General features: G+C 49.9%; 47 protein-coding genes and 1 riboswitch (2 of these 48 cut by a window edge). Of the genes, 42 read left to right on the top strand and 5 right to left on the bottom strand.

Annotated features, from left to right (window positions below; all coding sequences use genetic code 11):
• Both rpoB and rpoC read left to right on the top strand, forming a co-directional pair.
• Positions 1-2,981, top strand: partial view of a DNA-directed RNA polymerase subunit beta gene (gene rpoB / locus ABID13_RS14135; RefSeq protein ID WP_082173883.1) — the 3' portion only. It extends 898 nt beyond the left edge of the window; the window shows 2,981 of its 3,879 coding nt (coding positions 899-3,879); its start codon lies off the left edge, out of view; the stop codon is at positions 2,979-2,981.
• A 10-nt stretch (positions 2,982-2,991) separates the two neighbouring features.
• Positions 2,992-6,693, top strand: coding sequence for a DNA-directed RNA polymerase subunit beta' (gene rpoC, locus ABID13_RS14130; RefSeq protein ID WP_007866571.1), 3,702 nt, complete (start codon positions 2,992-2,994; stop codon positions 6,691-6,693).
• Between the two features lie 216 nt (positions 6,694-6,909).
• On the opposite strand, the gene ABID13_RS14125 is transcribed toward rpoC, so the two are convergent.
• Positions 6,910-7,803 (bottom strand): LysR family transcriptional regulator, encoded by an 894-nt coding sequence (locus tag ABID13_RS14125; RefSeq protein ID WP_270279512.1) that lies wholly within the window; start codon positions 7,801-7,803, stop codon positions 6,910-6,912.
• A gap of 218 nt (positions 7,804-8,021) precedes the next feature.
• On the opposite strand from ABID13_RS14125, the gene ABID13_RS14120 reads away from it, so the two are divergent.
• The 17 genes from ABID13_RS14120 (at position 8,022) to ABID13_RS14040 (ending at position 26,056) form a co-directional block, all read left to right on the top strand.
• Complete coding sequence (locus ABID13_RS14120; protein ID WP_007866569.1) at positions 8,022-9,467, top strand: ABC transporter substrate-binding protein; 1,446 nt, start codon at positions 8,022-8,024, stop codon at positions 9,465-9,467.
• An 11-nt stretch (positions 9,468-9,478) separates the two neighbouring features.
• On the top strand, positions 9,479-10,372 hold the full coding sequence (locus tag ABID13_RS14115; protein ID WP_007866568.1) for a carbohydrate ABC transporter permease: 894 nt from the start codon (positions 9,479-9,481) through the stop codon (positions 10,370-10,372).
• Positions 10,365-11,207: a carbohydrate ABC transporter permease gene (locus ABID13_RS14110; protein ID WP_007866567.1), complete on the top strand. Its 843-nt coding sequence runs from the start codon at positions 10,365-10,367 to the stop codon at positions 11,205-11,207. The genes ABID13_RS14115 and ABID13_RS14110 overlap by 8 nt, the downstream gene beginning before the upstream one ends.
• Positions 11,208-11,224: 17 nt before the next feature.
• Positions 11,225-12,871 (top strand): glycoside hydrolase family 43 protein, encoded by a 1,647-nt coding sequence (locus ABID13_RS14105; protein WP_048929941.1) that lies wholly within the window; start codon positions 11,225-11,227, stop codon positions 12,869-12,871.
• Positions 12,872-13,033: 162 nt separating this feature from the next.
• Positions 13,034-13,774, top strand: coding sequence for a GntR family transcriptional regulator (locus tag ABID13_RS14100; protein ID WP_007866550.1), 741 nt, complete (start codon positions 13,034-13,036; stop codon positions 13,772-13,774).
• 166 nt (positions 13,775-13,940) lie between these two features.
• On the top strand, positions 13,941-14,684 hold the full coding sequence (locus ABID13_RS14095; RefSeq protein ID WP_048929940.1) for an amidohydrolase family protein: 744 nt from the start codon (positions 13,941-13,943) through the stop codon (positions 14,682-14,684).
• 19 nt (positions 14,685-14,703) lie between these two features.
• Complete coding sequence (locus tag ABID13_RS14090) at positions 14,704-15,099, top strand: PTS sugar transporter subunit IIA (protein WP_048929939.1); 396 nt, start codon at positions 14,704-14,706, stop codon at positions 15,097-15,099.
• Positions 15,100-15,255: 156 nt separating this feature from the next.
• Positions 15,256-15,744 carry a PTS sugar transporter subunit IIB gene (locus ABID13_RS14085; RefSeq protein WP_007866535.1) on the top strand — a complete coding sequence of 163 codons (489 nt, stop codon included), beginning with the start codon at positions 15,256-15,258 and terminating at the stop codon, positions 15,742-15,744.
• Between the two features lie 18 nt (positions 15,745-15,762).
• On the top strand, positions 15,763-16,509 hold the full coding sequence (locus ABID13_RS14080; protein WP_045093512.1) for a PTS mannose/fructose/sorbose/N-acetylgalactosamine transporter subunit IIC: 747 nt from the start codon (positions 15,763-15,765) through the stop codon (positions 16,507-16,509).
• 23 nt (positions 16,510-16,532) lie between these two features.
• Positions 16,533-17,366, top strand: coding sequence for a PTS system mannose/fructose/sorbose family transporter subunit IID (locus ABID13_RS14075; protein ID WP_007866530.1), 834 nt, complete (start codon positions 16,533-16,535; stop codon positions 17,364-17,366).
• Positions 17,367-17,382: 16 nt separating this feature from the next.
• A complete protein-coding gene (locus ABID13_RS14070; protein ID WP_007866527.1) occupies positions 17,383-18,111 on the top strand; it encodes an amidohydrolase family protein in 729 nt (242 codons plus the stop codon).
• Between the two features lie 85 nt (positions 18,112-18,196).
• Entirely contained in the window at positions 18,197-19,171 is a 975-nt protein-coding gene (locus tag ABID13_RS14065) for an IF-2B domain-containing protein (RefSeq protein ID WP_007866524.1), read from the top strand.
• Positions 19,172-19,195: 24 nt separating this feature from the next.
• Positions 19,196-19,984 carry a BtpA/SgcQ family protein gene (locus tag ABID13_RS14060; RefSeq protein ID WP_048929938.1) on the top strand — a complete coding sequence of 263 codons (789 nt, stop codon included), beginning with the start codon at positions 19,196-19,198 and terminating at the stop codon, positions 19,982-19,984.
• A gap of 418 nt (positions 19,985-20,402) precedes the next feature.
• Positions 20,403-20,486, top strand: a riboswitch (glycine riboswitch).
• Between the two features lie 190 nt (positions 20,487-20,676).
• On the top strand, positions 20,677-22,281 hold the full coding sequence (locus tag ABID13_RS14055; RefSeq protein ID WP_007866517.1) for an AbgT family transporter: 1,605 nt from the start codon (positions 20,677-20,679) through the stop codon (positions 22,279-22,281).
• 107 nt (positions 22,282-22,388) lie between these two features.
• Positions 22,389-23,177: an SDR family NAD(P)-dependent oxidoreductase gene (locus ABID13_RS14050; protein WP_007866515.1), complete on the top strand. Its 789-nt coding sequence runs from the start codon at positions 22,389-22,391 to the stop codon at positions 23,175-23,177.
• A 57-nt stretch (positions 23,178-23,234) separates the two neighbouring features.
• Positions 23,235-24,968: a M28 family peptidase gene (locus ABID13_RS14045; protein WP_007866513.1), complete on the top strand. Its 1,734-nt coding sequence runs from the start codon at positions 23,235-23,237 to the stop codon at positions 24,966-24,968.
• 20 nt (positions 24,969-24,988) lie between these two features.
• Positions 24,989-26,056 carry a ketopantoate reductase family protein gene (locus tag ABID13_RS14040; RefSeq protein WP_007866510.1) on the top strand — a complete coding sequence of 356 codons (1,068 nt, stop codon included), beginning with the start codon at positions 24,989-24,991 and terminating at the stop codon, positions 26,054-26,056.
• A 282-nt stretch (positions 26,057-26,338) separates the two neighbouring features.
• Here ABID13_RS14040 and ABID13_RS14035 read toward each other — a convergent pair whose 3' ends face one another.
• Positions 26,339-27,127, bottom strand: coding sequence for an IclR family transcriptional regulator (locus ABID13_RS14035; protein ID WP_161797504.1), 789 nt, complete (start codon positions 27,125-27,127; stop codon positions 26,339-26,341).
• A gap of 585 nt (positions 27,128-27,712) precedes the next feature.
• On the opposite strand from ABID13_RS14035, the gene ABID13_RS14030 reads away from it, so the two are divergent.
• The 18 genes from ABID13_RS14030 to tuf all read left to right on the top strand — a co-directional run bounded on the left by ABID13_RS14030 (position 27,713) and on the right by tuf (position 49,358).
• Positions 27,713-28,819, top strand: a complete 1,107-nt coding sequence (locus ABID13_RS14030; protein WP_048930114.1) for a TRAP transporter substrate-binding protein — start codon at positions 27,713-27,715, stop codon at positions 28,817-28,819.
• A 64-nt stretch (positions 28,820-28,883) separates the two neighbouring features.
• Entirely contained in the window at positions 28,884-29,402 is a 519-nt protein-coding gene (locus tag ABID13_RS14025) for a TRAP transporter small permease (protein WP_007866494.1), read from the top strand.
• A complete protein-coding gene (locus ABID13_RS14020; RefSeq protein ID WP_048929936.1) occupies positions 29,395-30,699 on the top strand; it encodes a TRAP transporter large permease in 1,305 nt (434 codons plus the stop codon). The genes ABID13_RS14025 and ABID13_RS14020 overlap by 8 nt, the downstream gene beginning before the upstream one ends.
• Positions 30,700-30,768: 69 nt before the next feature.
• Positions 30,769-31,767, top strand: a complete 999-nt coding sequence (locus ABID13_RS14015; RefSeq protein ID WP_007866485.1) for a uroporphyrinogen decarboxylase family protein — start codon at positions 30,769-30,771, stop codon at positions 31,765-31,767.
• Between the two features lie 78 nt (positions 31,768-31,845).
• A complete protein-coding gene (locus tag ABID13_RS14010; RefSeq protein WP_007866484.1) occupies positions 31,846-33,147 on the top strand; it encodes an L-cysteine desulfidase family protein in 1,302 nt (433 codons plus the stop codon).
• Positions 33,148-33,193: 46 nt separating this feature from the next.
• Complete coding sequence (locus tag ABID13_RS14005; protein WP_048929935.1) at positions 33,194-34,213, top strand: uroporphyrinogen decarboxylase family protein; 1,020 nt, start codon at positions 33,194-33,196, stop codon at positions 34,211-34,213.
• 61 nt (positions 34,214-34,274) lie between these two features.
• Positions 34,275-35,171: a sugar phosphate isomerase/epimerase family protein gene (locus ABID13_RS14000; RefSeq protein ID WP_045093508.1), complete on the top strand. Its 897-nt coding sequence runs from the start codon at positions 34,275-34,277 to the stop codon at positions 35,169-35,171.
• Positions 35,168-36,130: a D-2-hydroxyacid dehydrogenase gene (locus tag ABID13_RS13995; protein WP_007866480.1), complete on the top strand. Its 963-nt coding sequence runs from the start codon at positions 35,168-35,170 to the stop codon at positions 36,128-36,130. The genes ABID13_RS14000 and ABID13_RS13995 overlap by 4 nt, the downstream gene beginning before the upstream one ends.
• Positions 36,131-36,170: 40 nt before the next feature.
• A complete protein-coding gene (locus ABID13_RS13990; RefSeq protein WP_082082662.1) occupies positions 36,171-37,865 on the top strand; it encodes a thiamine pyrophosphate-dependent enzyme in 1,695 nt (564 codons plus the stop codon).
• 247 nt (positions 37,866-38,112) lie between these two features.
• The gene (locus ABID13_RS13985) at positions 38,113-39,189 is read left to right on the top strand and encodes a M24 family metallopeptidase (RefSeq protein ID WP_007866477.1); all 1,077 of its coding nucleotides are present in this window, start codon (positions 38,113-38,115) and stop codon (positions 39,187-39,189) included.
• A 58-nt stretch (positions 39,190-39,247) separates the two neighbouring features.
• Positions 39,248-40,645: a YfcC family protein gene (locus ABID13_RS13980; RefSeq protein ID WP_007866475.1), complete on the top strand. Its 1,398-nt coding sequence runs from the start codon at positions 39,248-39,250 to the stop codon at positions 40,643-40,645.
• Positions 40,646-40,684: 39 nt separating this feature from the next.
• Entirely contained in the window at positions 40,685-42,082 is a 1,398-nt protein-coding gene (locus ABID13_RS13975) for a YfcC family protein (RefSeq protein WP_007866473.1), read from the top strand.
• A 55-nt stretch (positions 42,083-42,137) separates the two neighbouring features.
• Positions 42,138-43,319: a M20 metallopeptidase family protein gene (locus ABID13_RS13970; protein WP_007866471.1), complete on the top strand. Its 1,182-nt coding sequence runs from the start codon at positions 42,138-42,140 to the stop codon at positions 43,317-43,319.
• Between the two features lie 135 nt (positions 43,320-43,454).
• Positions 43,455-44,663, top strand: a complete 1,209-nt coding sequence (locus tag ABID13_RS13965) for a DUF401 family protein (protein WP_007866468.1) — start codon at positions 43,455-43,457, stop codon at positions 44,661-44,663.
• Between the two features lie 147 nt (positions 44,664-44,810).
• Positions 44,811-45,230, top strand: coding sequence for a 30S ribosomal protein S12 (rpsL, locus tag ABID13_RS13960; RefSeq protein ID WP_007866466.1), 420 nt, complete (start codon positions 44,811-44,813; stop codon positions 45,228-45,230).
• A 188-nt stretch (positions 45,231-45,418) separates the two neighbouring features.
• Complete coding sequence (gene rpsG / locus ABID13_RS13955; protein WP_002568226.1) at positions 45,419-45,889, top strand: 30S ribosomal protein S7; 471 nt, start codon at positions 45,419-45,421, stop codon at positions 45,887-45,889.
• A gap of 48 nt (positions 45,890-45,937) precedes the next feature.
• The gene (fusA, locus tag ABID13_RS13950) at positions 45,938-48,055 is read left to right on the top strand and encodes an elongation factor G (RefSeq protein WP_007866451.1); all 2,118 of its coding nucleotides are present in this window, start codon (positions 45,938-45,940) and stop codon (positions 48,053-48,055) included.
• Positions 48,056-48,164: 109 nt separating this feature from the next.
• The gene (gene tuf / locus ABID13_RS13945; RefSeq protein ID WP_007866448.1) at positions 48,165-49,358 is read left to right on the top strand and encodes an elongation factor Tu; all 1,194 of its coding nucleotides are present in this window, start codon (positions 48,165-48,167) and stop codon (positions 49,356-49,358) included.
• Between the two features lie 140 nt (positions 49,359-49,498).
• Here tuf and ABID13_RS13940 read toward each other — a convergent pair whose 3' ends face one another.
• A complete protein-coding gene (locus ABID13_RS13940) occupies positions 49,499-49,726 on the bottom strand; it encodes a hypothetical protein (RefSeq protein WP_048929934.1) in 228 nt (75 codons plus the stop codon).
• A 320-nt stretch (positions 49,727-50,046) separates the two neighbouring features.
• Here ABID13_RS13940 and ABID13_RS13935 point away from each other — a divergent pair, with 320 nt between their 5' ends.
• Entirely contained in the window at positions 50,047-50,967 is a 921-nt protein-coding gene (locus ABID13_RS13935; RefSeq protein ID WP_007866429.1) for a YitT family protein, read from the top strand.
• Here ABID13_RS13935 and ABID13_RS13930 read toward each other — a convergent pair.
• Together ABID13_RS13930 and ABID13_RS13925 are read right to left on the bottom strand one after the other, a co-directional pair.
• Positions 50,940-52,709, bottom strand: a complete 1,770-nt coding sequence (locus ABID13_RS13930) for an FAD-binding protein (protein ID WP_048929933.1) — start codon at positions 52,707-52,709, stop codon at positions 50,940-50,942. The genes ABID13_RS13935 and ABID13_RS13930 overlap by 28 nt on opposite strands.
• A gap of 14 nt (positions 52,710-52,723) precedes the next feature.
• The gene (locus tag ABID13_RS13925) at positions 52,724-53,437 is read right to left on the bottom strand and encodes a FadR/GntR family transcriptional regulator (protein ID WP_007866423.1); all 714 of its coding nucleotides are present in this window, start codon (positions 53,435-53,437) and stop codon (positions 52,724-52,726) included.
• Between the two features lie 280 nt (positions 53,438-53,717).
• Here ABID13_RS13925 and ABID13_RS13920 point away from each other — a divergent pair, with 280 nt between their 5' ends.
• From ABID13_RS13920 to ABID13_RS13905, 4 genes are all read left to right on the top strand, one after another.
• The gene (locus tag ABID13_RS13920) at positions 53,718-55,454 is read left to right on the top strand and encodes an ABC transporter substrate-binding protein (RefSeq protein ID WP_048929932.1); all 1,737 of its coding nucleotides are present in this window, start codon (positions 53,718-53,720) and stop codon (positions 55,452-55,454) included.
• A 166-nt stretch (positions 55,455-55,620) separates the two neighbouring features.
• Positions 55,621-56,580 carry an ABC transporter permease gene (locus ABID13_RS13915; RefSeq protein WP_007866418.1) on the top strand — a complete coding sequence of 320 codons (960 nt, stop codon included), beginning with the start codon at positions 55,621-55,623 and terminating at the stop codon, positions 56,578-56,580.
• Between the two features lie 10 nt (positions 56,581-56,590).
• Positions 56,591-57,502 (top strand): ABC transporter permease, encoded by a 912-nt coding sequence (locus ABID13_RS13910; RefSeq protein ID WP_007866416.1) that lies wholly within the window; start codon positions 56,591-56,593, stop codon positions 57,500-57,502.
• 87 nt (positions 57,503-57,589) lie between these two features.
• Positions 57,590-57,671, top strand: partial view of an ABC transporter ATP-binding protein gene (locus ABID13_RS13905; RefSeq protein ID WP_045093499.1) — the beginning only. 926 nt of this gene lie beyond the right edge of the window; the window shows 82 of its 1,008 coding nt (coding positions 1-82); it begins with the start codon at positions 57,590-57,592; its stop codon lies beyond the right edge, outside the window.

Below are 57,671 nucleotides of genomic sequence, written 5' to 3'. Positions count from 1 at the left end.
ATACTTCCACAGGTGAGATCCTGGCAGAGGCCGGAACTAAGCTTCACAAGGATTTTGCCATGCAGATCCAGAATGCCGCTGTTCCTTATGTCTGGGTTGACGGACCTGACAGGAAGCAGAAGGTTTTATCCAACATGATGGTGGAACTCTCCTCCTATGTGCCCTTTGATCCTGAAGAGGTGGGGGTCACGGAATTAGTATACTACCCTGCACTTTCTTCTATTCTGGAAGAAGCTGGCACCGATCCCCAGGAGCTGAAAGAAGCGATCCGCAGGAATATCCATGACCTGATCCCAAAGCATATCACAAAGGAAGATATTCTTGCTTCCATTAACTATAATATGCACCTTGAGCAGCAAGTGGGAAACGCAGATGATATCGACCATTTGGGCAACCGGCGGATCCGCGCCGTGGGCGAACTGCTTCAGAACCAGTACCGCATCGGTCTGTCCCGTATGGAGCGTGTGGTAAGGGAACGTATGACAACCCAGGATATGGACGGTATTACGCCCCAGTCCCTGATCAATATCAAACCCGTGACCGCGGCGGTTAAGGAGTTCTTCGGAAGTTCCCAGCTGTCCCAGTTCATGGATCAGAATAACCCTCTGGCCGAGCTGACCCATAAGCGCCGTCTCTCCGCCCTGGGCCCTGGCGGTCTGTCAAGGGACCGTGCCGGATTTGAGGTGCGAGATGTACACTACACCCATTACGGACGTATGTGCCCCATTGAGACGCCTGAGGGTCCCAACATTGGTCTGATCAACTCACTGGCAACCTATGCAAGGGTGAACCAGTACGGCTTTATCGAAGCGCCTTACCGTGTGGTGGATAAGAGCACGGATCCGAATAACCCCAGGGTTACGGACGAGGTGGTGTACCTGACAGCTGACGAGGAGGATAACTTCGTGGTTGCCCAGGCGAATGAGGCACTGGATGACGAGGGGCATTTTATCCATAATAATGTATCCGGACGTTTCCGTACAGAGACATCCGAGTTCCAGAAAAAGTCCATTGACCTGATGGACGTTTCTCCGAAAATGGTATTCTCCGTGGCTACGGCCATGATTCCTTTCCTGGAGAACGATGATGCTAACCGCGCCCTGATGGGATCCAACATGCAGCGTCAGGCAGTGCCCCTTCTGACCACGGAAGCGCCTGCAGTAGGAACCGGTATTGAGGCAAAGGCAGCTGTTGACTCCGGCGTTTGCGTGGTTGCAAAGAATGCCGGTGTGGTTGAACGTTCCGCATCCAACGAGATCATCATCAAGAGGGATAAGGACGGCAACCGTGATGTATACCATCTGACCAAGTTTAAGAGAAGCAACCAGAGCAACTGCTACAACCAGAAGCCGATCGTTTATAAGAACGACCACGTGGAGGTTGGAGAGGTAATTGCCGATGGCCCATCCACATCCAACGGCGAGATCGCCCTTGGCAAGAACCCGCTGATCGGATTCATGACCTGGGAAGGATACAACTACGAGGATGCGGTTCTTCTCTCTGAGCGTCTGGTCCAGGAAGACGTATATACATCGGTCCACATTGAGGAGTACGAGGCAGAGGCCCGTGACACCAAGCTGGGACCGGAAGAGATCACACGTGATGTTCCCGGCGTGGGCGAGGATGCGTTAAAGGATCTGGATGAGCGCGGTATTATCCGTATCGGCGCTGAGGTGCGCGCAGGAGATATCCTGGTAGGTAAGGTTACTCCCAAGGGAGAGACGGAACTGACCGCTGAGGAAAGGCTGCTTCGTGCCATCTTCGGTGAGAAGGCAAGGGAAGTAAGGGATACTTCCTTAAAGGTGCCCCATGGTGCCTACGGCATCATTGTGGACGCAAAGGTGTTTACAAGGGAGAACGGAGACGAGCTTTCCCCTGGCGTGAACGAAACCGTGAGAATCTATATTGCCCAGAAGCGTAAGATTTCCGTTGGTGATAAGATGGCCGGACGTCACGGCAACAAGGGTGTTGTTTCCCGCGTGCTTCCTGTGGAAGATATGCCATTCCTGCCCAATGGCCGTCCTCTGGACATTGTGCTGAATCCTCTTGGCGTGCCTTCACGTATGAACATCGGACAGGTGCTGGAGATCCACTTAAGCCTTGCTGCCAAGGCATTGGGCTTTAACGTGTCCACGCCTATCTTTGACGGAGCAAACGAGAATGATATTCAGGATACCCTGGAGCTTTCCAGCGATTATGTAAATATGACATGGGAAGACTTTGAGGCAAAATATAAAGACCTTATTAAACCCGAGGTTATGGACTACCTTGGCTCCCATCTGGAGCACCGCGAACTGTGGAAGGGTGTCCCCATCAGCCGGGATGGTAAAGTGCGCCTGCGCGATGGACGTACCGGCGAGTTCTTTGACGGAGCCGTTACCATCGGACACATGCATTATCTGAAACTGCACCATCTGGTTGATGATAAGATTCATGCCCGTTCAACCGGCCCATACTCCCTGGTAACACAGCAGCCACTGGGCGGCAAAGCACAGTTCGGCGGACAGCGTTTCGGAGAGATGGAGGTTTGGGCTCTGGAGGCATATGGCGCTTCCTACACCCTGCAGGAGATCATGACTGTGAAGTCGGATGACGTGGTAGGCCGTGTGAAGACCTATGAAGCCATTATTAAGGGCGAGAACATCCCTGAACCGGGCGTGCCTGAGTCCTTTAAGGTTCTCCTTAAGGAAATGCAGTCCCTTGGACTGGATGTTCAGGTTCTGCGCGATGACGGCACGGAAGTTGAGATGGCCGAGAATATCGATTACGGCGATACAGAGCTTCGCGCCATGCTGGAAGGCGACCGCCGTTTTGCACCTTCAGAGGAGCCTTATGCTGAATTGGGCTACCAGGAACAGGAGTTCAAGAACAACGAACTGGTGACTGTGGACGAAGAAGAGGCAGCCGATGATTATATCGAGGAGGCAGATGATGAGGAGATCTTCCTGGATGATTCTGCTGACGATGAAGACGAAGAATAGAAGGGAGTAAATGCTCATGCCAGAAACTAATGAAACTTATCATCCAATGACATTTGATGCCATTAAGATTGGTCTGGCCTCCCCTGATAAGATCCTGGAGTGGTCCCACGGCGAGGTCAAAAAGCCGGAGACCATTAACTACAGAACGTTAAAGCCGGAGAAAGACGGCCTGTTCTGTGAGAGGATCTTCGGGCCTAGTAAGGACTGGGAGTGTCATTGTGGTAAATACAAGAAGATTCGTTATAAAGGTGTTATCTGCGACCGATGCGGCGTGGAAGTGACAAAGGCAAGTGTCCGTAGAGAGCGCATGGGCCACATCAAGCTGGCCGCTCCCGTATCCCATATCTGGTATTTTAAGGGAATTCCCAGCCGTATGGGCCTGATCCTGGACATCTCCCCCAGAACACTGGAGAAGGTGCTGTATTTTGCCTCCTATATTGTATTGGATGCCGGTTCCACCAGCCTGCAGTATAAGCAGGTACTGTCTGAGAAGGAGTACCGGGAAGAGGTGGAGAAGTACGGCGGCACCGGCGGTTTCCGTGTGGGAATGGGCGCTGAGGCCGTGCAGGAGCTGTTAAGGAGCATTAACCTGGAAAAGGATTCTCTGGACCTGCGCAAGGCCCTGGCGGATTCCACGGGCCAGAAGCGTGCAAGGATCATCAAGAGGCTGGAAGTGGTGGAGGCATTCTTAAACTCCGGCAACCGTCCCGAGTGGATGATCATGGATGTGATCCCTGTGATCCCGCCTGATATCCGTCCCATGGTACAGCTGGACGGCGGACGTTTTGCCACCTCTGACCTTAACGACTTATACAGAAGGATCATCAACAGGAACAACCGTCTTGCAAGACTGCTGGAACTGGGCGCTCCGGATATCATTGTCCGCAACGAGAAGCGTATGCTCCAGGAGGCTGTGGATGCCCTGATCGACAACGGCCGCCGCGGCAGACCTGTTACAGGCCCGGGCAACCGTGCACTCAAGTCCCTTTCCGATATGTTAAAGGGTAAGCAGGGACGTTTCCGCCAGAACCTTCTGGGCAAGCGTGTTGACTACTCCGGACGTTCTGTTATCGTAGTAGGACCTGAACTGAAGATCTACCAGTGCGGTCTTCCCAAGGAGATGGCTATCGAGCTGTTTAAGCCCTTTGTTATGAAGGAGCTGGTTTCCAACGGAACCGCCCACAATATAAAGAACGCCAAGAAGATGGTGGAGAGACTGCAGTCAGAAGTATGGGATGTGCTGGAGGATGTTATCAAAGAGCACCCTGTTATGCTGAACCGTGCCCCTACGCTCCATAGACTGGGAATCCAGGCATTTGAGCCGATTCTGGTAGAGGGCAAGGCGATCAAGCTTCATCCTCTTGTGTGTACTGCGTTTAACGCCGACTTTGACGGCGACCAGATGGCTGTCCATCTGCCGTTGTCCGTAGAGGCACAGGCAGAATGCCGCTTCCTGCTCTTAAGCCCTAACAACCTGTTAAAGCCTTCAGACGGCGGCCCTGTTGCCGTTCCTTCACAGGATATGGTACTCGGTATCTACTATCTGACCCAGGAGCGTCCCGGCGCAAAGGGTGAGGGCATGGTTTTCAAGAGCGTCAATGAGGCGATCCTGGCTTATGAGAACCAGGAGGCAACCCTGCATTCACGCGTCAAGGTAAGGGTCAACAAGACCATGGCGGACGGTACTGTGAAAACCGGTGTGATTGAATCCACCATCGGACGTTTTATTTTCAATGAAATCATTCCTCAGGATCTGGGCTTTGTGGACAGAAGCATCCCGGAGAATGAGTTAAAGCTGGAAGTAGACTTCCATGTGGCCAAGAAGCAGTTGAAGCAGATTCTTGAAAAGGTTATCAATGTCCATGGCGCTACCCAGACAGCCGTGACACTGGACGATATCAAGGCTATCGGTTACAAGTATTCCACCAGGGCAGCCATGACGGTTTCCATTTCCGATATGACCGTGCCTGAGAGCAAGCCGAGGCTGATCGAGGAAGCGCAGGCAACCGTTGACCGTATTGCCAAGAACTACCGCCGCGGACTGATCACCGAGGAGGAGCGCTATAAAGAGGTAATTGAGACCTGGAAAACCACCGATGATCAGCTGACCCATGACCTGCTGACCGGGCTGGATAAGTACAACAACATCTACATGATGGCTGACTCCGGCGCCCGTGGTTCTGATAAGCAGATCAAACAGCTGGCAGGTATGCGTGGACTGATGGCGGATACAACGGGACACACCATCGAGCTTCCCATCAAGTCCAATTTCCGTGAAGGTCTGGACGTACTGGAGTACTTCATCTCCGCCCATGGAGCGCGTAAAGGTCTGTCCGATACGGCTCTGCGTACGGCTGACTCCGGTTACCTGACAAGGCGTCTGGTAGATGTTTCTCAGGATCTGATCATCCGTGAAGTGGACTGCTGTGAGGGCAGGGATATCCCGTTTATGGAGATCAAGGCTTTCATGGACGGCAACGAGATGATCGAGGACTTGGAAGAGAGGATCACAGGACGTTATATTGCTGAGACCATTACGGATCCTGACACAGGAGAGGTTGTGGTCAAGGCTAACCATATGTGTACACCAAAGCGTGCGGCAGCTGTTATGAAGGTGCTGAACAAGACCGGCCGAAAGACAATCAAGATCCGTACAGTCTTAAGCTGTAAGTCCCACGTGGGTGTGTGCGCCAAGTGTTACGGCGCCAACATGGCTACCGGCCAGCCTGTACAGGTGGGCGAGGCAGTCGGAATCATTGCGGCACAGTCCATCGGTGAGCCTGGTACGCAGCTGACCATGCGTACGTTCCATACGGGCGGCGTGGCCGGCGGCGATATCACACAGGGTCTTCCCCGTGTGGAGGAGCTTTTTGAGGCCCGTAAGCCAAAGGGTCTTGCCATCATCACTGAGTTTGGCGGCGTGGTACAGATCAAGGATACCAAGAAGAAGAGGGAGATTACTGTAACGGACAACGAGACAGGAAATTCCAAAACCTATCTGATCCCTTACGGCTCCAGGATCAAGGTGCTGGACGGCCAGGTGCTGGAAGCAGGCGATGAGCTGACGGAAGGCAGTATCAATCCACACGATATCCTGAAGATCAAGGGCGTGCGTGCGGTTCAGGATTATATGCTTCAGGAAGTACAGCGCGTTTACCGTCTCCAGGGCGTGGAGATCAATGATAAGCATATTGAGATGATTGTTCATCAGATGTTAAAGAAGATCAAGATCGAGGAGAGCGGCGACAGCGATGTTCTGCCCGGCGTATCCATGGATGTGCTTGATTATAACGAGATGAACGAAGCATTGATCGCCGATGGCAAGAAACCGGCGGACGGAAGACAGGTAATGCTTGGTATCACCAAGGCATCCCTGGCAACAGATTCCTTCCTTTCAGCAGCATCCTTCCAGGAGACTACCAAGGTTCTGACCGAGGCGGCCATCAACGGAAAGGTGGATCATCTGATCGGATTAAAGGAAAATGTTATCATCGGCAAGCCGATCCCGGCAGGTACGGGCATGAAGCGTTACCGCAATGTGAAGCTGGACACGGATGAGATGCTTTCCGATGAGATTATGCTTTCCGATGAGGATGAGCTGGTCCTGGCCTCTGAGGATGAGAATGAGATGAATCTCACAGAGGACAATGTGGCGGAAGAAGTCCTGGCATTGGATGATATGGCTGATGTGGATGAGGATGAAGAAGTATAAAAGAAATTCCATCGGCCGGCCGCGTGAGATCCAGCGGCAGATTAAGGGATAAAGGGGCTGTGAATAAGTCCCGTATTATAAAAAAGAAGAACGCATTCAGGTATAGACACCTGGAAGCGTTCTTCTTTTGCTTTCCTCCGGCAGGCTGCCGGTATCTTCAGCGGAAAAGCCCCGGCGTTTCCGGCAAGCTTATGTTCCTCTTTCAATGGATCTGCATTAGTCGCTGTATGGGTGGGCCCGCCAATAGGTGACAGCCATCCGTATAAAGTCTTTGGCAGCATTGTTGATATAGTGGTTCCGGGCGTGGACGGCGGCCAGTTCCCAGCTGGCGTCAGGTCCCAGGGAAAAGTAGGAAACATGGCTGTTGGGCAGGGCGTAATATCTGGGGATGATGGAGCAGCACTGGCTGTTTTCAGTCAGCCGGAGCATGGTTCTCATGCTGGTGGATTCAAAGAGAAGATTTGGTTCAAAACCCGACTTTTTAAAAAGCTGGTCAATGACAACACGCATGGTGGAGGATTTTTTGACCAGGGTGAACAGTTCGTTTTTAAAAAGAGACAGGGATATCTCAGGATATTGGTCCGGTTCTGTTTTCTCCTTGTAAGCCAGGGGGTGGGTTTTGGGGATACACAGGTAAAAGGGCTCATAGAAAATAGTTTCGTACACCAGATGCTTATACTTTCTCTCGAAAATGGTCTGGAAGCTGATATCCATTTCCTTGGAATCCATCATTTTAACCTGTGTATCCACATTTGCTTCAATGGGCTGGAAAATAGTTTCCGGATACTTGGCATGGATGATGGGATAAATAGCTGTAAACATCTGTATCCCTCTCTCTGGTGTCAGCCCAATGGTGATGGTGCCAGTCCATTTTTTTGCCATATCCTGGATCTGGTTGTAGGTCTGCTTTTTTATCTGGAGGATCTGCTGGGAGCGTTCCACGTAGAGTTTCCCGATCTCAGTAAGCTCCCAGTGATTCCTTGTGCGGACAAACAGGGGAGCGCCCAGTTCTGTCTCCAATTTCAGCAGCTGCTGGTTCAGGGCGGATTGGGTCAGATATAACTCGTCTGCGGCTTTTGAGATGCTTTTATGCTTGGCAATGGTTATGATATATTCGATCAGTTTGCTTTCTATAACAAAAACCCCCTTCCTCTAAAATTAAAATATGGAAAAATACACAATGAACTTTAGAAAAACTAAAGAGATATTTATTTTAATTAAGTTGCTTTTCAATATACATATTTATATAATAAAAACATACAAAATGCAAGTGTACTAAATAAAAAAAATCATAAATATGTACAAATCAAAAAAGGAGGAAGTATTTTATGAAAAAGAGAAGGTTAATGCGGACTGTGGCAGCAGCGGTTATGGCTGTAAGCATGCTGGGGGGCTGCGGGGGATCAGGAACGCAGAGCACAACGGGGGCAGGCACCACCGCTGCAAAGGCAGAAGAGGGGAACGCGGCGGATACAACGGCCGCAGATACAGCGGCTGCCGCAGATTCAGCGCCTGCTGTAGAAAAGAACTATAACAGCACCTTTGATGTGGCGGGGGCAGGAGATGTCTCTCTGGATGTGATGATCACCTCCCTTGGGGATTCTGACGGGGGACCCTATTTAAGAGGTGTGATGGATGATTATATGGCCATGTATCCAAACGTCAAGCTGACACCGGTGGAGTGTTCCATGAATGATCTGTATACCACACTGATCACTCAGGCCACGGCGGGGACCCTTCCTGATATCTTCACCATGACAGAGGCGTATTCCGCTAATTGTCTGGAGATGGGAATGAGCGTCAGCAATATGGACCAGCTTCTGGGTGAGGAATACTTAAATGGCCTCATGCCTGCGGCTGTTGAAAATGCAACAGTGGACGGCACACTGGTTTATATGCCATGGCAGAATAACATTACGGCCATGGTATACAGAAAAGACCTGTTTGAGGAAAAAGGAATTGAGATACCAAAGACATGGGAGCAGTTCCTTGAGGCAGCCAAGGCTCTGACGGAGGATCTGGACGGGGACGGCAAAACCGACCGGTATGGCTGTGCCTTTGCAGGAACCAGAAATGATTCCGCCGAGTCCAGGTTCCAGACATTTGCCCTGACCTACGGCTGTGACTTTGTTACTGACAATGGGGATGGTACCTTTACATCGGGCTTTGGAACACCGGAGTTTAAAAATGCAATGACATCCTTTGTCAATATGGCTGCAAACCAGGGAGTAACACCTCCGGGACTGATCGAGACCGGTTATTCTGAGGCTTACACAATGATAGCGGCTGACCAGGCTTGTATGTTTTTCAGCGCATCCAATGTATTGGGAGGAATTTACAACGCCAATCCTGAGATGCGGGGTAAGATGGGAAGTTTCCCAATGCCAACAGCTGAAGGAGTTGACCCTGTGACTTCATTTTCCAGCGTGGGTATGACGGTCAGCAGCACCTGCAAGAATCCGGAAGTAGCAGCGGATTTCCTGAAATATATGACAAGCGTTGAAAATAGTGTAACCTGGAACGAAGCCACCTGCCGTCTGCCGGTTGTCAATGACGCATTGACGGCGATCTGTGAAAAGGATGAGGCATATGCCGGTTTTGCGGAAGCCTCTGACAGTGCGGTGATCTATCCTGCATTTGCAGGTCTTGCTGAGCTGAGGGATATATGCGGCGAGTGCTGGCAGACCGTTGTTTCAGAAAATGTGTCCATTGATGATGCGGTTGCTGCCGCTGCAGCCAAGGCGGAAGAGGTTGCAACGTCATACAGCAATTAGGAGGTAAGGGTTTGAAAGGAAAATTGCAAGGGATGAGCCGGAATAAGCTTAAGTCGGCGCTGGTTCCATATGGCTTTATCACACCGGCCACACTGACCATAGTTCTGTTGGTCCTATACCCTATCATGTACGGCATTTACATCAGTTTTTTTGATACCAACCTGGTCAATAAATGGAACTTTGTGGGCTTTAAGTATTATATCCAGGCATTGACAGATTCCTCATTCCTGCACAGCCTGTGGAAGACCCTGGTGTTTACAGTGACCGTGGTTGGAGGCCACTTTGTATTGGGATTTATATTCGCATCCTTCCTCAACATGGATATTAAGATGCGCACCCTTTTGAGGGGGATCCTGATACTGCCCTGGCTGTTCCCGGACGTGGTCATTGCGTACCTGTACAAATGGATCCTGAACACCCAGGGAGGGATCCTCAATGAGCTGCTGATGCATTTTAATATTGTATCTGAACCGGTGGGGTGGCTTACCACTTCGGCAACCGCATTTCCCTGTGTGATCCTGGTGAGCATCTGGAAGGGGTATCCCCTTGTTATGGTGCAGATACTGGCGGGAATCCAGACCATCTCAACGGACATGTATGAGGCGGCCAAAATAGATGGTGCCAATGCATGGCAGCGGTTCTGCTACATAACGGTTCCGGCTTTAAAACCGATCCTGACCACTATCCTGATCCTGGATACGGTGTGGGTGTTTAAGCAGTTTACCATGATCTGGCTCATGACGTCCGGAGGGCCGGGAAGTTCCACCATGGTGTCGGCCATTGAGATTTACAAAAATGCGTTTTCCTACTTCAAATACGGCTTTGCCTCGGCCCAGTCAGTATATATTCTTGTGATATGTTACCTTATAGGAGTTGTTTTCAGGAGGTTGCTGCGCGATGACTAGAACAAATAAGAACAGACTTGTATTGCTGCTGGGGTACGTGGTCCTTATTACCGGCTGCCTTCTGGTGCTGCTCCCATTGTCATGGATGGTGATTACATCCCTTAAATCCATGACGGATATTACCCTTTCCAGGGGCCTGAAGTTGTTTCCGTCAGGCCCCACCCTGGAAAACTTTGTAAATATATGGAAAGAATATCCCATTGCCACATACATTAAAAACAGTGCCATAGCCGTGGGGGGATCCACCATATTCGGCGTTGTATGCGCGGCTCTGTGCGGATACGGACTGTCCCGATATGAATTTAAGGGCAAGGCCCTGCTGCTCAGCTTTCTGCTGGTCACCCAGATGTTTCCGGCAGTGATGAAGATCATTCCCTATTATAAGATCCTGGTTTCCCTGCACTTAAATAACACCCGCACCGGTCTGCTGATCGTGTACGCTTCCTTCAGCATTCCGTTTTGTACCTGGATGATGTACGGATATTTTAAGAGTATCCCCACCGGACTGGATGAGGCCGCAAGGGTGGATGGAAGCAGTGCGTTCCATACATTTTATAGGATTATCATGCCCATTGCCCTTCCCGGGCTGGTGGCAACGGTCATCTATGCGTTTTTACAGAACTGGAACGAGTATATGTTTGCATCCGTGCTAATGTCGGCTGATGAGAAAAAGACGATCACCTACGCGATCAGCACCATGGCTGACGCGTACAAGATCCAGTGGAACTACCTGATGTGCGCTGCCATGATTTCCAGCGTACCCACATTGGCGGTTTTTACAGTTATGCAGAAATACCTGATCGCCGGTATGACGGCAGGTGCAGTTAAGGAGTGATGGTTAGAGGTGCAGTTATGAAAAATGATACATTTCGCAATCCAATTATCAAGGGAGGATACCCGGATCCGTCTGTGTGCAGGGTAGGGGATGATTATTATATGGTTACGTCCTCCTTCTCCTATTTTCCGGGGCTTCCGGTGTTTAAAAGCAGGGATCTGGTGCACTGGGAGCAGATCGGCAACGCTATATCAAGGCCAAGCCAGCTGGACTACAGAAACTGTGACAGTTCAGAAGGTCTGTGGGCAGCCACCATAAGATACCATAAGGGCATGTTTTATATTGTGAATACCCTGGACGTCCAGGGCAGGACTTACCGGTATAATTTTATCCTTACAAGTAGGGATCCTGCCGGGGAGTGGTCCGATGCGGTGATTATCAAAGGCGCGGACGGGATCGACCCATCCCTGTATTTTGATGAGGAGGGCAGGATCTGGTATTGCGGCAACATGATACCTGAAGATCTAAAATACCCCACCCACAAGATGATCTATCTGTGCGAGCTGGACCGGAATACCTTTCAGTTCATTGGCAGACGCCATATCATATATGATGGAAATGTGGATCACAGCCTGTTCATGGAAGCTCCCCACATTTATCATGTCCAGGGCATGTACTATCTGATGACAGCCTGCGGAGGCACGCAGACAAACCACTGCGTAAATATCTGCCGTAGTAAGAGTTTGTTCGGACCCTATGAGCCGTGTCCCAGAAATCCCATTGTAACCAACCGGGGCCTGCGCCTGATCAATGACCTGGGGGTTGCGGTGACAGGACATGGGGATCTGGTTCAGACGCAGGAGGGGGAGTGGTATATGCTCCTGCTGGGGATCAGGCCCTATGAGCAGGAAATCGATGATTATGAGCGGTACCAGCCAAGGAAATGGATCCGTACCCCTGACCGCAACAGGAATGCGCAGTTTAATCTGGGGCGGGAGGTGTTTATGGTCCCCATTGCCTGGGACTATGACGGGTGGCCTCTGGTGGACAACCATAATGGGATGGTGAACCTGGAGGAGAGAAGGCCGGGCCTTTCCTACAACCGTCCGCCTCTCCACAGCAGGGTGGACAATTTTGAGGATGAATCCCTGGACATGATCTGGTGCATGAGGCGCCCTGTACAAACTCCGTTTCATGATCTGACCCAGCGGCCCGGATATCTGAGAATGGAACTGCTGCCGGTAAAGCTGGAGGATATGGAAACTCCGGCCATGCTTGTGCGGCGGCAGCAGCATTATAATTTTCAGGCAGCGCTCGCCATGGAGTTTGAACCATTGAGGGACGGTGAGGAGGCTGGGCTGGTCCTGACCCAGAATGAACGTTTTTCTTTCCTCCTGGTAAAGGAAATCCACAGGGGAAAACCCAGGATCAGCTGTTACCGTGTGGTTAACGGAACCAGGGAGCTGATCGGATGCTCCGAGATTGGTTCAGGCAGAGTCTATCTGTTTGTAGAAGGCAGCGAAGGGCGCTATGATTTTTACTGCGGTTCAAAGGAACGGGACAAAAGGGTGGTGGTCCTGGGCGCTGACGGCTCCATCTTGAGCACTTTGGTGGCCGATGGATATGTGGGCACATACCTGGGAATGTATGCTTCGTCCGGTCATGAAAAGTCAAAGAACCATGCGGATTTTGACTGGTTCAGATATGAGATTATAGAAGATTAGGTATGGGTATGGGCAGACGGCCGGCTGGTGACAGCCGGCTGTTTGCTTTTTCATCCTGCAAAAAGAGGATGAAAAAAACCAAATAAGATGTTATAATAGTAACATCATAAGATTACAATGTTAAACTTTCATACTGTATTGCAGGGGAAGGCGGGTAGAGGTGTGGATTCAGTGATAGATAAGAAAATCAAGGTCCCTTTGCATTACCAGATTTATCTGGATTTGCTCAAGAAGATTCAAAGCGGTCTCCTCAGGCCAGGAGAAAGGATTCCCTCGGAGCCTGAGCTGGAGCGGATTTATGGGGTCAGCCGGGTGACGGTCCGGGGCGCTATAGAGATGCTGGCCCAGGAAGGGCTGGTGGAAAAGAACCGGGGAAAGAAGGGGACGGTTGTCTGTAAGGCAAAGCATGCCTATGACATGAAAAAGCTTACAAGCTTTACGGATGACGTCCGCCTGTACGGGGAGAGGGCCAGCTCCCGGCTCTTGGATTTTCAGGAACTGGTGCCGGAAAAGCGGATCGCACAGCTGTTGGAATTAGAGGAGGGCGAGCCTGTCTTTTATATTGAACGGAAACGGTACCGTCAGGATGTGGCAGTGGGCCTTCACAAATCATACATTAAGATGGTTTCCGGGCTGAAGCTTAGGGAGGAGGAGTTTGGGCCGGATGTGTCCCTCTATGCCATATTGAGGGCCAATGGAATCGTGCCCACCACGGCGTCTGAGGTTCTGGAGGTGAAGACGCCATCGGACCGGACACTGGAGGTGCTGGGACTGAAACCCCAGACAGCTGTGTTTTACAAGGAGCGGGTGACCTATTCAGGGGATAAGAACCCCTTTGAGTATGTTCAGATGTTTTATAATCCAGACTACTATCAATATAAGGTGGAGCTGCGTCTGGACTGATATAAGAGAAAAATATGGCAGGGATATCGGATGAGGATCCGGTATCCCTGTTTTATTGTACATTATTTTTGGAAAAACTATTGACAAAATGATTCAAGTTTACTATATTATGATTATAACGTTATAATCATAATATGTTAAAACCACAAGTCAGGAGGATGGTCAGATGCTTATCTATGATATTCACTCTCATCTGGGAAAGACCAGTTCGGGGGATGAGAATTCACCGGAAGATCTGGTGAACGACCTGAAGGCCTACGGGATATCAAAAGTAGGGATCAGCAGTTTGTCAGGTATTTCCACAAGGGCACAGAATGATCTGGTCCACAGGGCCATGGAAGCATTTCCGGGGGTCATTAAGGGATATGCATTCATTAATCCCAAGGCGCCGGACGCCATTGACGAGGTGAACCGCTGTCTGGGAGATTATGGGATGGACGGTGTGAAGTTCCATTCCTGGAAGCATGGATATTACCCGGATAATACGCCGGCGCTGAATGATATCTTTGCCGAGATCCGCAAGTATGGAGTGCATGTGCAGACCCATGTGGGGACCGCTCCCTTTTCAACGCCTTATACCTGGGCTGAATATGCCAGGAAGTTTCCGGATATCAATTTCCTTTTCACCCATATCGGTTACTATGAGTTTGGGCTTTCCGCCATAGAGGTGGTGAAGGATCTAAAGAATGTATGGGTTGAGACTTCCGGTCAGATGGATGTGGATGTGCTTCTTAAGGCCATCGATGTGCTGGGGCCTGAGCGTGTGTGCTTTGGGACGGACTGGCCTTATAAGCCTGTGAACATAGAGGTTGAGAAGTTTTATGAGCTGAAAGTACCGGAGGAAAAGCTGGAGTATATATTCCATAAGAACGCAGAATATCTTTGGAGCCATTCTTCCAGGTGTTTATAAAGAGATTGGAGGCAGGAAAATGATACACATTTTAATTACATCCCACGGCGGCATGGCTGAGGGGATGATGCAGTCGGTGAAGATGTTGGTAGGAGAACAGGAACACCTGGATTACGTTACCTTTGGCGAGGAGATGGGTTCGGATGAATTGGATGAATTGTACGGGGAGAAGATAACCAGTGTTTCACCGGATAACCAGTATCTGGTCCTGTGCGATATCAAGGGAGGGACGCCCTTTAACGTGGTGTCCAGGTATTCCTTTAAGAATGAGGACGTGGCTGTCATATACGGGATGAACCTTCCTATACTGATCGAGGCCATTGTACAGTGCGGAAACCCGGATATTAAACTTAAGGACCTGGCTGAGTATTTACAGCAGCAGAGCGGCTCCACCATTGGATTAAGTGAACTGTAGGATCGCACGTAGGAGACCAAAGTACGGTCTCCAAGTGCTCATAACGAGCCACTGCACTAAGCTCGTGGGAGACCTCGCTAAGTGCCAGTGACATGTATCGCACGTAGGAGACCAAAATACGGTCTCCAAGTGCTCATAACGAGGAGGTTATAAGAGATGGATATAAGCGTATTTCGTATTGATGACAGATTGATTCATGGACAGATCATTACGGCGTGGATTGCCTACGCTGATGCAAAGACTATTATTGTGGCGGATGACAAGGCGGCTAAGGATGAGTTCCAGCAGTCCCTTCTTAAGATGGCCACACCGGATTCCATTGCCCTGAAGATCCTCAGCGTGGATGACGCCATTGCCTATATCCAGTCAGGCGAGGGGAGCGGAAAGGTGCTGCTGCTTATGCGCGGTCCGGAGCAGGCCCTGAAGTTCATAGAGGCGGGGATTGAGAAAGATCAGATCAATGTGGGAAATATGAACATGAAAAAGGGCAAGACCAAAGTGCTTGGCAACCTGTGGGTGTTCCCGGAGGATGTGGAGGCTATTAAGGGGATCTATGGACATGGCGTAAGACTGGAAGTGCGGGCGGTTCCAAATGAGCGCAGCCAGGATGTGATGGAACTTCTGAAAAAGTGTAAGTTGGCATAATAAGGGGAGGATAAGGTTATGAGTTTATTTATGCAGGCATTATTGGTAGCAGTGTTTGTGACGGTTGCTTTTATTGATTCCCATACGACCCAGACGCATATATTCCGTCCGGTGGTGGTCGGCCCGGTGGTGGGTCTGATCATGGGGGATGTGCAGACCGGCTTTGCAGTGGGTGTTACGGTGGAACTTATGTTTTTGGCTGTTATCTTTGTGGGTACGGCAGTGCCGCCCAATCCCACCATCAGCACAGCCATTGCAACCGGGATCGCTATCCTGGGCGGAGGCGGAACGGATCTGGCCGTGGCGACCGCACTTCCTGTTTCCTTTATCGGACAGATGGCAGAGACATTCCAGAATTCAGTGATCAACGTATACCTGATGCACCGCGTGGAAAAGGCGGCGGAACGCCTGGATACCAGGGGGATCGTTGCCAATAACCTGATCTTTCCCATGGCAGCCAACGCCCTGTTGTACGGCGTTCCCACATTTCTGGCCATTTATTTTGGGGCATCTTATGTGCAGGCGATCATCAACGCCATCCCGGCCAAGGTCATCACAGGCCTGTCAGTGGGAGGCAGCATGATCGGAGCGGTCGGTTTTGCGTTGCTGCTCAATTCCATTAAGGTAAAGAAGTTTTGGCCCTTCTTCCTTTTAGGCTTCTTTGTGGCAGCATACCTGAATATCAACATGATCGGGATCGCCCTTTTGGCAGTGATCTGTGTGGCCATGTACTATTACTTTAAGATTGCGGATGCAAACGCGTGATTGGGGAAAGGACGGAGAATGATATGAGTACAGAGAACAACGGGAATGAGAACAAGCTTACAAACCGCGACTTATGGAAGGTATTCCTGCACCAGCTTACCATCAGGGGTACCAACAACTATGAGCGCCAGCAGAACGCGGGATTTACAGAGGCAATGATGCCTGTGATTGAAAAGTATTATGAGGACCCTGAGGAGAAGAAGGAAGCATATGCAAGGCATATGGAATATTTCCTTACTAATGACATCACTTCAGCCATTCCCGTGGGAGTGGCCGCGGCCATGGAGGAGCGGTACGCTACGGAGGGCGATATTGACCCTGATTCTATCAATGCTGTTAAGACCGCCCTGATGGGACCTCTGGCAGGACTGGGGGATTCCCTCTTAAACGGTACGGCCAGACCCATCCTGGCAGGTATCGCCATTTCGCTTATCACAGCGGGACTCGGCTGGATAGGGCCCATATTCTTTGTGATCGGCATGTCCATCGTGTCGCTGGGCGTAAGGTATCTGGGGGTGTTCCAGGGCTATAAACAGGGCGTTAAATTTGTGGAAAAGATACAGTCCAGCGGACTGATCAGCAGGATCTCAGAGCTGGCGGCCATTGCGGCTTATGTGATCGTGGGCGGATTTATACCGGCCCTTGTGGTCATTTCCATTCCCATTGTGTACCAGAGCGGCGATACGGTGCTCAGCATCCAGGAAACCCTTGACGGGCTGATGCCGGGCATACTGGGGATGCTGTACACTGGGCTTATGTATCTGCTGATCTCCAAAAAGAAGATATCCGCAGTTAAACTGATCCTGGTTACCATGATCGTGGGTATTGTGGGAACTTACTGCGGTATTTTGGGATAAGACTGGAGGTAGAAGGATGATCGTTGATATCCATTCGCATATTAAGAGGAATCCTGCAGGACAGGAAGAAGAGGAGAAAAAACTCCTTTTGGATATGGAGAAGAACGGGATTGACTTCCGCGTGGTTTCTGCCCTGGATGGCTGGCCTGTGGAAGCGGGGAACCGGTATATATCAAAGCTGGTGTCCGCTTATCCGGACCGTCTGGCCGGCTGCGCGGTCATCAACCCAAAGGAGGATAACTGCGCCGAAACAGCCAGGAAAGCCCTAAAGCTTCCCGGCATGGTGATGTTGGAATTTAATTCCGTGGAGCACGGCTATTATCCCGATGCATGCAGCGGGATTGAGGATGTGCTTGCAGTGGCTGAGGAACGCAGGGTTCCGGTCAAGGTATTTACCGGAATCGGCTCCCGCTCCATGCCGCAGCAGTGGCTGGGACATGTGAGAAGGCATCCGGACCTTGTGTTCCTGTTCCTTCACATGGGATGTTTCGATTATGGATATGGCTGCGTGGACCTGGGAAAGGAGATCCCTAATATTTATCTTGAGACCTCCAACCAGTATGAGGTCCAGATTCTGAAGAAAGCAGTGACCAGCCTTCCAAAGGAGAAGCTGGTGTTTGGCTCATCCTATCCGGAACGGTTGACCAGATGCTCTTTGGATGTGTTTGATATGTTCCATCTGGATGAAACATACAGGGAGTATCTGTTTGGAAAAAACGGCGCCAGGATACTGGGGCTTGACTGAGTCAACGGAAACTGCTGAGGCAATTGAGATAACAAAATGCGGGGCGGATCCTGTATCCGCGCCGCACAAGGGGAGATTTATTAAAATGGAAAACAACGTAAGGAATATACTGCCCGGCCCTATGAGGGAAGTATTTGATTCAATTGTGGAGCAAAGGGTCCTGGGGGCGAGCAATCATATCGCCATGGTCGGGGATATGATCGAAGCCGTGGTCCGAAGGGGAGAGGATGAACAAAGGCCCGCGGACCAGGTGATTGATGAGATCCTGGCGGTGGCGGATTTTTTTATCGCCACAAGAGGGGAGGCCAGCCAGGCGGTCAGCAATGCGATCCTGCTTATGACTCATAATATCAGATCTTATGCAGGGATGGACTTGAAGGAAGCGGCGCCCCTGATACTGGAGACAAAGAACAGCTATGCCAGGACGGCTGCTGAGGCAGTGAAGCAGTGTGTGGCTTATGGGGTCAGACTGGCGGAGACCATGGAGACCATATTTGTATACGATTATTCCAGCACGGTTGAGAAATTCCTCCGGGGATTAAAGGAGAATGGAAAGCAGTATACGGTCTATATTGCGGAGAGCCGGATCATTGACGGGGGAAGGCCTTTTGTAAAGGCGTGCCTGGAGTCCGGGCATAAGATCAAGTTTATCCCGGAGGCGTCCATGATGTATTATCTTAAGGACTGCCATGGCGCCTTCATGGGCGCGGAGACATTTTATCCGGACGGCACGGGCTTTAATACCACAGGCTCTGATATAGTGGGCCTGATATGCAGGCATTACGGGGTACCGCTGTATTTCCTTACACCTCTGATCAAGCTTGATATAAGGCCGGTGTTTGGCGGCAGGAAGAAGCTGGTATATGATGACCTGAAGGAAAAGCTGACAGCGAACTGGGGAGAGGACCTGGACAGGGGGTCCGTTGATTTTATCACCCCCGAGCTGGTGGGTGTGGAACCGGAGTTCATCCGGGGGTTTGTGACTGAAAAGGGTGTGATACCCTCTGGTCAGATGTATGGGATCAGCATGGAGTACAGCCGGAATTTAAGGGGAGTATAGGATGAGGAAAAGGAGAGAACGCAGATGAATTGTTTAGGACGCGGTTCAAAGATCGTATTGTCCATGATCCAGCCGGAGCCGCTGCCCGGCAGTTACCGGCACGCGGGGATGGGGATCCGGGAGATCGTGGATATGGCCCTGCGGGAGACGGAAATGGTGGCGGAGAACCATTTTGACGGAATCATTGTACAGAATATGAACGACATGCCCATTAAACAGGAATCCAGTCCCGAGGCGATCGCCTACATGACCAGGATCTCCTATGAGATCAGGAGACGTTTTCCTGAACTGCTCATGGGGATCCTTATGAACTGGGACGGAGTGGCCGGCCTTTCCGTGGCCGATGCGGTGGGAGCGGACTTTGTAAGGGTGGAGCACCTGTTTACAGGAGCAAGCGTTACCAGCGCCGGTATCCTTCAGGCCCAGTGTGTGGACATCGCAAACCTTAGAAAACGCACCGGATCCAAGGTGCCCGTCTATGCGGATGTGCACGAGGTGCACGGAATCCCCCTGGGCAGAAAGCCGGTGGGGGATGCTGCATGGGAGTGTGTCCATGAGGCGTTTGCAGACGGCCTGTTTATGTCCGGTAAGTCTGTGGATGAGAGCATCCGTATGGTCAAGGAAGCCAGGGAGAGGGTAAAGGACACGCCCATTTTTCTTGGCGGAGGAGCCACCGGAGACAACATCCATGAGCTGATGCAATATTTTGACGGCGTGTCCGTTGCCACCTGGATCAAGAACGGGGATATGAAGAATCCAATTGACCCGGAACGGGCCAAGGTCTTTATAAGTGAGGCAAAGCGGAAGTCATAGGATGGGACTCTGAACAGTTGTAAATAAGTCTGAATTTGATTTGCTTTTTTATAAGACATCATCTTTTATGGTTATTGTTGTTTTTTAAGCATAAACAGCGTATAACAAAAGAGTATGATGTCTTAATTTGTTTAATTTTCAGATTTGTGCATTTATAATTGAGATAAAACTTTGGATGGAGGGAGGGGGGGGGGGGGGGTATTGTATAATTTCACAATATAATAGTGCGAAATTTATTAAAAAAAACATTTTTTAAGAAAATCTGCTTATAATACCTCTGATTAATTGAAAATTACATAGTTAAAACTGCCAAAATTCAAGAACTTTATCTATTGACTGAAATCGTTAATTGTGCTAATATAGGTTCAGCAAGAGTGGACGAAGAGTCAAATATTTACGGACAACTACATATTATCGGATGATAGATTCGGGAGAGACCGTGCAGGACGCGGCGCCGAAGGGGAAGCGGAGAACTCTCAGGCAAAAGGACCGAATACTGGACGATACTCTGGAAAGCAATGATGCACCGACGAAGCCAAATCTTTCAGGTCAAAAAGACAGAGCGCATGGACATGTTTATTTGTTCATGCATTTTTTTTGCAAAAAGTGAATAAAACCTTAAAATCTAAGGTTTTTAATAAAAAATGGAGTGTTGGATTTGACGCTTCCATACAAAAGAAAGGGGAATGTTAATGAAAAAGGAAGATGATGAAAAAGTAGTTAAGAAAAGCTGGCTAGAGCGATCCATGGGCGCCATTGAAAAGGTGGGGAATCTCTTGCCGCATCCATTTTGGCTGTTTGCAAGCCTGGCTCTGATTACGGTGGTACTCAGTGCTGTTTTGCACGGCATGAATTGGTCAGCTTCTTACGAAACCGTGGTGGATGGGGCCATTCAGGTAACCACTGCCCAGGTCACGAACCTGATGACTTTCGAGACCTTGGCCCATTATCTCACAAACTTTATTAGTATCTTCGTAAATTACTATCCATTGGGCATGCTGATTTTTATGACAGTGGCTGTGGGATATGCAGAAAAGCTGGGCCTTTTTGATGCTCTGATGCGTAAGGCGGTAATTGGCGCTCCCATCATGATCGTTTTCATCGCTGTGTCTTTTGTGGGTGTCAATTCCAGCATAGGATTTGGCGCCGGGGTGGTGTTTACCATGGTTATAGCAGCCGCTGTGTTTAAATCTCTGGGACTGCATCCGTGGATTGGAATCATCATGGGGTATGCGGCAGCCAATGGCGGTTACACGGCCTGTTTGATGATTGCGGCTACAGATACAACTCTGGCTGGAATATCTGCTCAGATTGTTGAGGCTAACCATATTGTGGATGCCACCGGTGCGCTTGCGCCTACCCATGCGGCTATTAACTATTATTTCGTGGCAGCGGCAACCTTTATTATCACTGCTGTCTGTGTGGTAGTCACTAAATACGTAACAGTTCCTCACCTGAACCGCCAGCATCCGGAACTTGTTCTGAAAAAGGACGCCAGCGAACTGGAAAAGATGAAGGTGACCAGCCAGGAAGCGCGGGGGCTTAAATTTGCAGGATGGGCTACTGTGATCTATATAGCTCTTCTTGTAATTGCCTGTATTCCAAAGAACTCTTTTATGCGCAGCCCGGATGGAACTTTGATACCTAATTCACCGTTCTTGAACATGATTATACCGCTGCTGTTCTTTTTCTTTATGATTATAGGCTCGGCTTATGGTATTGGGATCGGTAAGATAAAGGCATGGAAGGATGTTCCTCTGATGATGGAAAAATGTCTGGATATGGCGGCTTCATTTATGGTTGTCTGTCTGACTGCCTGTATTTTTGTGGATCTGTTCTCACGTAGCGGTATTGCTACTGTTCTGGCTGCCAAAGGAGCAGAACTTTTGATCAGTCTGAATATGGGGAATATTGGTCTCTTTATCCTGATCATCCTATTGTCCTGCTTCTGTAACCTCTTTATCACAAGCAATAGCGGAAAGTGGGTTATGCTGGCACCTTTCCTGGTTCCCATGCTGGCCATGCTGAACATAAGTCCGGCCATGACACAGGTCCTGTACCGTATTGGTGACTCATGCTTTAATATCCTGTCTCCTGTTGAACTTAATGTCCCCATCGCATTGGGGCTCCTGGAATCCTATAAAGTGAGCCAGAAGGACAAGGTTGGACTTGGTACATTGATTTCGATGCAGATGCCTTATGCGTTCGCGTATCTGATCGCATTTTTCCTTTTGGTCCTGGTATTCTATTTCCTGAAGCTGCCTCTTGGACCGGGAGCCGGTATTTTCCTGAATTAAGGAAAGCGGGATATGATCATTGGCGTATGTATCATCATTATAGCAGGCCTTCCGGCTTATGAGGGCCTGCGTAGGAAAAATAAGGCAGTCATGAAAGGAGAAGGTATATGATTTCCATGGATTTATCCAATCAAATAGCAATGGTAACAGGCGCCGGAGGAGGGATCGGCGGAGCTCTCAGTCTGGATCTGGCAGGTCTGGGGGCTGATATGGTCCTGACCTGCAGAGGGTCCAGGGCGCGGTGCGAGGAACTGGCTGATCAGATAAGGGAAATGGGGCGCAGGGTTTGCGTCCTTCAGGGAGATATCTCCCATTCGGAGGACTGCAGCCGCATGGCAGAGGAGGCCATGGAGTTTTATGGCAGGCCGGTTCAGATACTGGTCAATAATGCGGGATATTTTTATGATGTAGCCCCTCTGGTAGAGATGAGTGATGATCAGGTGAACAATACAATTGATATTAACTTAAAGGGAACCATGTATATGTCAAGAGAGGTATGCCGGCGTTTGGTTGACGCGGGTACGCCTGGCCGGGTCATAAATATTACTTCAGGTGCGGCTCATTCAGGCCGTGTGAATTTCAGCAATTATTGTGCCAGCAAGGCGGGGATACTGGGCCTGACCAGGGCTATGGCTCTGGAGCTTGCGCCTGCGCATATCAATGTCAACTCGGTTTCGGTGGGATACGTGGAGGTTGGACGCTGGGAGGGCGATCCAAGCAAGGATGCTGTGCGGGCCAATATTATCCCGCGTATTCTTTTGCGGCGTCCTGGTGCGCCCAGGGATATTTCCAGAATGGTCTGCTTCCTGGCAAGCGAATGTGGGGATTGGATTACTGGAAGTGACTTTATCATAGACGGAGGAGAATCCTGCGGACGGGTACCATTTGCAGACTGAGATTCCAGGTTTTGTACCTGGGAATATCGGATCAGACAAGAGAGGGAGTGTAATAAGATGATAAATAAAGAGTTAGAAATCAAGCTGATGGAGGAGGTGGACGGCAAAAAACTGATGGAGCACGCCGAATACATCACAAGCCAGGACAGGGAATCGGGTAGCCCGGGAGAAAAACGGGCGGCTGAGTATTTTCGCAGTGTGATGGGGGAACTGGGGCTGGATGTGGACATCCATTATGTGGAGAATTACATCAGCCTGCCTGTTTTTGGCAGCCTGACCCTTCAGGACGGGACTGAACTATCTTCCTGCATTACCCACAGCTATGGCGCTTCCACAGGGGAAGCAGGCCTGGAGGGGAAAGCGGTTTACGTGGGCGGTAAAAAGCCTGCCAACGGACAGGAGGATATCACGGGCAGGATCGCCGTGATGAATGGTCTGGCTTCGGCGGTTCCCTGCAAGGCGCTGGAGAACCGTGGAGCTGCCGGGATCATCTGCATTACCAGCGGAGACTACCCGTACAATATGTCCATCAGCCCCATCTGGGGCCAGCCGGTTCCCTCCACAGTGGGCATGCTCTCCAAGATACCTGTGGTGACGGTAAATGCATCAGACGGCAAACGGCTTTTAGACAGTCTGGACCGGGGAGAGACCTGTGTAAAGATGGTAACCGAGGTGTCTACTAAATTTCGCACCGTGCCTGTGTGTGTGGCAGAGCTGAAGGCGGACAAACCCACGGACCGGTTTGTCATGTTTGGAGGACATGTGGACTCCTGGCATAAAGGGGGCGCGGACAATGGCGGTTCTAATGCCGTGGTCCTGGAACTGGCCCGGGTGTTCAGCAAGTACAAGGACAAGATGAACGTAAATATCCGGTTCGTATGGTGGAGCGGCCACAGCAATGGGCGCTACAGCGGCAGCAATTGGTATGGGGATACCTATTGGGAGGATCTGCATGATCATGCAGTGGCTAACTTTGATATAGACACGGTAGGAACCAAAGGATCCAACAACTTTTCCCATATAGAGTGCAACAAACAGTGCTATGCCCTGGGGCGTCAGGTGGTCAGGGAAAGGACCGGTCAGGATCCGGAATACATGCGTATTCAGCGGAATGGAGACCAGTCCTTCTGGGCTCACGGCGTACCGACCCTGTTTGAATGCCTGTCCCTGCAGCCGGTGGATGGACAGGGGGAGGGAACCTTTATGCCCGGACTTCCCTGGTACTGGCACACCACCCAGGATGTATTTGAACATCTGGGGGAGGAGGAACTGCGCAGGGATGCCCAGATATTTGCATTAGCGATCGCCCGAGTGGTTATGGCCAATGTATATCCATTTTCCTATGCGGAACTGGCGGATGAGATGATGGGGAATTTGGAACATTACCAGAGTGTTGCGTCAGGCGCCTTTGATCTGACGGAGGTGATGAAACTGGTTGGGGGGTTAAAAGATAAATTCTTGACCCTGGACAGGGAAATTACCCGCCTGAACACCCTGGAACAGCTGAATGAATCTGATACTCAAAAGGCAGGCATGCTGAACGATCTCTGCATGGATCTGAACAGAATCCTTATACCGGTGCACTACTGTAAAGACGGCGACCTGTTCCAGGCCGATCTGGCTGTACCCATTCCGGCTTTTCCGGAATTTGACCAGCTGTCCGAACTGGCATCCATGGACAGGAACAGCAATGAATTCAAATTCCTTGAACGCCAGCTGCTGCGTAACAGAAACAGGGTCCGCCATTTTCTCATACAGGCCGCCAGACGGCTGGAGAATGCCGGAATGTGACAAAACAGGGGAGGGTACAAATGAAATATACATTAGTGGGAGCCGGGGCGATCGGAGGTTCCATGGCAGCCTGGCTTACTAGAGCCGGGGCGGAGATCCTGTATGTGGACGCTGTTCCTGACCATATCCGGGCTATGAATGAGAGAGGGCTGACCATCCGTGATCCCCGGGGAGGGGACTTCACGGTTCCGGTAAAAGCAGTCCATATTGATGACTTGGGGGAACCGCTGGAGGTGGTGTTTCTCGCGACTAAAACCCAGCATACCAGAGCGGCCATGGAGAAGATCGCTCCTCTGCTAAAGAAAGACGGATATGTGGTCAGTCTGCAAAATGGCATCAACGAATATGTAATCGCTGAGTATGTGGGCCAGAACCGGGTGGTAGGCGCCTTTGTAAACTGGGCGGCAGATTACATAGAGCCAGGGGTCATCCAATTCGGAGGACATAGCAATTTTGTGATCGGGGAACTGGACGGAAGGATAACAGAGCGTTTGGAACATCTGCGGGAGTTTATTAGTCCCTTCCAGCAGGTGGAGATCAGCGGCCAGGTGATGCGTCAGCTTTGGAGCAAACAGGTGAATATCTGCGCCATGTTTGCCACGGGGATCACCCATCTTCTTATTCCTGGCGGGATGGAGTATGGGCCCACCCAGGAAACCATTGCATGTATTGCGCTGGAGGCCATGCAGGTTCCTGAAAAGCTTGGAATAGAACTGGTGTCCTTTGACGACTTCCGGCCGGATCTGTACCGTCAGGGCCGCTTTAAGGAGGCGCTGCAAGTTACTGCGGACCATTACCGGCCTATGGTCAAAAACTATACAGGTCTATACCGTGACCTGGCGGTGCGTCATCGCAAAAGTGAGATTGATGGTACTGTAGGGGTTACGGTCCAGATGGGGGAAAAACTGGGGCTTTCACTTCCCCTTAACAAAAAACTGGTAGACATGGTAAAGGAGATAGAAGCAGGGCGGCGTACCATCTGCACGGAGAATCTGATGGAACTGAAGGCTGAATATGAGAGGATATATCCGTATGGTATTCCTGATACCATGGTCCACCCGTCAGATGAGGGAAGATGCCCTTTGTAAAGCTTAGCACAAATGCTTCAGCGCTTCTATTACGTCTGTGGTGAGATATGATATGCAAAAGAGAGGATTCCTCGGGCTGTTTCGGCCAGAGGAATCCTTTTTAGGTCCGGCCAGTGTGACCAGTCCTTTTTAATTGTACAATTTGCCCTATTGCGGGGGAGCGGTGCTGGAAAAAGATTGACTTTGATCATGAGGAGTGCTAAGATGACTTCAATACGGATAAAGGGTGAGGGGGGATTGGCGGGCGTTGAACGCCCCCATGAAAATCCATTGAAAAATCCCTTATCCCGTATATCCCAATTCCTTCCGCAGCCTTCCTATGATCTGAAGGGCCGGCTGGAGTTTTAGCTGGATCTGCTTAATGGACATGCGCGCGGTAGGGCCGGTTACGCTTACTCCGGCGATCACTTTGCCTTCCACGTCATATAGGGGGAAGGCGATGCAGCGTGCGCCGATTTCGCACTCCTCATCATCATAGGCATACCCATTCCAGCGGATGCTTTGCAGCTCCTCCACCAACTGTTCCTTTGTGGTTATGGTGCTTTCTGTAAATTTGGTCAGACCTTTGTCGGCGATCACATGGTCCAGCTGTTCGTCCGTGTAGTTCAGTAAGAGCAGTTTGCCGATCGCGGTGCAGTGGAGCGGTGCTATGTGGCCGATGCGCTGCATGCTTCTGAGCATCTTCGTGGAACTTTGGACAATATCAATATAGATTACTTCCCGGTCCTGTTCCACGGCCAGACAGACAACCTCTCCGAACAACATGGAGAGCTCGGTCATATAAGGACGTGCTACATCCTTGATACCGATATGGGAACTTACCTTGCTTCCAAGGGTACATATCTTATAAGTAAGGCTGTACCTGGCTGTTTCCGGCTCCTGCTTGGCATAACCGTTATCCACCAAAGCAGTGAGAAAGCGCAGCACTGTACTGGAGTTCATCTTCAGTTCCTTGGAGATATCCATGAGACGGACTGGCTCGGATTTATCTGCCAGACATTCTATAATCATAAGCAGCTTTCCTGCGGAATGATTTGACTGTGTTCCGTCCTTGCCGGTTGCTTTTTCCAAAATTGCACTTCCTTTCAACATACTTTGAAACCTTCCACCTATTATAACATGCCCTGCTTTGTTTCCACAATAGACAGCCGCCGCTACATTTCCGTTAAGATCCCATGGGGCGCCCGGGGCAGGTTTCTGCCGGTTACAAGGTCTTTCACGTATTTGTATTTTCATAAAATATCTATGTCATGATATTTCAATATTTAAAATCTTATTTCATGTTATTTTATTATATAGTATCTAAACCAGGTTTGTCAATGTCTTTTAAATCTTATAAAATATTCCTAAAATATATTATAGTTCCCGTATTGACTTATGCAAAATGCACTGTTATAATGACGATATCAAATAGTGAAACGTGATTTTATTTATTAAAATTTTGCTTATGGGTTAGCAGGAACTAAACACCGCCGCTAAGCTACAGGGCAGAATAAAAAGAAGGGGTGGATCACCCTCGATCAAGCCATATACCTTAATATATATGGGCCCGAGGTATATGACTAAACGATATGTTGTCAGGTGAATTTGACAACAGGGGGATATCATAAAAATGATGAAAAAGAAATGATGAAAAAGAAAGGTGGAAAAGAATTTATGAAAAAAAGACTTATGGCATTTGTGCTGGCAGCTGCAATGACCGCTTCTATGGTAGGATGCGGATCCAGTTCAAGCAACGCAAAGACCTCAGCAACAGAGGCTCCGGCCAAATCTGAGGAGGCTACCACAAAATCTGATTCTGATTCTTCCTCAGCAGCAACCGAATCCAAGTATAAAGAGGGCGAGTTTAAATTAAGGATCGCCACTGTTGTAACAGGCGACCATGCATGGGTCCAGATGGGTCAGTACATGGCTGATCAGTTGAAAGAGCGTTCCGGCGGTGCTATTGAAGCCACTGTTTTCCCGGGCGGTCAGTTGGGAAATGATGAAGGAACCATTGATGACATGCGTACAGGTGCCCTGGACATCGTAATCGGATCCACCCAGAATGCAGCTCCTTTTGTAAACCAGTTCCAGATCTTATCACTGGCATACCTGTTCCCGGACCGTGATGCATTTGAAAGCGTTCTGACTCCGGACGGCGAAGTGTTTAACTACATACAGAAAATGTATGATGATAACGGATTGGGCCTGATTCTTCTGGGACTTAGCAACGGAGGTCAGAGAGACCTGCACACCAATAAGCCCATTGAGTCAGTTGCAGATTTAAAGAACCTGAAGATCAGGACCACCTCCTCCGCTACGGAAGCAATGGTTTGGGAAGCGCTGGGAACCATCCCCACATCCATGAGCTTTAATGATATTTATTCCGCGATCCAGAGTAATACGGTTGCCGCGTTTGAGTGCACACTGGCTGCATTTGATACCAACGCTTTGTATGAGGTTGCCAATTACCACATAAAGACAGCTCATCAGTTTACACCAACCCACATTACCATGGGTGAACTCAGCTACAACAAACTGCCTGAGGAATACCAGCAGCTGATCAGGGAAGTTGCCATTGAGGCATCGGAACTGGGCACCAAGATCGCAGATGAGGCGGATGATACACTGCTTGACAAGCTGGTAGCAGACCATGGTCTGATCGTATGCGAGCCTGACATGGCTGAGTTTAAAGAAATTGTTGAAAAACTGTATCCGCAGATTGCCTCCGGTTGCAACGGACAGGAATTCCTGGACCTGATCAACGGACTGATCAAGTAATCACAGATATCAATGTGAAAACTGGTGTTTTCAGTACCTTTACGCAATAGGAGAGGAAAATTATATGAAAGCTATTTCAAACTTTGTAAAAGTATTCTCAGACCTGATTGAAAAGGTCTGCGAGGGTATTGGCACTTTGTCGGTTGCCGCCTTTGTTGTTATAATTTCCCTGCAGGTTGTCTGCCGTAATTTTTTGAAGATTCCCATGGTATGGGCAAATGACATCAGTGTTGTGTGTTTTGTATGGGCGGTATTTCTTGGAAGCGCCATTGCTGTCCGCCACCGCGCCCACTATGTGCTGGCATTCCTGCCTGACCGTTTTGAAAAGTCCAACTGCCTGTTGGACATTATCAGTAATATTGCGGGCATTATCTTCTTTTATGTATTGATCCGTTATGGCTCGGTTTACACCATTATGGGTATGAAGCGTTTATCCACAGCTATTAACATTCCGCAGGCATATTTCTTTATGTGCATTCCTCTGTCCGGGTGTTTTATGATGTGGTACACCTTGATTCATATGGTCAATGATGTAAGACGGATGATTTCACTATTTAATAAGAAGGGGGATCTCAATGGATAACGGTCAATTGCTTTTAATTTTGTTAGTGAGTTTCGCCATTATGGTCATGATCAAGATCCCGATTGCTTACGCTTTAGGACTTTCCTCCATGATCGTTATTATAAAGATGGGCCTTCCTCTTACCAGCGCCATTAACAGTATGTACAGTTCAGTGAACAACTTTTCACTTCTGGCAGTTCCGCTGTTTATGCTTTTGGCGCAGCTGATGGATAAGGGAGGTATCACGGACCGGCTCTTTGCCATATGCGATGCCTTTGTGGGGCACATACGGGGCGGTTTGGGCCATGTAAATGTTTTGATCAGCCTTTTATTCGGACATCTTTCAGGTTCCGCTCAGGCTGATGCCGCCGGTATCGGCGCCATGATTATTCCGGCCATGAAGAGAGCCGGCTATGACAGCGGCTTCTCCGTTGCCATCACTGCCTGTTCATCCACTCTGGGTGTTATCATTCCTCCCAGCGTCCTGCTGGTTGTGTACGGAGCCATGAGCGGCGCTTCCATCGGCGCACTGTTTATTGCAGGCTTTGTTCCTGGTTTCCTTATTGCATTTGCCCAGTGTATGTATACATATTATATGGCAATTAAACATAACTACCCCAGAGGGGAGAGATACACATGGAAAGAGCGGGGCAAGGCTCTTCGCGCAGCCCTTCCGGTTATCTTCCTTCCCATGATCATCCTGGGCGGCACCAGCAGCGGATTGTTCACTGCCACAGAGTCAGCATCCATTTCCTGCTTTTATGCACTGATCCTGATGTTCTGTGTGTACCGTACCTATAAGATCAAAGATGTTCCAAAGATCCTGCTGAAAACAGCCATGGACTTTTCCCTGAGCATGTTTGCAGTGGCTGCCGCAGGTGTTACGGGCTGGCTGATCGCTTACCTGAACGCACCGCAGATGATCGCAGATGCGATCCTGGGCATCACGGACTCCTACCTGGGCGTTTACCTGCTCCTGATCTTGTTCCTGCTGTTTATCGGAACATTCCTGAGCCCCATTACAGCTATTATTATTTTCCTTCCTATTATAAAGCAGCTTGCAGCTGTGGTTGGTATCAATGATGTCCATATGGGACTGATCGTTGTGCTGACACTGTCACTGGGCATGGTTACGCCTCCATACGGCACCTGCCTGATGATCACCTCCCAGATTGGAGAGATCACCATACCCCAGGCATTTAAGAGCGTTGCACCTATCATTGGCGTGACCCTAATCGTTATTTTCCTGGGCGTACTGTTCCCCAACCTGTTCCTGTTCCTGCCAAAGATGCTGGTTCCCACCGCATTCCCGGCTTAACACCTGAATCCTTACAAAAGGAGACTTTTTTACAATATATCACACATTAAGAGAGGAGATAGTATTATCATGACTAAGACCGAGAGAATCAAAGCTTTATTAGAGGGCAAAAAACTGGATACACAATCCATGAACCTTTGGAAACACTTCCCACCATATGACGAGGATCCGAAGGAACTTGTTAAAAAGATCATTCAGTTCCAGGACCGTTTCCAGTGGGATTTCGTTAAGGTAACATACCAGGGCCTTTACAGCGTTCAGGACTGGGGGTCAGCTATTAAGTGGCCGGAGCGCGACAATGTATGGCCGGAGACCTGCTCCAGCGTAGGTGTTGTTACAGATTTCGGTATTAAACATGACGAAGACTGGGCTAAGCTGAACGTACTTCCTATGGATCAGGGTTCCATGGCTGCTACCATCGAGGCTGCAAAGGGCGTTGTTGACCACTATAAGGGCGAGGTTCCTGTTGTTATCACAATCTTCAACCCACTGACAACCGCTATTAAGATGGCTGGCGACAAGATGTTCGTACATATGCGCCGCAATCCTGAACTGTTCCACAAGGGCCTTGAGACCATCTGCCAGACAACCATTAAGCTGGTTGAGGAAATGGCTAAGATGGGAGCTGACGGTATCTTCTTTGCCAGCCAGCTGGGAACCTACGATAAGATGAGCGTTGCTGAGTACGAAGAATTTGGCCGTCCTTACGACCTGAGAGTTCTGGAAGCAGCTAAGGATATGTGGTTCAATATCATGCATATGCATGGAAATGCACCTATGTTCGATATCATGTCACAGTATCCTGTTGCAGCACTGAACTGGCATGACCAGCTGGTAGATATCTCCCTGGCTGATGCACGCAAGAAGAGCGATAAGCTTCTCATCGGCGGCGTAGAGGAACTGAAGGTTCTGGGCACAGCATCTGATGAAGAACTGAAGGCTCACCTGAAAGCTTCCATGGATCAGGTTCCGGATGGCCGTCTGATCCTTGCACCAGGCTGCTGCGTACCGCTGTATGTACCGGAGGATCGTCTGGCTAAGGCTCAGGAAATACTGGCAACAATTTAATCAACCAAGGAACCGCTGCCCCTTTGGGGTAAAGCGGTTCCTACAATTAGGATAAGGATAGATAAAGGAGTAAGTTCAATGAATAAGAACGATATCGATTATACGAATTTTATAAAGATCCTGGAGGAAGAGCTTCTTCCTGCAATGGGATGTACGGAGCCCATTGCTGTTGCTTACTGTGCGGCAATGGCCAGAAAAACACTGGGAGCAGCTCCCGACCGTGTGGTAGTGGAAGCCAGCGGCAACATTATCAAGAATGTAAAGAGCGTAATTGTTCCTAACACAGGACATCTGCGCGGTATCCCGGCAGCAGCGGCAGCAGGTATTGTTGCGGGCAATGCTGATAAGCAGCTGGAAGTAATCGCTTCCGTAACCAAGGAAGAGCAGGAATCCATCCGTGTATTTATGGAGCAGGTTCCCATCGCAGTAAATATCGCTTCCTCCCCACTGATCTTTGACATTGTTGTTACCGTATATGCAGGCGAATCCTATGCTAAGGTTCGTATTGCCAACTACCACACTAATATCGTACTGGTTGAAAAGGACGGAGAAGTCCTTCAGTCCAGCGAGGTTAAGGATGACAGCGAGTCCGATATGACAGACCGTTCCTGCCTCTCTGTTGAGAAAATCTATGATTTTGCAAATACCGTTGATGTTGAAGATGTTAAGAAGCTTCTGGATGTTCAGATCGCTTACAATATGGACATTTCCGAAGAGGGCCTTAAGAACGATTACGGCGCTAACATCGGTTCCGTACTTTTGAAAGCAAACAAGGAAGTTATGGACAGCTGCAATGAGTCCGCACTCCGCCTGAAGGCAAGAGCCATGGCTGCTGCCGGAAGCGATGCGCGTATGAACGGCTGTGAACTGCCTGTTATCATTAACTCCGGTTCAGGAAACCAGGGTATCACCGCTTCTGTACCGGTTATTGTTTATGCCAGAGCAATGGGCGTAGGCGAAGAAAAACTTTACCGCGCACTGGTTCTGTCCAACCTGTTAGGAATCCATCAGAAGACCCCCATCGGCCGTCTTAGCGCATACTGCGGCGCAATCAATGCAGGCGCTGCTGCCGGCTGTGGTATTGCTTACCTCAAGGGCGCTGACCTGGATGGAATCATCCATACACTTGTAAATGCTCTTGCTATTGCTTCCGGTGTTGTATGTGACGGTGCCAAGGCATCCTGCGCAGGCAAGATTGCACTGGCAGTTGACAACGGTATCCTGGGCTATGAGATGTATCAGGAAGGCCAGCAGTTTGTCGGCGGAGACGGTATTGTAAAGAAGGGCGTAGAGAACATGATCGCCAGTGTTGGACGTCTGGGCCGTGACGGTATGGCAGAGACTGACAAGGAAATCCTGCGCATCATGGTTTCTGACTAAAGCAGCTGAAAACATATTAAATTGATTGATACAGGAGAGGATGTTTATGAATAGGGAAGAACGTGTACGTGCGGCCATAGAGGGCCGTGAACCGGACCGCATTCCGGCCAGTGTGTGGATGCATATATCTGACAAGGATCAGGATCCCCGCTCCCTGGCAGAGGCTATGGTGGAGTTTAACGAAACCTATGATTATGATTTTATCAAAATGATGCCCTTTGGCGCTTATACCGTCTCTGACTGGGGCGCAAAGCTGGATATCTACTGCGACAAATATAAGGAAGTGGAAATTGCGGCTCCTGGTATTGAATGCAGGGAGGACTACAAGAGGATCCAGCCATTGCCGGCAGTTTACGGAACCTGGGGCAAAGTGCTACAGCTGTCCCAGTGGCTGGAGAGGCTGGTTAAACCGGGAACCCCTTACATACAGACCATTTTCTCCCCTGCCACCACCCTGAAAAAACTGGCAGGAAACCGTATGCTTCAGGATATGCTGGAATGCCCTGAACTGGTACACGGAGCATTGGCAGCCATTACGGAGACCACGATTGATTTTGTGAAGGCCAACATTGAGGCTGGTGTAAGCGGATTCTTTTTTGCAAAACAGTGCGCTAGCTATGATTTTATGGGCGATGCCATGTTTGCGGAGTTCTGTAAGCCGTATGATATTCAGATCATCAACGCTTATAAGGATGTAACCTGGTTTAATGTGGTTCATATCCACGGCAGCAACATCAGATTTGATGAAGTATCCGCTTATCCGTGCAACGTGATAAACTGGCATGACCGTCAGAGCGGACCATCCTTAAAGGAAGCCAGGGAGAAGTGCCCCAAGGCATTCCTGGGAGGACTCTATGAGGGACCGGCCATTGTTGGTTCATCCCTGGAATATGACAGCATCATGTCACGCCAGGGGACCACTCCGGACATGATCAAGAAGCATATCCGCGAGGCCATCGACATGGTGGACGGAAAGGGCCTTCTGATCGGCCCGGGCTGTGTGGCAGACCCGCGTTCACCGGAGGAAAATCTGCGCGCTGTGCGTGAAGCGGTGGAGCGCAGCTGATCACAACATTTAGGGAATATTGACACACGTAATTTAGGATTCAAGTAAGGAGCAGAGAGCCATGAAGGAATCAATTCACAAATATTTTCAGGTAGGAACCATTCAGTGGATGAGCTATCCCCAGAGAGATCCCATGGAATCATTGAAGGCCATTTGCAAAGATGATTTCTTTGACGCCATTGAGTTAAAAGGCTACGGCGATAAGAATGAGGAGGCGAAAAAGCTTCTGGAACAGAGCCATCTGAAGGTTTGCTACGGCGCGCAGCCACGTCTTCTGGGCGGAAAGTTAAACCCCAATGACCTTGACGAGGAAGGGCGCAGGAAGGCGGAAGCAACACTGATCGAAGCAGTTGATGAGGCTGAATACCTGGGTGCAAAGGGAATTGCATTTCTGGCAGGTAAATGGCAGCCGGAGACAAAGGATCAGGCTTATGCGCAGCTTTTAAAGACAACACGGGCAGTATGCGATTATGCCGCGGCAAAGGGCATGATGGTGGAGCTGGAGGTGTTTGATTACGATATGGATAAGGCTGCACTCATCGGCCCGGCGCCCTATGCAGCGGAGTTTGCCGCTGATATGCGCACCACCCACAGCAACTTTGGACTTCTGGTGGATTTAAGCCATTTCCCAACCACCTATGAAACAAGCAGGTTCGTAATACGCACACTGAGGCCGTATATCACCCATTTCCACTTTGGAAATGCAGTTGTCGTGAAAGGCTGCGATGGCTACGGTGACCTTCATCCAAGATTCGGATATCCCAACAGCGCCAATGACACACCACAGCTGCTGGATTATCTCAAAGTTATGAAAGAGGAAGGCTTCTTTGATGCAGAGAACCCTTATGTACTGTCTATGGAAGTGACACTGCGTCCGGGTGAGGATGAGGACATTGTCCTGGCCAATACCAAGAGGGTGCTGAACCGGGCATGGGCTCTGCTGGAGGATAACGCATGAAAATAGTAGTTCTGGATGGTTATACGGAGAACCCAGGGGATTTAAGCTGGGGAGAACTGGAAAAGTTAGGTGAGCTTACGGTTTATGACAGGACCAGCGTAACGGATGAGAATGAGATCATTTCCCGTATCGGAGATGCTGAGGTGGTCATCACCAACAAGACACCGATCACAAAGAATATCATGGATGCATGCCCTGGCATAAAATACATCGCCATGCTGGCCACCGGCTATAATGTGGTGGACTATGTATATGCAAGGGAAAAAGGGATCCCCCTTTCCAATGTGCCTTCTTACGGAACAGCTTCCGTGGGCCAGTTTGCAATTGCCATGCTGCTGGAGCTGTGCCACCATGTGGCTCATCACAGCCAGACGGTACATGAAGGCAAATGGGAACACTGCCAGGACTGGTGCTATTGGGATTACCCCCTGATCGAGCTGGACGGCAAGACCATGGGTATCATTGGTTTCGGACGCATCGGACAGCAGACAGGAAAGATCGCCAAAGCCATGGGTATGAATATCCTGGCCTATGACAACTATCCCAATGAGTCCGGGAAAGAGATTGCCGAATATGTGGATCTGGATACGCTGTACGCGAAATCAGATGTCATTGCCCTTCATTGCCCGCTGTTCCCTGAAACACAGGGGATCATCAACAAGGATGCCATTGCAAAGATGAAGGACGGGGTAATGATCCTTAACAATTCCCGCGGTCCTCTGATTGTGGAGCAGGATCTGGCAGACGCACTGAATTCCGGCAAGGTTTCCGGTGCGGGTCTGGACGTGGTATCCACAGAGCCGATCAAGGGAGACAATCCGCTTCTGAAGGCAAAGAACTGCATCATTACGCCTCATATTTCCTGGGCACCAAAGGAGAGCAGGCAGAGGATCATGGACCATACGGTAGAGAACGTAAAAGCATATCTTGCTGGCGCTCCCATCCATGTGGTGAACTGATAAAGGAACCATTTATTTTAAGCATAAAAGGAGAAAAACAATGAAAATGACAGTTGCGCAAGCCATTGTAGAGATTATGTGCAAAGAGGGAATCCATACTGCATTTGGTATTCCCGGAGCAGCCATCAATCCGGTATACAAGTACATGGAGAATGCCCCCATCGAGCATTTCACCATGAGACATGAAGAGGCATGTGTCCATGCTGCTGACGGTTACCAGAGAGCAAAGAATGAAATTGCCCTGGCAATCTGCTCCGCAGGTCCCGGCGCTACCAACTTTGTGACCGGTCTTTACACCGCATTCATCGATTCCATGCCCGTACTCTGCGTAGTAGGCCAGGCCAATGCGAATCAGTTAAAGCAGGAGCCTTTCCAGTGTGTGGATATGCCAGACATAGTTAAGACCGTTACCAAGAAAGCATGGAGCGTGTTAAAGGCAGAGGATATCGTGGATGTAATGAAAGAAGCATTCTACCTGATGAGGGAAGGCCGTCCGGGCCCGGTTCTTGTTGAACTTCCTCTGGATGTACAGAAGGCAGAACTGGATTTTGATATTGACAGCTATGTTCCAATGGAAATCCCCGTAGTTGCACCTGACATGGATAAGATCAAAGAAGCGGTACAGATGGTAAAAGCAAGCAAGGCGCCGGTTATCATCATGGGCGGCGGATGCTTTATCAGCCATTGTACGGATGAGGTTGTTAAGCTGGCAGAAATGCTGCAGGCACCAGTTGTTACCACCTATCAGGCAAAGGGCGGAATCCCAGAGGATCATCCTCTTAATGCCGGCCATGTGGGTATCCAGGTAGGACAGCCCATCGGAAACAAGATCTTCCTGGATTCCGATCTTGTGATCGGTATTGGAAACCGTTTCTCAGACCGTCATACAGGCGACCTGGCAACCTATTGCAAGGACCGTAAGTTCATCCACATCAATATCGAGCCAAGCCAGATCGGTATGGTATTTGAGCCGGAGCTGGGAATCGTGTCCGATGCCAAGCTGGCAACCGAGGCCCTGATCGCAGAAGTAAAGGCAGCAGGCGTACAGCCGATCAATCCTGCCCGCGCAGCAGAGATATCCAAGCTACGTGAGGAACTGGCACGCAAGACCGATTATGACTGCAGCCCAATCATGCCTCACCGCGTATTCCAGGAAGTGAATGAAGCCTTTGATGATGAGACTTATTACACGGTTGGATGCGGTATCACCCAGATCTGGAGCGGCCAGCTTCAGAAGATCAACAAAGCCGGAAAGTATCTGCCATCCGGTGGTGCAGGTACTCTTGGATACGAAGTACCAGCAGCATTCGGCGTAAAGGTAGCACATCCGGAATGCAACAGCGTAACAGTTGTAGGAGATTTCGGCCTGACATTCATGGGCGAAGAGATCGCAGTTGCATCTGCATTTAAGAAACCCATCATTGTAGTTGTTGTTAACAATGCATACCTGGGACTGATCCGTCAGAACCAGAAGGGATACGGATTTGAATATGCAGTGGAAATGCCATACAACCAGGATGGAACCATTGACTATGTGAAGCTTGGAGAGGCTTACGGCTGTGTGGCTGAGCGTGTATTCAGCCCAGAGGAACTGACTGCCGCTCTGGTAAGAGCAAAAGCATCCACAGAGGCATCCGGACGCTGCTACCTGATCGATGCGATCTGTGTAAAGACACAGCTGTGCGATATGGGCGGCTCCATTGCAGCTGTTAAATCCTGGGCGCCTGAAGCATAAAGGCACCTGTGTGGTACATTAAATAAAAAAAGAGGGTTGACCTGAGAGCGGGGAGGCCTGGAACCAGCCTCCTCCTCTTTGCCCTTTGCTGATAACGATCTTTCTGCCTCCTTATAAGGAGGCTTAAAGGCTGTGAAGAAAAGGTCAAAAGCGTTTCAGCGCACCGGCCGTTTATCGCGCGCGGACGCGCGTTTATAGTTTATAAATTAACGGTTTATGCATACAGCAAGAATTTGGAGGCCCCATAATGAGAACGGACCGTATTGAAAAAATTATTAACAGCATGAGACAACATAATATGGATCAAATGGTCATCAGCGATCCATCCACTATCTTTTATCTGACCGGTAAATTTGTTGCCTCCGGTGCACGCCTGTTTGCCCTGTGTCTGGACACTCAGGGTGCATGTACCTTTTTTATTAATTCCCTTCAGACCGACTACGCTCCTCTGGCAGAGGGCGCTGAGATCGTCTGGTATACTGACAGTGATGATTCCATTCAGATTCTGGCAAAAAAGATCCGTACCGGCGGGACCGTGGGTATTGATAAAAACTGGCCTTCCAGTTTCCTGCTGCGCCTGATGGCAGCGGCAGATGCCAAATATGTGTTGAACAGCGGGATCATTGATTACATACGCATGGTAAAGGATGACGGGGAGATCCAGCTGATGCGCGAAACACAGGCTGTGAATGAAAAAGTAATCAGCGAGATGTTTCAATATGTTTCCCCGGAACTCACTGAGCAGAAGCATCACCGCATGCTTCACGAGATGTACTGTGCCCATGGTGCGGACGGCTACAACATTATAGGCGTGGTTGCCTATGGAAAATCCTGCGGCTATGCCCATCATAAGCCTGACGGGACCACACCTGTGGCTGGCGACTGCATCATGATTGATGCCGGTGCGCGTCTGAACGGCTACCGTTCCGATATGACCCGCACCGTGTTTTACAAATCTGTTTCCGATGAGATGAGAAATATCTATGAGGTGGTAAAGGAAGCCCAGCTGACAGCAATGGATGCCATAAAGCCGGGCATGCGGTTCTGCGATATTGATAAGATCGGCCGTGACATTATCACCAAATACGGATATGGAGAATATTTCACTCACCGGATCGGTCATAACATCGGTATTGACGGCCATGAGTTCCCGGATGTTGGGGGTGCAAATACCATGGAAGTACTGCCGAATATGACTTTTTCTGTGGAGCCTGGGATCTATATCCCCAATCTGGGCGGGGTCCGGATCGAGGATTTGGTGGCTGTCACTGAAAACGGCTATGAATGCCTGAATAAGATGAGCAAAGACCTGCGGATTATTTAAAACGGTTTGTGACCGCTGCAGGAATACAAATGTAGAAATGTAGGAGAGGTAATATATAATGAACGATACGAAAACAAAAAAGAAAATGGCGTTTCCGCATACCCTGATCATTATCCTGATCATGATCGTGTTTGCGGCCATTCTAACCTATCTGATTCAAGCGGGTCAGTACGACCGTATAGAGGTTGCAGGAAGAAAAGTTGTAGACCCGGCCAGCTATCATACGGTGCCGTCCAACCGTGCAACCCCATTTGATATCTTTGTGGCAATCCCTGCAGGCATGCAGGCCGTGGCATCCATATCAAACATGGTTCTTATTATCGGCGGTTCCTTTGCCGTAATCGAGGCAACCGGCGCAACCAAGGCAATCCTTGCCAAAGTGCTTAAAATGGGCGGCCACCTGGGCGCAGGTCTGCTTCCTATCGTTATCATCGCGTTCTCCATGCTGCCAGCATTCACCGGCAATGCTGAGAGTATGCTGGCATTCGTGCCCCTGGGCATCCTCTTTGCCCGGACTCTGGGCTTTGATGCCATGGTAGGTTTATCCATCACCATTGCAGCCGGTAATGCCGGATTTGCAAGCGGCCTGTTTAACACCATGACCACCGGTGTGGCTCAGACACTTCTGGGTATTGAGATGTTCTCCGGCCTGTGGTTCCGTGCCATCGGCTACGGCCTGCTGCTGTGCTCCGTTTGTTTCTGGACTGTATGGTATGCAGTGAGAGTTAAGAAGAATCCTGCAAAGAGCGTTTGCTATGATGTGGAAATGGCTGCCAAGGCAGAACAGGCAAACGTTAGCGAAATCGACTCTGAACTGACCACAAGAAGGATTCTTGTACTTGTGGAATTTGCCTGCGGTATCGGCTTTGTTATCTATGGTGCTTTAAACGGATGGAATTTTGGAACCCAGATTGCTGCAGTATTCCTGATCATGGCTGTGATCTGCGGACTGACCGGCGGTTTCAGCGGCAACAGGATCTGTGAAGAATTTGTTATAGGCGCTAAGAGAGTTTTAGTGGGCGCACTGGTAGTTGGCTTTGCAAAGGCGATCAGCCTTGTTATGGACCAGGCCTGCATTACCGATACCATCGTATACGCATTCTCAAGCATGCTCAGCGGTATGCCTAGAGTGATCGGCGCACTGTTTATGTATATATTCCAGGTTATTATGAACTGCTTTATCATCTCCGGTTCCGGCCAGGCGGCGGCTACTATCCCGATCATGGGACCTCTGGGTGATGTTCTGGGCCTGACACCACAGACTGTTGTTACTGCGTTTATCTTTGGTGACGGTCTGACCAACCTGCTTCTTCCTATGTCCGCAGCTACCATGGGTGCGGTTGCCATTGCGGGCATCACCTATGGCCAGTATGTGAAATACATCTGGAGAATCATTGTGACCAACCTGTGTATCGGTGGTGCTATGGTGGTGATCGCCACCATGATCGGTCTGTAAGCTGGCCGGCATATTAAGGCAGGTAGGAGAAAAAATAAAATGAACCAAACCAACAACAAAAAGAAAATGGAGTTTCCCCATACGCTGATCATCATCCTGATCATGATCGTGTTTGCGGCCATTTTAACTTATTTAGTTCAGGCGGGGCAGTATGACCGTATCGAAGTTGCGGGAAGAAAGGTGGTAGACCCTTCCAGCTATCATACGGTTCCAGCGAACCGTGCAACTCCATTTGATATTTTTGTTGCAATTCCAGCCGGTATGCAAGCCGTTGCCGGAATTGCCAACATGGTCCTGATCATCGGCGGTTCCTTTGCCGTGATCGAGGCCACAGGCGCAACCAAGGCTGTTTTGGCCAAGGTGCTTAAAATGGGCGGCCATCTGGGCGCAGCCCTGCTTCCCATTGTTATTGTGGCATTCTCCCTGCTGCCGGCTTTTACCGGCAGCGCGGAGAGCATGCTGGCATTTGTACCCCTGGGCATTCTCTTTGCCCGGACCCTGGGCTTTGACGCCATGGTAGGCCTGTCCATCACCATTGCGGCCGGCAATGCCGGATTTGCAAGCGGACTGTTCAACACCATGACCACGGGTGTGGCCCAGACCCTTCTTGGGATTGAACTGTTTTCCGGTCTTTGGTACCGTGCCATCGGCTACGGACTGCTGCTGTGTTCCGTCAGTTTCTGGACCGTATGGTATGCCCTGAAACTCAGGAAAAACCCTGCAAGAAGCTGCTGCTATAATGTGGAACTGGCTGCCAAGGAGGAAATGACGGAGGCGAGTGAGATCGACTCTGAGATGACCCCAAGGCGGATCCTTGTCCTTATAGAGTTTATTGCCGGCATTGCTTTTGTTATCTACGGCACTTTAAACGGCTGGGATTTTGGACCAAAATTAGGCGGCGTGTTCCTGATCATGGCGGTTGTATGCGGCCTGACCGGAGGCTTTAACGGCAACCAGATCTGCAATGAGTTTGTGGAAGGGGCCAAAAAGGTCCTGGTAGGCGCTCTGGTAGTGGGCTTTGCAAAGGCCATCAGCCTTGTTATGGACCAGGCATGTATCAGTGATACCATTGTATATGCGTTCTCCAATTTGTTAAGCGGTATGCCCAAGGTTGTGGGCGCTCTGTTTATGTATATATTCCAGATCATTATGAACTGCTTTATTATTTCCGGCTCAGGCCAGGCAGCAGCCACCATTCCGATCATGGGACCTTTGGGCGATGTACTGGGCCTTACCCCTCAGACCGTTGTAACTGCATTTATCTTTGGTGACGGTCTGACCAATCTGCTTCTGCCAATGTCGGCAGCCACCATGGGTGCGGTTGCCATTGCGGGAATCAGCTACGGCCAGTATGTGAGATACATCTGGAGGATTATCGTAACCAATCTGTGTCTTGGCGGCGTTATGGTGGTGATCGCCACCATGATCGGCTTGTAACACAGTTGGATGAAAAGAGAACCCGTGTACAAAGGCGCATGAAAGGAGAAACATGATGGACTATTTAAAGAGAGCACATGAACTGACAGAAGAGATCGTTGAAAACAGAAGGTTTCTGCACCAGCACCCGGAGATAGGCTGCGACATACCTGTAACCAAAGCATTTGTCGAGGATAAGTTAAAATGCATGGGATACGAGGTCGCGCACGTAGGCCCGGGCCTTGTTGCCATGGCCGGCCACGGAAGCCCTGTGATCCTGCTGCGTGCCGATATGGACGGACTGCTTATGGAAGAGGAAAGCGGACTTCCCTTTGCCTCCGTAAACCCTGGAAAGGCTCATTGCTGCGGCCATGACAACCACACCGCCATGCTGTTGGGGGCGGCTAAAATGTTAAAGGAAAATGAAGCGGATCTCAAAGGTACGGTAAAGCTGATGTTCCAGCCAGGTGAGGAGACCGGAAACGGCGCCCAGGAAATGATCAATGGCGGCCTTTTGGAAAACCCAAGGCCGGATGTCACCATGGCCTTCCATGTGGATGCCCTTCTTCCACTGGGAAAACTGAATTACAGCAAGGGACCTGCATTCTGCTCCAATGATGTATTTAAGATCGAGGTAATGGGAAAAGCCGGCCACGGGGCGCGTCCTCATCAGGCGGTGGATGCCATCAATGCTTCCGCCCATATCATTACCGGACTGGAGGCGCTGATCAGCCGTGAGTGCACACCCACTGAGATATGCATGCTGACCGTGTGCTCCATTGAGAGTGATACCAAGACATTTAACGTATTCCCTCAGGTGGTCACCATGACAGGCAGTATACGTACCTATAATACAGGGCAGAGAGCGCTCCTGGTACGCCGTCTTCAGGAAGTGGTGGATGGGATATCCAAGACCTTTAACTGTACCAGCAAGGTGACATTCGGCCATCAGAATGATCCACTGATCGTGGACGACCAGGTGGAGACCGAGATGCGGGGTTACCTGGAGGAGGTTCTGGGTGATGAAGCCTCCGTGGTGGAGCCGCCGATCATGAAAATGGGATCAGAGGATTTTGCCAGTGTTACTGTACAGATCCCCTCCGCCTATTTTTACATTGGTGCGGGACCGGACCGGGAAAACGGCTATTTCTGCAGCCAGCATAACGCCAAGGTCCGTTTTAATGAGGAGATGCTGCCGTATGGCGCGGCCGGTTTTGCAAACTGTGCGGCCAGATGGCTGGAGAACCACAGCAAATAACATATGATATCTGAAAAGACGTAATAAAACAGATTGTGTGGAATACAGCTGCCATGATAAAATCAATATCGTGGCAGCTGTATATTTTTTGTATTTTATCATAAAGAAGTGAAATCATGGAGATAGGAGATCCAAATGAACCTCTTGATCGCAAAACTTTGTCTTGTCTTCCTGGTGATCATTGCCATCCTCTGGATGAAGCGCCCTCTGTTTATGGCCATTTCCGGCGGCCTTGTGGCGGCCCTGGTGCTCTATGGCATTCCTGTAACGGATGCGGTTGTGATCATGGGCAGGTCCATGGCCAGCAGGGATACCATCACCGTGGTGCTGAGTTTTTATTTCATTACCTTCCTGCAGCGGATGCTGGAATGCCGGGGCCGTCTAAAGCAGGCGGAGGAATCCTTAAACGGGCTGTTTAACAACCGGAGGATCAACGCATCCGCCGCTCCTGCGGTGATCGGACTTCTGCCCTCGGCTGGGGCCATGAACCTGTGCGCGGAGATTGTAAAATCCTCCTGTGAGGATTACATGAGCAGGGAGGATATGACAACGGTCACCAGCTTTTTCCGCCATATACCGGAGTGTTTCCTGCCCACCTACTCCTCCATCCTCATTGCCCTGGCGGTGTCGGGCATAGGCGCGGGGGAGTTTGTGGTGGCCATGGTTCCCCTGGTGGCGGTGCTGTTCCTGATCGGATATGTGTTCTACCTGAGAAAGCTGCCAAAAGCCACGGGACGCGCTCCCAAGGGCGGCAGGATCGAGTCCGTAAAAATGCTGGTCCGGAGCCTGTGGTCCATCCTGCTTATTGTGGTTCTGATCATTGCGGCTGACATTCCCGTGTATGCGGCCACCCCGTTGGTGGCAGTGCTCAATGTGTTTGTGGACCGTTTGGGGATGGAGGAGATCAGACCCATGTTCCGTTCCGCCTTTGAGTCCATTATTATTTTTAATACCATTTTGATCATGATGTTTAAGGATATCATTACCTCCACCGGGGTGATCCACGAGCTCCCCGCTTTTTTTGGAAGCCTTCCGATCCCCATGCCTCTTGTCTTTGCCCTTATTTTCTTTTTTGGATCCATTATCAGCGGTGCAAATGCCATCATTCCCCTTTGTATGCCCATGGCCATGGCCGCCATGCCCCAGGGAGGAGTGCCTTTGCTGGTGCTGCTTATGAGTTCCTCCTATGCTGCCATGCAGATCAGCCCCACCCATGTATGCCTGTTTGTTGCAGCGGAATATTTTAAGGTAAATATTGGTGAACTGGTGAAACGGAACATACCTATGATACTGCTGTTTTTTGCAGCGGCCCTGGGATATACGGCGGTTCTGGGGGTATTTTAGGGGGAAAAATCGAAAAAACACAAGAAATTCCTTGACAGAACATTTTTGCATGTATATAATGATATGGCGTGCTTAAACACGTAATGTTTTCGTGCGCAAAAAGCTGACATACAGCAACCGCAGACAATATCACAGGAGGTGAAAAGAATGCCAACAATTAACCAGTTAGTGAGAAAGGGAAGACAGACCAGCGAAAAGAAGTCTACTGCACCCGCTCTGCAGAGGGGTTACAACTCCTTACAGAAGAAGGCCACAGAGGTTTCCGCACCACAGAAGCGTGGCGTGTGTACCGCTGTTAAGACTGCTACCCCTAAGAAGCCTAACTCAGCACTGAGAAAGATTGCCAGAGTTCGTCTTTCCAACGGCATCGAGGTTACAAGCTACATTCCAGGAGAGGGTCACAACCTTCAGGAGCATAGTGTTGTACTGATCCGTGGAGGAAGAGTAAAGGATCTGCCAGGTACCAGATATCATATCGTTAGAGGTACACTGGATACAGCAGGTGTTGCTAACAGAAGGCAGGCCCGTTCCAAGTACGGCGCTAAGAGACCAAAAGAGAAGAAATAATTAGTTAGACCGCATATTTGATTTGTAGGAATTGTGCCGGAATGATGATATTGACCTGTGGTTGCAGGATTATATATTGTAAGACCGTGCATGAACGTATTAACTCAATACGAGTACCTATGATCTAATGAAACGCTGTGAGGATCTGCAGCGCAGGTCTGGACAGTTCTATTAAGGAGGGAAGTAACGTGCCACGTAAAGGACATACTCAGAAGAGAGACGTTCTGGCAGACCCGATCTACAATAACAAGGTTGTTACCAAATTGATCAACAACATTATGTTAGATGGTAAGAAGGGTGTTGCTCAGAAAATTGTATATGGTGCTTTCGACCGTGTTGCTGAGACAACCGGCAAGGACGCCATGGAAGTATTTGAAGAAGCAATGAACAACATCATGCCTGTTCTGGAAGTTAAGGCAAAACGTATCGGCGGAGCTACCTATCAGGTACCCATCGAGGTTAGGCCTGAGAGAAGGCAGACACTGGCTCTGCGCTGGATCACCCTGTACTCCCGTAAGAGAGGCGAGAAGACCCAGAAGGACAGACTTGCTAACGAGATTATGGACGCTGCCAACAACACCGGCGCATCCGTAAAGAAGAAAGAAGACATGCACAAGATGGCAGAAGCAAACAAGGCGTTTTCACACTTCCGCTTCTAATCGCGGTCATGTGCTAAACTTGTTTGATTATTTAAGGAGGAAAATCCCTTGGCTGGAAGAGAATATCCATTGGAGAGAACCAGGAATATCGGAATCATGGCCCATATCGATGCTGGTAAGACCACAACGACTGAGCGTATTCTGTATTACACTGGTGTAAACTATAAAATTGGCGATACCCACGAGGGTACTGCTACCATGGACTGGATGGCTCAGGAGCAGGAGAGAGGTATCACCATTACTTCCGCTGCTACCACTTGTCACTGGACCCTGCAGGAAAACTGCAAGCCGAAGCCGGGTGCATTAGAGCATCGTATTAATATTATTGATACACCAGGACACGTTGACTTCACTGTTGAGGTTGAACGTTCCCTGCGCGTGCTGGATGGCGCTGTCGGCGTATTTTGTGCAAAGGGCGGTGTAGAGCCCCAGTCTGAAAACGTATGGCGTCAGGCAGACACTTATAACGTACCACGTATGGCCTTCATCAACAAGATGGACATTCTGGGCGCAAACTTCTACGGCGCTGTAGAACAGATTAAGACCAGACTTGGCAAGAATGCGATTTGCATTCAACTGCCAATCGGCAAAGAAGATGATTTCAAGGGAATCGTGGATTTGTTTGAAATGAAAGCCTACATCTATAATGATGATAAGGGCGATGACATATCCATCGTTGATATTCCTGAGGATATGAAGGATGATGCCGAATTATACCGCTCTGAGCTGATAGAGAAGATCTGTGAGCTGGATGACGATTTAATGATGGCATATCTGGAGGGTGAGGAACCCAGCAACGAGGAGCTGAAGAAAGCTCTGAGAACAGCTACCTGCCAGTGTGCGGCAATCCCCGTATGCTGCGGTACTGCTTACAGAAACAAAGGTGTTCAGAAGTTACTGGATGCAGTAATTGAGTTCATGCCGTCCCCATTAGACATCCCTGCTATCAAGGGTGTTGACCTGGAGGGCAATGAGGTTGAGCGTCATTCTTCCGATGATGAGCCATTTGCAGCTCTTGCATTTAAGATCATGACCGACCCCTTTGTTGGTAAGCTTGCATTCTTCCGTGTGTATTCAGGAAGCCTGAACTCCGGTTCTTATGTACTGAATGCAACAAAGGGCAAGAAAGAGCGTGTAGGACGTATCCTTCAGATGCATGCCAATAAGAGAAACGAGCTGGATCGTGTTTACTCCGGTGATATCGCTGCTGCTGTTGGTTTTAAGATGACATCTACCGGTGATACGATCTGTGATGAGAAGAATCCGGTTATCCTGGAGTCCATGGAATTCCCAGAGCCGGTTATCGATATCGCGATCGAGCCTAAGACCAAAGCAAGCCAGGATAAGATGGGCGATGCGCTGGTGAAGCTGGCTGAAGAGGATCCTACCTTCCGTGTTCGTACGGATGAAGAGACCGGCCAGACCATTATCTCCGGTATGGGCGAGCTTCATCTGGACATCATTGTAGACCGTCTGCTGCGCGAGTTCAACGTAGAGGCCAATGTAGGCGCTCCTCAGGTTGCTTACAAGGAGACATTTACCAAGGCTGTTGATGTTGACAGCAAGTATGCGAAGCAGTCCGGCGGACGTGGACAGTACGGTCACTGTAAGGTTCACTTCACACCGATGGAGGCAAATGCAGAAGAGACCTTCAAGTTTACTTCTTCCGTTGTGGGCGGTGCGATTCCGAAGGAATACATCCCGGCAGTCGGAGCAGGTATCGAAGAAGCATGCAAGACCGGTATCCTTGGCGGATTCCCAGTGCTGGGTGTTCACGCTGATGTATACGATGGTTCTTACCATGAGGTTGACTCCTCCGAAATGGCATTCCACATTGCCGGATCCATGGCATTTAAGGATGCTATGCACAAGGGCAACCCAATCCTGCTTGAGCCTATCATGAAGGTTGAAGTAACCATGCCTGAAGACTACATGGGTGATGTTATCGGTGATATCAACTCCCGCCGTGGACGCATCGAAGGTATGGAAGATATCGGCGGAGGCAAGATGGTAAAAGCATATGTTCCGCTGTCAGAAATGTTCGGTTATTCAACAGACCTGCGCTCCAGAACTCAAGGCCGTGGAAACTACTCCATGTTCTTTGAGAAGTATGAGCCGGTTCCCAAGAATGTACAGGAAAAGGTGCTTTCCGACCACAAGAAATAATTAACAAAAGGCTTGTAAATCAAGGGAAAATGGAATATAATGATTGATAGCCTGACATTAACTATAATAGCCCATTATACAGGGCGCAAATTAAGGAGGACGTTATAAAATGGCTAAAGCTAAGTTTGAAAGAAACAAACCTCATTGTAACATTGGTACCATCGGACACGTTGACCATGGTAAAACCACTTTAACCGCAGCAATCACAAAGACTCTGCATGAGAGATTAGGTACAGGCCAGGCAGTTGCTTTCGAGAATATCGATAAAGCTCCAGAAGAGAGAGAGCGTGGAATCACGATTTCTACTGCTCACGTTGAGTATGAGACAGAGAACAGACACTATGCACACGTTGACTGCCCAGGACATGCTGACTACGTTAAGAACATGATCACTGGTGCTGCCCAGATGGACGGCGCTATCCTGGTTGTAGCAGCTACCGATGGTGTTATGGCTCAGACAAGAGAGCACATCCTGCTTTCCCGTCAGGTAGGCGTTCCTTATATCGTTGTATTTATGAACAAGTGTGATATGGTTGACGATCCAGAGCTGCTTGAATTAGTAGATATGGAAATCCGTGAACTGTTAAATGAATATGAGTTCCCAGGCGATGACACACCTATTATCCAGGGTTCTGCTCTGAAGGCTCTGGAAGATCCTTCCAGCGAATGGGGCGACAAGGTTCTTGAGCTCATGAAGGCTGTTGACGAGTGGGTACCAGACCCAGTTCGTGAGACTGACAAGCCATTCCTGATGCCAGTAGAGGACGTATTTACAATCACCGGCCGTGGTACTGTTGCTACCGGTAGAGTAGAGCGTGGAACTCTGCACCTGAATGACGAAGTTGAGATCATCGGTATCCATGAGGACGTTCGTAAGTCCGTTATCACCGGTATCGAGATGTTCCGTAAGCTGCTTGACGAGGCTCAGGCCGGCGACAACATCGGCGCTCTGCTGCGTGGTGTTCAGAGAACTGAAATCGAAAGAGGACAGTGTCTGTGTAAGCCAGGTTCTGTTAAGTGCCACAAGAAGTTTACCGCTCAGGTTTACGTTCTGACAAAGGACGAGGGCGGCCGTCATACTCCTTTCTTCAACAACTATCGTCCACAGTTCTACTTCAGAACAACTGACGTTACCGGCGTTTGCGAGCTGCCAGCTGGTACCGAGATGTGTATGCCTGGCGATAACGTAGAGATGACCGTAGAGCTGATTCATCCAGTAGCTATGGAGCAGGGTCTTCGTTTCGCTATCCGTGAAGGCGGAAGAACCGTTGGTTCTGGTAGAGTTGTAAGCGTTATCGAGTAATTGATAACTTTGCCTGTATAGGTATATCTGAATAGATATTGTGTCCAAACGTATATGAAAACTGCGCAATCATGGTTGAAAGACCATGGATGCGCAGTTTTTTATGTTCCTGTACTATTGTCGCGGGATCCTTGCGGCTGCTATGATTCTTCATCCGCGCACAGAATCTGGACAAAACGCGCCATGAGCGGAATGTAGCTCACCATGAATGTAATGGCGGCTATGGTAAACACAGTTTTCTTCTTGGGGTTGGGAATACGCAGTCCAATGCATATACCCAGGGACAAAAGGCAGAACTTCAGCAGGCTGATGAATCTCCAGTCGGATTCCCAGATGTACTGGTTTGCACAGCGGATGAGTTTTCTCATGGTGGCACCTCCTTGATTTTATTTTTATATTTACAGTGTAACACAAGAACTGGGGGATTGGAAGGGCTGCTTGACAGGCTGCACAAAACGTGGTACGATAACCTCTGGATTCGCGTGCGGATCCATCCGGATAAATGGGTTCATCAGGAAGATAATGATGCTGCCCATAGGGAATTGAGGTAATTGACAGATGAAGATCAGGTTAACACAGTACAGGGCCTGGTATGGTAAAACCCAATACAGTATATTATAACAGCAGAGAAATCTGCTGTTTTTTATTGCGGATTTTATTCGGGTAGAGTGGGAAAGGATGAAAGATAATGGAAAAGAAACAGACAGCGGTAAGGGAGATTATAAGGTTGTGCCAGATTGTTCTGGGAAATGCAATGTACGCGGCGGCAGTGGTATTGTTTATCGTGCCTAATGGGCTGATTACCGGAGGGACCACGGGGCTGGCGCTGTTTGCCTCCCATACCATGGGAATTCCCATCAGCCTGTTTGTCAGCATTTTTAATATTACCATGTTCCTGTTCGGGGCATGGATCCTGGGCAGACAGTTTGCCCTGACCACGGCGTTGAGCACGGTTATTTATCCCCTTATGCTGGGGCTGTTGGAGGGACTGGGATTCGGCGGTTTTGTGATGCAGGAAAAGCTGGTGGCCGTGATCTATGCGGGCATCCTCATAGGGGCAGGTATCGGCATTGTCATGAGGGCCGGAGCCTCCACCGGGGGAATGGATATTCCATCCCTGATCCTCAAGAAAAAATTTGAGATCAATGTGTCCTTCAGCCTCTATCTCATGGACTGCATCATCCTGGGTCTGCAGCTGATCTCTGCGGACTCCCATGCCATTCTTTACGGTATCCTGCTGATCATTGTATATACCATGGTACTTAATAAGGTTCTGATGTCCGGAAATGTCAGGATACAGGTGAAGATCGTGTCCAGGAAATACGAAACCATCAACCGGCTGATTGCAGAGCGCCTGGACTGCGGCACCTCCCTTCTCCACATGGAGACAGGGTACCTGCACCGGGAGCAGGAGATGATCCTGGCTGTTATCGCCAGGCGTGACCTGCCCAGGCTGAACCAGCTGGTGATGAATGAAGACCCGGAGGCCTTCATGATTATCAACCAGATCAACGAGGTGAGAGGGCGGGGATTCACATTAAAACGTGTGTATCAGGATTCCGCCTATCAGGAGCAGATGTATCAGGAACAGGAGGAAGGTTCCGTATAACCCGGGGCAGGTGTTTGGGAGACAACATATTTCCCGTCCGTCAGGCTGACCGCGGTACGCCATGCGCCGGCCAGCGGATCTGTCTGAGGATGATCCTCCCTGTAATGGCTTCCTCTGCTTTCCCTCCGGGCCAGCATGGATGCCAGCAGGGCACGGCCCAGATCCAGATACTGGTGGGCTTTTAGGAATGCCTTAAGCTGGGGAGCATCTTCGCAGTCATCAAGCCCCATATTCTGATCCAGAACCAGTCCCATGGCATCCATGGTCTCAAGGGCTGTGACCAGTCCTTTTTCAGTCCGTATAATGCCACCGTACCGCCACATCAGTTCCTTTACCCGCCGGCAAATCTCCTGGGGAGAATCCGGGATACGGCCGGTATCAGACAAAGGCTGTTTTATATAGGGAGGGCAGCATTGGTAGGAGGCGTACAGCTGGCCGCGGATATCATCCACTGGGACAGGGGAAAAGTGATTCTTTCCAGCATGACTGCAGGCAGACCTGGCTGCCAAAGTGCCGAATACCAGGCAGCTTCCTGAGGCCATGCCTCCCAGGCGGTCGGCTCCATGGATGCCCCCGGCTCCTTCGCCGCAGGCAAAGAGCCCCTCCACCCCGGTACAGCAGCCGTGATCCACCCAGATCCCTCCATTGGCCGCATGGAAAAAGGGAGCAATGGAAATGGGGTCCTTTTCAATATGTATATTGTGTTCCCTGAGCAGCCAGTCCGTATAATCCCGTACATAGCCGCGTTTATCCTTCAGGATATCAGGGCTGTAGCGGATCAGACACCCTGAGGACTCATCAAATCTACCTCCTTCTGCCTCGATACGCTGCAGCGCGGACTTCATAAGGGCAATGTCAAAATATCTGGAATTATCCGAGAAGGTAAAAGGGCCGTGGGGTTCCCGGAGCATGAGGCACTCCTCATAATCCGCCTGGTGGGGCAGAAGTCCCTTCAGCACATCTTCTCCATCCGGTCCGATCAGCCCGGTGCAGTATCGCAGGCTACCCTCCCTGAATACGGTTTTATAGAGAGGGGACAGAAAACCCGGAATAAACTGGTTGTATTCCAGATTGATCAATTTGGCACCGGCTTTCAGGGCAATGGCCTGGGTGCTTCCGTTCACATCCGCAGTGTTCAGGTTGTGGAGATAGAGCCCTCCCATGCCTCCCCCTGCCAGGATTACTGCCTTGGCGGATATGGTCAGTATTCCCTCCGGCCCCAGGAGCAGAGCGCCGATGATCCGGTTTTCCGACACCAGAAGCTGTACCAGGTCCGTGTGCTCCATCACCGTGATGCGCCCGGTTTTCCGGATGGCTTGGTGCACCCTTGTCCTCAGCGCGTCCCAGTCCTTCCAGTAATACAGATCCCGGGCCGTATGGCCAAAACATGCCAGCTTCTTTTCAGGAAGCTTGTGAAAATCAATGCCCATCTCAGGCAGGTTCCCTATACACTCTTCAATATGATCGATATAATATCTTCCCATCCATGGGTCGTTCATGCCTTGGCTGCAGTCTTCTATATCCTTAAAGAAACGTTCCCTGTCCTGGGGACCGGCAGTACACAGGCAGTGTATGGTATCCATCAGAGGATAGAAACTGGAGCCGGAACACAGGCGGGAGGAGGTTATAAGGAGTACATTCCGGTTTTCCCGGGCGCAGCTTACGGCTGCCCGTATACCGGCCAGGCCGGCGCCGGTGACCAGAATATCATACTGCATTTGGGATTGTATCAGATGATCCATAAATATCCCCCTGTCTATCTCTTAAAATATCCCACATTAAAATGGAACTGCATTGCATCATAGTACTTCTGATAATCCCGGGCTTTGATGGCATTGCAGATGCGCAGGTGCTTTTCCACGGTGAGCTCCATGTTGCTGTGGGTGGTCTTGACTTTATAATACCGGTCACATGCCCAGAAAAACTCAATAATGGACTTTAACAGGTGATTGTCCACTGCCTGGAACAGTATCTTGTGAAAAGATGCGTCAGCCTCAGCGAACCTGGCACCATATACGGAGGAGCGTGACTGTTTGATCTGGACAAACAGGCTCTCCATGGTTTTGGCTTCCTTGGTCAGGCTCTCCAGGGACTCCGGGGTGATGCTCTCATATGCATCCTTTGCAAAACCCAGCTCCAGCACCCGGCGCAGTTCCTCGATCTCCTTGTGCAGCTGGTCCTCATCGCTGATACTGTAGATCAGGTTGCTGAGGAAAAAATCAGTGTTAAACTCCTGAATGACAATCCCCACACCGGGAGTGGAGCAGACCGTGCCCGTAATCTCCAGGGATTTGATGGCTTCCCTCAGCACATTACGGCTTACCCCCAGCATTTCGCACATCTTCATCTCAGAGGGCAGCTTATCTCCCGGCATCAGATGGTTCTTCTCTATATAACTTTTAATTTCATCGTAAACCTGCAGATATAACTTGCGGGATTTTAGATTTTTCATTCCATTGGCTTTTGCCATACCTGTGATTCTCCCTGTGCTGTATGATTTGTATGATAAAGTTCTAACTATATGTTTATCATATTGCATATTAGTAAAAAAGTCAATGAACTGTTATAAATGTACATAATTCGACAAGATAATATCCATAATACGTACATTATACACACAAGAAAATAAATTATATATTGACATGTATGTGCAATTATCATACAATGAAGTCACGATAGCTTGAAAAAGCAATGAAGGTTACAAAACTTTGTAGTACAAAGTACAAACTAAGAAATGGAGGTTACGGATTATGAAGAAAAGAAGATTAGCAAGCCTGCTTTTGGCAGCAACTCTTGCCGTGGGATCCCTGGCCGGCTGTGGTTCGGGAGGAAAGACGGCTGAGACCACTGCTGCGGGGCAGGGCGCCCAGACCACACAGGCACCTGCAGGCGGGACCTCAGGCAGCTCCGCAGACGGGGCAGGGGCAACAGATCTGGGAACACCTCTGGCGGATGTAAGGGTGCGGCAGGCACTGGCCTACGCCATTGACATGGAAGCCATTGTGGACAGCCTTTTTGAGGGAAAGGCGGAAGTGGCTAAGAGCTTTACCGCCCCCGGCGACTGGCTGAACCCTGAGATCCCGGTCTATGAGTATAATCCGGAAAAGGCCAAGGAGCTGCTGAAGGAAGCAGGATGGCCGGCAGACTATACCCTGGACGTGGTCTACTACTATGATGACCAGCAGACCGTGGATTTGATGACCATTATCGGCCAGTACTGGCAAGAGGTTGGCGTGAAGGCCCAGTTCAGGAAGCTGGAAGGCGACCTGGCAGCCCAGCTTTGGGTACCGCCCGCAGACAAGGAGAAGGGACCGTCCGCTGTGAAGTGGGATCTGGCCTATGCAGCCGTTGCAGCCCTGGCGGAGAGTGAGTTCTATAACCGCTTTGCATCCACTGCATCCAACAACTCCTCGGTTCCCAAGCAGGATGGCTTGGATGAGATGATTGCAGCATCCAACGCAACCATGGATACCAATGAGCAGAAGGAAGCATTTTTTAAGATCCAGCAGTTTGTGGCAGAGAATGAACTGGCCATGCCGCTGTATCACCAGGTATGCTTTATCTATACCAGCGACAAGCTGGACACTGCGGACAGCAAATTCGGCAACGACCAGTTTTCCTATGAGAAGAACATTCTGGACTGGAAGATCGACCGGGCGGACAATACCATGTACACCAACGGCGGACCGGAAGAATTTTTCTGGTATCCCATGGTTAATCCGGGTTACATGATCAACACTGAGCTGATCTTCGACAAGCTGATCAATGCGGACAGTTCCCTGAATCCCACAGAGGGAATGCTGGCTGAGAGCTATGCTGTGTCTGAGGATGACAAGTCCATTGAGTTTGTCTTAAGGGACGGGTTAAAGTGGCATGATGATGAACCCCTCACTGCAGAGGATGTTAAGTTCACACTGGAACTGATGTTAAGGACCCCGGGAACCAATGCGGTTGCATCCGAGGTAATGAAGGCCATCCAGGGCTCAGCTGATTTCCTGGAGGGCAAGACCGACAACCTGGAAGGCGTTGAGATCGATGGAAACAAGATTACAGTAAACTTTGACACGGTATCTGCTAATGCCCTTGCGGTATTTTCACAGTGGCCCATCCTTCCGAAGCATTGTCTGGAGAAAGCAAGCCCCGAGATGCTGCAACAAGATCAGTTCTGGCAGAAACCAATCGGTTCAGGCCCATACAAAGTTGATGAGGTGGTCCTCAACAACTATGCAACCCTGAAGAGATGGGACGGATACTACAAGACCGGAACAGGCAATATTGATACCATCTATATGTTTGCCAGCGGAGAGAATGACGGCAATCTGGTTAAGAATGCGGGAGCGGGCAAGATCGATTATGCATGGAGCAAATCCACAGATGATGCAAAGGCCATCGAAGCCATGGACGGTATGACGGTGACGGCGGCAAATATCCGCTATACCAGATGTTTCTATATCAACCAGTTCCCTCATGATGCGAATATAAAGTAGGATGATTGGACTGTGGCGGGCCGGTAATAAAACGGTCCGCCCTGTTTTTTAACAAGAGAACTTCCATGATGCGAAGCTATGGATGATCTTGCTTCGTATTGCGAAGGGCTTTCGCACAAAGCGCCGGAAAACCAGGCGCAAGTGCTCAATGCAAGGAGGAATTTTAATGAGTAATTACATAATACGTAAAATTCTGACCCTCATTCCCATGATGCTGGTAATCAGCTTCCTGATCTATCTGGGCATGGAGCTGATGCCGGGTGATGCGGTTGATTTCCTGATTCCGCCCGATGCCCTTGCCACCATGTCGCCGGAACAGCTGAATGCCATGAGAGAGGCCCTGGGCCTGAACGACCCGTTTTTCCTGCGCTATTTAAAGTGGCTGGCCGGAATGCTTCACGGTGATTTCGGATACAGCCTGCAGAGCGGCGTCCCTGTCATTACCCTGATGAAGAACCACCTTCCGGCAACCATTGAGCTGACCTTTACCTCCCTGGTCATGTCCTCTGTTTTCGGTATTCTTTTGGGGATTGTCTGTGCCCTTAAAAAGGGAACGGTCCTGGACCAGATCTTGAGTATTGTTGGAATGGTAGGTGTGGCGATCCCCCAGTTCCTGCTGGGACTCATCTGCATTAATGCATTTGCACTCCACACCAGCATCCTTCCGGTGGGAGGCCGGATGGCCTATGCGGGACAGAACTTTATTCAACGGCTGCCCTATCTGATCATGCCTGCCACTGTGCTGGGATTTTCCCTGACATCAGGAGTTATGCGTTATGGACGCTCCAGCATGCTGGATTCCATGGGGCGCGATTATATGAAGACAGCCAGAAGCAAGGGCCTGCCTGAGTGGAGGGTCAATCTTCTCCATGGGCTGAGGGCTGCCATGACGCCGGTGGTGGTATTGATCGGTTTCCGCCTTCCCATGCTCATCGGAGGTGCTGTGGTGGTGGAGGAGGTGTTCCAGTGGCCGGGTATCGGTGTGCTCTTTGTCTCAGCTGTGCGCTCCCAGAATACACCCCTGGTCATGATCATCGGTTTCTTCAGTGTCCTGCTGGTGCTTGTGGCCAGCATCATCGTGGATATCATCACAGCAGTGCTGGATCCGCGGATTAAACTGAGTTAGGAGGTGCGGGATGAAAAGTTCACTTGAACGGAAAATGGACCGGATCCTGGAGAGGGAAAACTCCGGCCGTATAAAAAAAGGGATCAAGAACCGTGCCCTCAGGAAGCTGTTTGCCAACAAACTGTCCGTACTGGGATTTATCATATTCTTTGTGATCATGTTCATGTGCCTGTGTGCGCCCCTGTTTACCCAGTACAGCTCCACCAAGGTGGACCTGCGCAACATCCTGAGCCCGCCTACTGCCTCCCATATTATGGGAACTGATAAAATCGGCAGGGATATATGGGCCAGGGTTCTCTATGGGGGGCGCATATCCATAGGCGTGGGCCTTGGAAGCGCGCTGATCGCAACGGTTTTAGGCGTATCCCTGGGAACCATTGCAGGTTACAAGGGCGGCTGGTTTGACGGTATCATTATGAAGATATCAGAGATTCTTATGTCATTTCCCCAGATCATCCTGGTTCTGATCCTGGTGACCATTACGGGCCAGAGTTTATGGAACCTGATATTTATATTTTCCATTACGGGCTGGCCTTCCATGTACCGTATGGCCAGGTCCCAGATGCTGTCCCTGAGGGAGGAAGAATATGTACAGGCGCTGAAAGCTTTTGGAATCGGAAGCATGAGGATCGCATTTGTCCACATGCTGCCCAATGCCATCGGCCCCATTTTTGTAAACATAACCCTTTCCACTGCCATGTTCATCCTCCAGGAGGCATCCCTAAGCTTTCTTGGACTGGGTGTTCCTCTGGAGGTGGCCACCTGGGGCAATATCCTGAATGCGGCCCAGGACCTGATGATACTGAAGAATTCCTGGTGGGTATGGCTGCCGACAGGTATTGTGGTGACGCTGTTTGTGGTGGGTATCAATTTTATCGGTGACGGTCTGAGGGATGCCACGGACCCGTCCCAGATCGGATAACCAATGTGCTTCCGTGAAGTGCTTTCGCACATAAGCGTCTAAAAGACAGACGCTAAGTGCTCAATGCAAGGAGTGTGATAATACATCATGAGCGATAACGTAGTATTGAAAGTCCAGGACCTGGAAGTTAATTTTTATAACAATGAGAGATGCAACAAAGTCCTTCGGG

Source organism: Enterocloster citroniae, from assembly GCF_040545455.1.
Taxonomy (GTDB): domain Bacteria; phylum Bacillota; class Clostridia; order Lachnospirales; family Lachnospiraceae; genus Enterocloster; species Enterocloster citroniae.
The sequence above is the reverse complement of the archived record's forward strand: the minus strand, read 5'-3'. Positions and strand labels throughout refer to the sequence as shown.

Coding starts and splice junctions, on each gene's coding strand:
- ABID13_RS14090 (WP_048929939.1), top strand. CDS start 14,704: ATGATACACATTTTAATTACATCCCACGGCGGCATGGCTGAGGGGATG.
- ABID13_RS14095 (WP_048929940.1), top strand. CDS start 13,941: ATGCTTATCTATGATATTCACTCTCATCTGGGAAAGACCAGTTCGGGG.
- ABID13_RS14105 (WP_048929941.1), top strand. CDS start 11,225: ATGAAAAATGATACATTTCGCAATCCAATTATCAAGGGAGGATACCCG.
- ABID13_RS14055 (WP_007866517.1), top strand. CDS start 20,677: ATGAAAAAGGAAGATGATGAAAAAGTAGTTAAGAAAAGCTGGCTAGAG.
- ABID13_RS13910 (WP_007866416.1), top strand. CDS start 56,591: ATGAAAAGTTCACTTGAACGGAAAATGGACCGGATCCTGGAGAGGGAA.
- ABID13_RS14020 (WP_048929936.1), top strand. CDS start 29,395: ATGGATAACGGTCAATTGCTTTTAATTTTGTTAGTGAGTTTCGCCATT.
- ABID13_RS14030 (WP_048930114.1), top strand. CDS start 27,713: ATGAAAAAAAGACTTATGGCATTTGTGCTGGCAGCTGCAATGACCGCT.
- ABID13_RS13930 (WP_048929933.1), bottom strand. CDS start 52,709: ATGGATCATCTGATACAATCCCAAATGCAGTATGATATTCTGGTCACC.
- ABID13_RS14040 (WP_007866510.1), top strand. CDS start 24,989: ATGAAATATACATTAGTGGGAGCCGGGGCGATCGGAGGTTCCATGGCA.
- rpoC (WP_007866571.1), top strand. CDS start 2,992: ATGCTCATGCCAGAAACTAATGAAACTTATCATCCAATGACATTTGAT.
- ABID13_RS14050 (WP_007866515.1), top strand. CDS start 22,389: ATGATTTCCATGGATTTATCCAATCAAATAGCAATGGTAACAGGCGCC.
- ABID13_RS13925 (WP_007866423.1), bottom strand. CDS start 53,437: ATGGCAAAAGCCAATGGAATGAAAAATCTAAAATCCCGCAAGTTATAT.
- ABID13_RS13965 (WP_007866468.1), top strand. CDS start 43,455: ATGAACCTCTTGATCGCAAAACTTTGTCTTGTCTTCCTGGTGATCATT.
- ABID13_RS13920 (WP_048929932.1), top strand. CDS start 53,718: ATGAAGAAAAGAAGATTAGCAAGCCTGCTTTTGGCAGCAACTCTTGCC.
- ABID13_RS13940 (WP_048929934.1), bottom strand. CDS start 49,726: ATGAGAAAACTCATCCGCTGTGCAAACCAGTACATCTGGGAATCCGAC.
- ABID13_RS13975 (WP_007866473.1), top strand. CDS start 40,685: ATGAACCAAACCAACAACAAAAAGAAAATGGAGTTTCCCCATACGCTG.
- ABID13_RS13990 (WP_082082662.1), top strand. CDS start 36,171: ATGAAAATGACAGTTGCGCAAGCCATTGTAGAGATTATGTGCAAAGAG.
- rpsL (WP_007866466.1), top strand. CDS start 44,811: ATGCCAACAATTAACCAGTTAGTGAGAAAGGGAAGACAGACCAGCGAA.
- ABID13_RS14120 (WP_007866569.1), top strand. CDS start 8,022: ATGAAAAAGAGAAGGTTAATGCGGACTGTGGCAGCAGCGGTTATGGCT.
- ABID13_RS14000 (WP_045093508.1), top strand. CDS start 34,275: ATGAAGGAATCAATTCACAAATATTTTCAGGTAGGAACCATTCAGTGG.
- ABID13_RS14010 (WP_007866484.1), top strand. CDS start 31,846: ATGAATAAGAACGATATCGATTATACGAATTTTATAAAGATCCTGGAG.
- ABID13_RS13995 (WP_007866480.1), top strand. CDS start 35,168: ATGAAAATAGTAGTTCTGGATGGTTATACGGAGAACCCAGGGGATTTA.
- ABID13_RS13915 (WP_007866418.1), top strand. CDS start 55,621: ATGAGTAATTACATAATACGTAAAATTCTGACCCTCATTCCCATGATG.
- ABID13_RS13970 (WP_007866471.1), top strand. CDS start 42,138: ATGGACTATTTAAAGAGAGCACATGAACTGACAGAAGAGATCGTTGAA.
- ABID13_RS14065 (WP_007866524.1), top strand. CDS start 18,197: ATGGAAAACAACGTAAGGAATATACTGCCCGGCCCTATGAGGGAAGTA.
- ABID13_RS14060 (WP_048929938.1), top strand. CDS start 19,196: ATGAATTGTTTAGGACGCGGTTCAAAGATCGTATTGTCCATGATCCAG.
- ABID13_RS14075 (WP_007866530.1), top strand. CDS start 16,533: ATGAGTACAGAGAACAACGGGAATGAGAACAAGCTTACAAACCGCGAC.
- ABID13_RS14045 (WP_007866513.1), top strand. CDS start 23,235: ATGATAAATAAAGAGTTAGAAATCAAGCTGATGGAGGAGGTGGACGGC.
- ABID13_RS14070 (WP_007866527.1), top strand. CDS start 17,383: ATGATCGTTGATATCCATTCGCATATTAAGAGGAATCCTGCAGGACAG.
- ABID13_RS14110 (WP_007866567.1), top strand. CDS start 10,365: ATGACTAGAACAAATAAGAACAGACTTGTATTGCTGCTGGGGTACGTG.
- ABID13_RS14025 (WP_007866494.1), top strand. CDS start 28,884: ATGAAAGCTATTTCAAACTTTGTAAAAGTATTCTCAGACCTGATTGAA.
- ABID13_RS14085 (WP_007866535.1), top strand. CDS start 15,256: ATGGATATAAGCGTATTTCGTATTGATGACAGATTGATTCATGGACAG.
- ABID13_RS14015 (WP_007866485.1), top strand. CDS start 30,769: ATGACTAAGACCGAGAGAATCAAAGCTTTATTAGAGGGCAAAAAACTG.
- ABID13_RS13985 (WP_007866477.1), top strand. CDS start 38,113: ATGAGAACGGACCGTATTGAAAAAATTATTAACAGCATGAGACAACAT.
- ABID13_RS14005 (WP_048929935.1), top strand. CDS start 33,194: ATGAATAGGGAAGAACGTGTACGTGCGGCCATAGAGGGCCGTGAACCG.
- ABID13_RS14080 (WP_045093512.1), top strand. CDS start 15,763: ATGAGTTTATTTATGCAGGCATTATTGGTAGCAGTGTTTGTGACGGTT.
- ABID13_RS13980 (WP_007866475.1), top strand. CDS start 39,248: ATGAACGATACGAAAACAAAAAAGAAAATGGCGTTTCCGCATACCCTG.
- tuf (WP_007866448.1), top strand. CDS start 48,165: ATGGCTAAAGCTAAGTTTGAAAGAAACAAACCTCATTGTAACATTGGT.
- ABID13_RS13935 (WP_007866429.1), top strand. CDS start 50,047: ATGGAAAAGAAACAGACAGCGGTAAGGGAGATTATAAGGTTGTGCCAG.